This is a genomic window from Acinetobacter sp. XH1741, from assembly GCF_041021895.1.
Classification (GTDB): domain Bacteria; phylum Pseudomonadota; class Gammaproteobacteria; order Pseudomonadales; family Moraxellaceae; genus Acinetobacter.
Window position 1 is genome coordinate 978,785 of the sequence record NZ_CP157428.1, and the last position, 57,541, is coordinate 1,036,325.

At 39.4% G+C, this 57,541-nt stretch carries 58 protein-coding genes and 1 pseudogene (1 of these 59 only partly in view); 29 read left to right on the top strand and 30 right to left on the bottom strand.

Translation table 11 applies throughout. The annotated features are described in order from the left end of the window. Positions 1 to 332, bottom strand: the 5' portion of a protein-coding gene (gene hcaR, locus ABLB96_RS04735) for a DNA-binding transcriptional regulator HcaR (RefSeq protein WP_348898560.1). It extends 568 nt beyond the left edge of the window; 332 of the gene's 900 nt are visible here — the first part of the coding sequence; it begins with the start codon at positions 330 to 332; its stop codon lies beyond the left edge, outside the window. Positions 333 to 1,035: 703 nt separating this feature from the next. Between hcaR and ABLB96_RS04740 the strand changes: the two genes are divergently transcribed. After that, positions 1,036 to 2,088: an MBL fold metallo-hydrolase gene (locus ABLB96_RS04740; protein ID WP_348895682.1), complete on the top strand. Its 1,053-nt coding sequence runs from the start codon at positions 1,036 to 1,038 to the stop codon at positions 2,086 to 2,088. A 66-nt stretch (positions 2,089 to 2,154) separates the two neighbouring features. On the opposite strand, the gene katG is transcribed toward ABLB96_RS04740, so the two are convergent. The 3 genes from katG to ABLB96_RS04755 all read right to left on the bottom strand — a co-directional run bounded on the left by katG (position 2,155) and on the right by ABLB96_RS04755 (position 7,676). Then, on the bottom strand, positions 2,155 to 4,311 hold the full coding sequence (katG, locus tag ABLB96_RS04745) for a catalase/peroxidase HPI (RefSeq protein WP_348895681.1): 2,157 nt from the start codon (positions 4,309 to 4,311) through the stop codon (positions 2,155 to 2,157). 499 nt (positions 4,312 to 4,810) lie between these two features. Then, on the bottom strand, positions 4,811 to 7,105 hold the full coding sequence (gene ptsP, locus ABLB96_RS04750; RefSeq protein WP_348895680.1) for a phosphoenolpyruvate--protein phosphotransferase: 2,295 nt from the start codon (positions 7,103 to 7,105) through the stop codon (positions 4,811 to 4,813). 85 nt (positions 7,106 to 7,190) lie between these two features. After that, the gene (locus ABLB96_RS04755) at positions 7,191 to 7,676 is read right to left on the bottom strand and encodes an RNA pyrophosphohydrolase (protein ID WP_309454227.1); all 486 of its coding nucleotides are present in this window, start codon (positions 7,674 to 7,676) and stop codon (positions 7,191 to 7,193) included. 183 nt (positions 7,677 to 7,859) lie between these two features. On the opposite strand from ABLB96_RS04755, the gene ABLB96_RS04760 reads away from it, so the two are divergent. Both ABLB96_RS04760 and ABLB96_RS04765 read left to right on the top strand, forming a co-directional pair. Beyond that, positions 7,860 to 8,510 carry an HAD family hydrolase gene (locus ABLB96_RS04760; protein ID WP_348895679.1) on the top strand — a complete coding sequence of 217 codons (651 nt, stop codon included), beginning with the start codon at positions 7,860 to 7,862 and terminating at the stop codon, positions 8,508 to 8,510. Positions 8,511 to 8,655: 145 nt separating this feature from the next. Next, positions 8,656 to 10,095: a DUF2252 domain-containing protein gene (locus ABLB96_RS04765; protein ID WP_348895678.1), complete on the top strand. Its 1,440-nt coding sequence runs from the start codon at positions 8,656 to 8,658 to the stop codon at positions 10,093 to 10,095. A 4-nt stretch (positions 10,096 to 10,099) separates the two neighbouring features. On the opposite strand, the gene ABLB96_RS04770 is transcribed toward ABLB96_RS04765, so the two are convergent. Continuing rightward, complete coding sequence (locus ABLB96_RS04770; RefSeq protein ID WP_348895677.1) at positions 10,100 to 10,696, bottom strand: hypothetical protein; 597 nt, start codon at positions 10,694 to 10,696, stop codon at positions 10,100 to 10,102. A gap of 95 nt (positions 10,697 to 10,791) precedes the next feature. Here ABLB96_RS04770 and ABLB96_RS04775 point away from each other — a divergent pair. Then, a pseudogene (locus ABLB96_RS04775) lies at positions 10,792 to 11,029 on the top strand (hypothetical protein). A 5-nt stretch (positions 11,030 to 11,034) separates the two neighbouring features. Here the strand turns inward: ABLB96_RS04775 and ABLB96_RS04780 are convergent. After that, a complete protein-coding gene (locus ABLB96_RS04780) occupies positions 11,035 to 11,895 on the bottom strand; it encodes a LysR family transcriptional regulator (protein WP_348895676.1) in 861 nt (286 codons plus the stop codon). Between the two features lie 117 nt (positions 11,896 to 12,012). Then, positions 12,013 to 12,267 carry a DUF2061 domain-containing protein gene (locus ABLB96_RS04785; protein WP_348895675.1) on the bottom strand — a complete coding sequence of 85 codons (255 nt, stop codon included), beginning with the start codon at positions 12,265 to 12,267 and terminating at the stop codon, positions 12,013 to 12,015. A 237-nt stretch (positions 12,268 to 12,504) separates the two neighbouring features. On the opposite strand from ABLB96_RS04785, the gene leuC reads away from it, so the two are divergent. From leuC to leuB, 4 genes are all read left to right on the top strand, one after another. Continuing rightward, positions 12,505 to 13,923, top strand: coding sequence for a 3-isopropylmalate dehydratase large subunit (gene leuC, locus ABLB96_RS04790; protein WP_348895674.1), 1,419 nt, complete (start codon positions 12,505 to 12,507; stop codon positions 13,921 to 13,923). Positions 13,924 to 13,941: 18 nt separating this feature from the next. Further along, the gene (gene leuD / locus ABLB96_RS04795) at positions 13,942 to 14,589 is read left to right on the top strand and encodes a 3-isopropylmalate dehydratase small subunit (RefSeq protein WP_200000239.1); all 648 of its coding nucleotides are present in this window, start codon (positions 13,942 to 13,944) and stop codon (positions 14,587 to 14,589) included. Between the two features lie 112 nt (positions 14,590 to 14,701). After that, a complete protein-coding gene (locus ABLB96_RS04800) occupies positions 14,702 to 15,292 on the top strand; it encodes a hypothetical protein (protein WP_348895673.1) in 591 nt (196 codons plus the stop codon). Positions 15,293 to 15,323: 31 nt separating this feature from the next. After that, positions 15,324 to 16,403 carry a 3-isopropylmalate dehydrogenase gene (gene leuB, locus ABLB96_RS04805; protein WP_348895672.1) on the top strand — a complete coding sequence of 360 codons (1,080 nt, stop codon included), beginning with the start codon at positions 15,324 to 15,326 and terminating at the stop codon, positions 16,401 to 16,403. A 53-nt stretch (positions 16,404 to 16,456) separates the two neighbouring features. Here the strand turns inward: leuB and ABLB96_RS04810 are convergent, their stop codons facing one another. Beyond that, positions 16,457 to 16,864: a hypothetical protein gene (locus ABLB96_RS04810; protein ID WP_348895671.1), complete on the bottom strand. Its 408-nt coding sequence runs from the start codon at positions 16,862 to 16,864 to the stop codon at positions 16,457 to 16,459. Positions 16,865 to 17,034: 170 nt separating this feature from the next. Between ABLB96_RS04810 and ABLB96_RS04815 the strand changes: the two genes are divergently transcribed. Next, entirely contained in the window at positions 17,035 to 17,409 is a 375-nt protein-coding gene (locus ABLB96_RS04815) for a lysozyme inhibitor LprI family protein (RefSeq protein ID WP_348895670.1), read from the top strand. A 51-nt stretch (positions 17,410 to 17,460) separates the two neighbouring features. Here ABLB96_RS04815 and infA read toward each other — a convergent pair whose 3' ends face one another. Then, the gene (infA, locus tag ABLB96_RS04820) at positions 17,461 to 17,682 is read right to left on the bottom strand and encodes a translation initiation factor IF-1 (protein WP_001284370.1); all 222 of its coding nucleotides are present in this window, start codon (positions 17,680 to 17,682) and stop codon (positions 17,461 to 17,463) included. A 263-nt stretch (positions 17,683 to 17,945) separates the two neighbouring features. On the opposite strand from infA, the gene ABLB96_RS04825 reads away from it, so the two are divergent. Then, positions 17,946 to 18,956 carry an AraC family transcriptional regulator gene (locus tag ABLB96_RS04825; protein ID WP_348895669.1) on the top strand — a complete coding sequence of 337 codons (1,011 nt, stop codon included), beginning with the start codon at positions 17,946 to 17,948 and terminating at the stop codon, positions 18,954 to 18,956. Positions 18,957 to 19,198: 242 nt separating this feature from the next. Here ABLB96_RS04825 and truA read toward each other — a convergent pair whose 3' ends face one another. From truA to asd, 5 genes are all read right to left on the bottom strand, one after another. Further along, entirely contained in the window at positions 19,199 to 19,996 is a 798-nt protein-coding gene (gene truA / locus ABLB96_RS04830) for a tRNA pseudouridine(38-40) synthase TruA (RefSeq protein ID WP_348895668.1), read from the bottom strand. Positions 19,997 to 20,007: 11 nt separating this feature from the next. Beyond that, positions 20,008 to 20,979, bottom strand: coding sequence for an asparaginase (locus tag ABLB96_RS04835; protein WP_348895667.1), 972 nt, complete (start codon positions 20,977 to 20,979; stop codon positions 20,008 to 20,010). A 58-nt stretch (positions 20,980 to 21,037) separates the two neighbouring features. After that, positions 21,038 to 22,324 (bottom strand): hypothetical protein, encoded by a 1,287-nt coding sequence (locus ABLB96_RS04840; RefSeq protein WP_348895666.1) that lies wholly within the window; start codon positions 22,322 to 22,324, stop codon positions 21,038 to 21,040. A 59-nt stretch (positions 22,325 to 22,383) separates the two neighbouring features. Beyond that, the gene (locus ABLB96_RS04845) at positions 22,384 to 23,739 is read right to left on the bottom strand and encodes a hypothetical protein (protein WP_348895665.1); all 1,356 of its coding nucleotides are present in this window, start codon (positions 23,737 to 23,739) and stop codon (positions 22,384 to 22,386) included. Positions 23,740 to 23,887: 148 nt separating this feature from the next. Next, on the bottom strand, positions 23,888 to 25,006 hold the full coding sequence (asd, locus tag ABLB96_RS04850) for an aspartate-semialdehyde dehydrogenase (protein ID WP_348895664.1): 1,119 nt from the start codon (positions 25,004 to 25,006) through the stop codon (positions 23,888 to 23,890). Positions 25,007 to 25,193: 187 nt separating this feature from the next. On the opposite strand from asd, the gene ABLB96_RS04855 reads away from it, so the two are divergent. Next, positions 25,194 to 26,315, top strand: coding sequence for an endonuclease/exonuclease/phosphatase family protein (locus ABLB96_RS04855; RefSeq protein WP_348895663.1), 1,122 nt, complete (start codon positions 25,194 to 25,196; stop codon positions 26,313 to 26,315). Between the two features lie 690 nt (positions 26,316 to 27,005). Further along, on the top strand, positions 27,006 to 28,292 hold the full coding sequence (gene gltP / locus ABLB96_RS04860; protein ID WP_348895662.1) for a glutamate/aspartate:proton symporter GltP: 1,287 nt from the start codon (positions 27,006 to 27,008) through the stop codon (positions 28,290 to 28,292). Between the two features lie 55 nt (positions 28,293 to 28,347). Here gltP and ABLB96_RS04865 read toward each other — a convergent pair whose 3' ends face one another. From ABLB96_RS04865 to ABLB96_RS04875, 3 genes are all read right to left on the bottom strand, one after another. Beyond that, positions 28,348 to 29,448 (bottom strand): glycosyltransferase family 4 protein, encoded by a 1,101-nt coding sequence (locus ABLB96_RS04865; RefSeq protein WP_348895661.1) that lies wholly within the window; start codon positions 29,446 to 29,448, stop codon positions 28,348 to 28,350. A gap of 266 nt (positions 29,449 to 29,714) precedes the next feature. After that, entirely contained in the window at positions 29,715 to 30,650 is a 936-nt protein-coding gene (lpxL, locus tag ABLB96_RS04870; protein WP_348895660.1) for an LpxL/LpxP family Kdo(2)-lipid IV(A) lauroyl/palmitoleoyl acyltransferase, read from the bottom strand. A gap of 119 nt (positions 30,651 to 30,769) precedes the next feature. Next, a complete protein-coding gene (locus ABLB96_RS04875; protein ID WP_348895659.1) occupies positions 30,770 to 31,402 on the bottom strand; it encodes a LysE family translocator in 633 nt (210 codons plus the stop codon). Between the two features lie 140 nt (positions 31,403 to 31,542). On the opposite strand from ABLB96_RS04875, the gene ABLB96_RS04880 reads away from it, so the two are divergent. Further along, positions 31,543 to 32,550 carry an acyltransferase family protein gene (locus tag ABLB96_RS04880; RefSeq protein ID WP_348895658.1) on the top strand — a complete coding sequence of 336 codons (1,008 nt, stop codon included), beginning with the start codon at positions 31,543 to 31,545 and terminating at the stop codon, positions 32,548 to 32,550. Positions 32,551 to 32,571: 21 nt separating this feature from the next. Here the strand turns inward: ABLB96_RS04880 and ABLB96_RS04885 are convergent, their stop codons facing one another. Further along, positions 32,572 to 34,482, bottom strand: coding sequence for an ATP-binding cassette domain-containing protein (locus ABLB96_RS04885; RefSeq protein ID WP_348895657.1), 1,911 nt, complete (start codon positions 34,480 to 34,482; stop codon positions 32,572 to 32,574). A gap of 32 nt (positions 34,483 to 34,514) precedes the next feature. On the opposite strand from ABLB96_RS04885, the gene ABLB96_RS04890 reads away from it, so the two are divergent. Then, a complete protein-coding gene (locus tag ABLB96_RS04890; RefSeq protein WP_002053395.1) occupies positions 34,515 to 34,760 on the top strand; it encodes a SlyX family protein in 246 nt (81 codons plus the stop codon). Between the two features lie 54 nt (positions 34,761 to 34,814). Here ABLB96_RS04890 and ABLB96_RS04895 read toward each other — a convergent pair whose 3' ends face one another. Further along, on the bottom strand, positions 34,815 to 35,822 hold the full coding sequence (locus tag ABLB96_RS04895) for a zinc-binding alcohol dehydrogenase family protein (RefSeq protein ID WP_348895656.1): 1,008 nt from the start codon (positions 35,820 to 35,822) through the stop codon (positions 34,815 to 34,817). Positions 35,823 to 35,921: 99 nt separating this feature from the next. Between ABLB96_RS04895 and ABLB96_RS04900 the strand changes: the two genes are divergently transcribed. The 10 genes from ABLB96_RS04900 (at position 35,922) to ABLB96_RS04945 (ending at position 44,881) form a co-directional block, all read left to right on the top strand. Beyond that, positions 35,922 to 36,299, top strand: coding sequence for a helix-turn-helix domain-containing protein (locus ABLB96_RS04900; protein WP_347913951.1), 378 nt, complete (start codon positions 35,922 to 35,924; stop codon positions 36,297 to 36,299). 147 nt (positions 36,300 to 36,446) lie between these two features. Further along, positions 36,447 to 36,896: an ammonium transporter gene (locus tag ABLB96_RS04905; RefSeq protein WP_348895655.1), complete on the top strand. Its 450-nt coding sequence runs from the start codon at positions 36,447 to 36,449 to the stop codon at positions 36,894 to 36,896. A 35-nt stretch (positions 36,897 to 36,931) separates the two neighbouring features. Next, positions 36,932 to 39,568: a type I DNA topoisomerase gene (gene topA / locus ABLB96_RS04910; RefSeq protein ID WP_348895654.1), complete on the top strand. Its 2,637-nt coding sequence runs from the start codon at positions 36,932 to 36,934 to the stop codon at positions 39,566 to 39,568. Between the two features lie 87 nt (positions 39,569 to 39,655). Then, complete coding sequence (locus ABLB96_RS04915; protein WP_347016600.1) at positions 39,656 to 40,414, top strand: hypothetical protein; 759 nt, start codon at positions 39,656 to 39,658, stop codon at positions 40,412 to 40,414. Between the two features lie 137 nt (positions 40,415 to 40,551). Beyond that, positions 40,552 to 41,124: an HdeD family acid-resistance protein gene (locus ABLB96_RS04920; RefSeq protein ID WP_347017517.1), complete on the top strand. Its 573-nt coding sequence runs from the start codon at positions 40,552 to 40,554 to the stop codon at positions 41,122 to 41,124. 117 nt (positions 41,125 to 41,241) lie between these two features. Then, positions 41,242 to 43,221: an ATP-dependent helicase gene (locus ABLB96_RS04925; RefSeq protein ID WP_348895653.1), complete on the top strand. Its 1,980-nt coding sequence runs from the start codon at positions 41,242 to 41,244 to the stop codon at positions 43,219 to 43,221. A gap of 73 nt (positions 43,222 to 43,294) precedes the next feature. Further along, complete coding sequence (locus ABLB96_RS04930; RefSeq protein WP_348895652.1) at positions 43,295 to 43,534, top strand: RNA-binding protein; 240 nt, start codon at positions 43,295 to 43,297, stop codon at positions 43,532 to 43,534. A gap of 9 nt (positions 43,535 to 43,543) precedes the next feature. Next, on the top strand, positions 43,544 to 43,906 hold the full coding sequence (locus ABLB96_RS04935; RefSeq protein WP_348895651.1) for an ASCH domain-containing protein: 363 nt from the start codon (positions 43,544 to 43,546) through the stop codon (positions 43,904 to 43,906). An 80-nt stretch (positions 43,907 to 43,986) separates the two neighbouring features. Continuing rightward, positions 43,987 to 44,490, top strand: a complete 504-nt coding sequence (locus tag ABLB96_RS04940; RefSeq protein ID WP_348895650.1) for a DUF6586 family protein — start codon at positions 43,987 to 43,989, stop codon at positions 44,488 to 44,490. Positions 44,491 to 44,602: 112 nt separating this feature from the next. Further along, a complete protein-coding gene (locus ABLB96_RS04945) occupies positions 44,603 to 44,881 on the top strand; it encodes a hypothetical protein (protein WP_004698869.1) in 279 nt (92 codons plus the stop codon). A 37-nt stretch (positions 44,882 to 44,918) separates the two neighbouring features. On the opposite strand, the gene ABLB96_RS04950 is transcribed toward ABLB96_RS04945, so the two are convergent. From ABLB96_RS04950 to ABLB96_RS04965, 4 genes are all read right to left on the bottom strand, one after another. Continuing rightward, positions 44,919 to 46,628: a cation:proton antiporter gene (locus tag ABLB96_RS04950; protein ID WP_348895649.1), complete on the bottom strand. Its 1,710-nt coding sequence runs from the start codon at positions 46,626 to 46,628 to the stop codon at positions 44,919 to 44,921. A 148-nt stretch (positions 46,629 to 46,776) separates the two neighbouring features. Continuing rightward, entirely contained in the window at positions 46,777 to 46,932 is a 156-nt protein-coding gene (gene rpmG / locus ABLB96_RS04955) for a 50S ribosomal protein L33 (protein ID WP_001205031.1), read from the bottom strand. A 12-nt stretch (positions 46,933 to 46,944) separates the two neighbouring features. Continuing rightward, on the bottom strand, positions 46,945 to 47,181 hold the full coding sequence (gene rpmB, locus ABLB96_RS04960; RefSeq protein ID WP_000048256.1) for a 50S ribosomal protein L28: 237 nt from the start codon (positions 47,179 to 47,181) through the stop codon (positions 46,945 to 46,947). A 167-nt stretch (positions 47,182 to 47,348) separates the two neighbouring features. Then, complete coding sequence (locus ABLB96_RS04965) at positions 47,349 to 48,797, bottom strand: coniferyl aldehyde dehydrogenase (RefSeq protein ID WP_348895648.1); 1,449 nt, start codon at positions 48,795 to 48,797, stop codon at positions 47,349 to 47,351. Positions 48,798 to 48,909: 112 nt separating this feature from the next. Here ABLB96_RS04965 and ABLB96_RS04970 point away from each other — a divergent pair, with 112 nt between their 5' ends. From ABLB96_RS04970 to ABLB96_RS04990, 5 genes are all read left to right on the top strand, one after another. Continuing rightward, positions 48,910 to 49,602: a TetR/AcrR family transcriptional regulator gene (locus tag ABLB96_RS04970; protein WP_348895647.1), complete on the top strand. Its 693-nt coding sequence runs from the start codon at positions 48,910 to 48,912 to the stop codon at positions 49,600 to 49,602. Between the two features lie 74 nt (positions 49,603 to 49,676). Then, positions 49,677 to 50,540, top strand: coding sequence for a formyltetrahydrofolate deformylase (purU, locus tag ABLB96_RS04975; RefSeq protein ID WP_348895646.1), 864 nt, complete (start codon positions 49,677 to 49,679; stop codon positions 50,538 to 50,540). Positions 50,541 to 50,932: 392 nt separating this feature from the next. After that, positions 50,933 to 51,688 (top strand): TonB family protein, encoded by a 756-nt coding sequence (locus ABLB96_RS04980; RefSeq protein ID WP_348895645.1) that lies wholly within the window; start codon positions 50,933 to 50,935, stop codon positions 51,686 to 51,688. 44 nt (positions 51,689 to 51,732) lie between these two features. After that, complete coding sequence (locus tag ABLB96_RS04985) at positions 51,733 to 52,353, top strand: MotA/TolQ/ExbB proton channel family protein (RefSeq protein ID WP_019458050.1); 621 nt, start codon at positions 51,733 to 51,735, stop codon at positions 52,351 to 52,353. Continuing rightward, entirely contained in the window at positions 52,353 to 52,757 is a 405-nt protein-coding gene (locus tag ABLB96_RS04990) for a biopolymer transporter ExbD (protein WP_348895644.1), read from the top strand. The genes ABLB96_RS04985 and ABLB96_RS04990 overlap by 1 nt, the downstream gene beginning before the upstream one ends. Positions 52,758 to 52,814: 57 nt before the next feature. Here the strand turns inward: ABLB96_RS04990 and msrA are convergent, their stop codons facing one another. The 7 genes from msrA to ABLB96_RS05025 all read right to left on the bottom strand — a co-directional run bounded on the left by msrA (position 52,815) and on the right by ABLB96_RS05025 (position 57,492). Then, positions 52,815 to 53,339, bottom strand: a complete 525-nt coding sequence (msrA, locus tag ABLB96_RS04995) for a peptide-methionine (S)-S-oxide reductase MsrA (protein WP_004738047.1) — start codon at positions 53,337 to 53,339, stop codon at positions 52,815 to 52,817. A gap of 129 nt (positions 53,340 to 53,468) precedes the next feature. Continuing rightward, positions 53,469 to 53,975 (bottom strand): SRPBCC domain-containing protein, encoded by a 507-nt coding sequence (locus ABLB96_RS05000; RefSeq protein WP_348895643.1) that lies wholly within the window; start codon positions 53,973 to 53,975, stop codon positions 53,469 to 53,471. A 148-nt stretch (positions 53,976 to 54,123) separates the two neighbouring features. After that, on the bottom strand, positions 54,124 to 55,179 hold the full coding sequence (locus ABLB96_RS05005) for a DUF4105 domain-containing protein (RefSeq protein ID WP_348895642.1): 1,056 nt from the start codon (positions 55,177 to 55,179) through the stop codon (positions 54,124 to 54,126). 14 nt (positions 55,180 to 55,193) lie between these two features. Beyond that, complete coding sequence (locus ABLB96_RS05010; protein ID WP_348895641.1) at positions 55,194 to 55,703, bottom strand: dihydrofolate reductase; 510 nt, start codon at positions 55,701 to 55,703, stop codon at positions 55,194 to 55,196. A 44-nt stretch (positions 55,704 to 55,747) separates the two neighbouring features. Beyond that, positions 55,748 to 56,590: a thymidylate synthase gene (thyA, locus tag ABLB96_RS05015; RefSeq protein WP_348895640.1), complete on the bottom strand. Its 843-nt coding sequence runs from the start codon at positions 56,588 to 56,590 to the stop codon at positions 55,748 to 55,750. 165 nt (positions 56,591 to 56,755) lie between these two features. Next, on the bottom strand, positions 56,756 to 57,121 hold the full coding sequence (locus tag ABLB96_RS05020) for a hypothetical protein (RefSeq protein WP_348895639.1): 366 nt from the start codon (positions 57,119 to 57,121) through the stop codon (positions 56,756 to 56,758). An 11-nt stretch (positions 57,122 to 57,132) separates the two neighbouring features. After that, on the bottom strand, positions 57,133 to 57,492 hold the full coding sequence (locus tag ABLB96_RS05025; protein ID WP_348895638.1) for a hypothetical protein: 360 nt from the start codon (positions 57,490 to 57,492) through the stop codon (positions 57,133 to 57,135). Positions 57,493 to 57,541: the final 49 nt, after the last annotated feature.

Consider the following 57,541-nt stretch of genomic DNA (forward strand, 5'->3'; position numbering starts at 1 on the left):
GGAAGAACATAAGGAAAAATTTTCATTTCTGCAATGGGGACAAAACCAATGCGTAATAACTGTTGTTTGGCCTTTGAGACCTGGCGTGCCATTGCCACTGCTTTATCGGCTTGAGCAAGAGTTAAACGAGCATGCTCTAAAAATACTTCACCTTCTTCTGTTAACTCGACTTTCCTTTTTGTACGGTTTAAAAGCCGTACTCCGACATCTTCTTCTAAATCTTTAATTTGTTGGCTAAGGGAGGGTTGAGCGGTATAGAGTTTGAGAGCGGCCTTACTAAAATTTAATTCTTCAGCAACAGTAATAAAATATCGAAGATGGCGTAATTCCATAAGACTAATCCAAAAAATGTCTTACTATGATTTAAGTAAAGTATAAAGCATAAAACTATATAACGTGAAGGTGCTTTAGGTATTTATAAAATAAATGAAAATTTATAATTCATTATTAAATTAATATGAAAAGTTATTTAATTATTAATTTATAAAATATATTAGTTAATCTTCACAATTTAAATTATTGAAAGAAATTATAAATACTTTTATAAAAACATTTAAAGTTTTCTCATATTATGAAAAAACTATTATTAATCTATGTACTGAAATGCTGCTTTTTTAGCAAGAAATATGTGGAGAGTATTTTTTGGGTAAATGTATTACTACGTTTTTCATTTCTTGAAATTTATGAGTTAGAGGGGCAACCGTGCTTAACATGAGTAAAGGTTGATAAAGTTAAGCAGTTTTAAAATACGTTGTGATCTAGGTTCAAAGCAGTTTTCTTAAGTTATTTGGCTTATTCTATAGTATTGTTATGTTATACAGTAGCTTGTAATAAGAATAGTAAGTAACGAATCACAAACTCAACATATCTAAACATTTTTTTGTGGCACTTTAGATTGGTGTATGTCGGTGACAAGAATAAAAGGGATATTTATATGATAAATAAGTGTAAGTGTCATAGCTTAATTTATTTAAATCGCTAAGATAGAAAACACAATGATTCATTCTCCTGATGCTACAACCATAGAATAAGCCCATGAAAGACAAGCCGACATTAACGTATCAATTGCCGACTCAGTCCTGTTGGACGCATACATGGATAAAACCGCCTTTTTGTAATCCTGAATCAGGACATGAGGAAGATACTCGTTTTTATAATCAGCAGCCTAGATCGCCTGCACGAGGATCAAAAGAGCTATTACGTTGGTTAGTCACTCGTGAGTCTTATACGTGGAATGTGGATATTCAAAATGAATATGAAGTACGTGTTAATACACCAATTGCGTTGCCACAAAATCGCCCTCATGCCGACTTAGATGATTGGCAAGTTTGGTTTGTAGGTCATGCTACTGTACTCATTCAAATTGGACCTTATAACTTTATTACAGACCCGGTGTGGTGTGATTATGCGAGTCCATTACAAGGACGTGGTCCGCGCCGTGTATGTCCAGCTGGTTTTGCGTTAGAGCAACTACCCACTATACATGGGGTGCTACTGAGCCATAATCATTACGATCATATGGATTTGGCAACACTTGAATGGTTACATAAGAAATTTGCGATGCCAATTTATACAGGGCTTGGTAACGGGTTTTATCTACCTAAAGAGTTCCATGTGATTGAAATGGACTGGTGGCAAGAAATTCCTTATCACGAGTTAAGAATTGTTTATACACCTGCTCAGCATGGTTCGGGGCGAGGTCTACGCGATCAAAATAAAGCCCTTTGGGGTGGCTTTTCTGTTTTGGCAAAAACAGGACATTGTTTTTTTGCTGGTGACACAGGATATGCAGGACATTTCAAACAAATTCATGCACGTTATGGCGCACCGCGTGTTGCCTTACTTCCAATAGGAGCTTATGAGCCTCGTAAACTAATGAGCTATGTTCATATGAATCCTCAAGATGCTGTCCATGCCCATTTAGATTTACAAGCTCACCGTTCTATGGCGATTCACTATCGGACTTTTCAGTTAACAGATGAAGGACGTGATGATCCAGAACATGCGTTAGCTCATGCTATTAAAGCTTCTTCAAAACTTGCGAATCCTTTTTATTGTATTCGGGAAGGGCATAAATTGACGGTCTAGCATTCGTTTAGTTTGATATTAAAAAAGCCAGTTCAATGTGAACTGGCTTTTTTATTTTGACTTAAATTAAGCTAAGTCAAAACGGTCAAGATTCATGACTTTGGTCCATGCAGAAACGAAGTCTTTAACAAATTTTTCCTTACCATCTGCCTGAGCATAAACTTCTGCCAATGCACGTAAGATCGAGTTTGAACCGAAAACTAAATCATTACGTGTTGCAGTAAATTTCACTACACCTGTTTTGCGGTCTTTACCTTCAAAGACTTCATTTGTTGAATCAGCAGGTGCCCATACAGTAGACATATCAAGTAAATTCGTAAAGAAGTCTGTGCTGAGTACGCCAACTTGATGAGTGAACACGCCGTGTTGCGAACCATCCCAGTTGGTACCGAGTACGCGTAAACCACCAACTAATGCAGTTAACTCTGGTGCAGTTAAAGTCAGCTGCTGTGCTTTATCAATTAATAATGCCTCAGTTGATGCGTTGACTCCCTGTTTTTTCCAATTTCTGAAACCGTCAGCAAGGCCAAGCAGTAATTGGAAAGTTTCGATATCAGTTTGACTTTGTAATGCATCTACACGACCTGGCGCAAATGGAATGCTAATATTGAAACCTGCCGCTTGAGCAGCTTGTTCTACACCAACGTTACCCGCCAATACAATTAAATCAGCTAATGACAATTGGGTTGATGCTTTGAGTTCTTCAATTTTACTTAAAGTCGTAACTGCTTTTTGGTTTACTTCCCAATCACGTTGTGGTGCTAAGGCAATACGTGCACCGTTTGCACCACCACGCTTATCTCCACCACGGAAAGTTGACGCTGAGGCCCAACCTAGAGAAACCAACTCGCCAGCAGATAATCCTAGTGCAATAATTTTTGCTTTCGCATCAGCAATGCTGACAGCAGAAGGTATAGCACTGGCAGCAGGTAATGGATCTTGCCAAATTAAATCTTCAGCAGGAACTTCCGGACCTAAATAACGGGCTTTTGGCCCCATATCACGGTGAGTTAACTTAAACCATGCACGGGCAAACGCATTGGCGAAAGCTTGTGGATCGTTATGGAAGCGACGAGAGATCTTTTCAAACTCAGGATCAAAACGTAAGGTCAAATCTGTAGTGAGCATCGTTGGCTTGCGTTTAACTGATGGATCAAATGGATCAGGAATGATCGCTTCAGCATCTGCTGCTACCCATTGAATTGCACCAGCAGGTGAGCGTTCTTGTACCCATTCGTATTTAAATAGGTTTTCAAAGAAGTAATTGCTCCATTGCGTTGGCGTTTGTGACCAAATGACTTCTAAACCTGAAGTGATCGCATCTTTACCAACACCTGTACCAAAGCTACTTGCCCAACCAATTCCCATCTGTTCAATTGGCGAACCTTCTGGATCAGCGTGAACATGGTCGGCAGAGCCTGCACCGTGGGTTTTACCCAAAGTATGCCCCCCTGCAATCAATGCAACAATTTCTTCATCATCCATTGCCATGTTGCCGAAAGTCGCACGAATAAATGGTGCAGCTGATCTTGGGTCACCGCTAGCTTCTGGGCCTTCAGGGTTCACATAAATTAGACCCATCTCGGTTGCAGCAAGGTTACTGCCAGCCAAAGCTTCAGAGTTACGATGAGCTAACCATTCTTTTTCATCGCCCCAGTTTACATCGTTGTCTGGTTCCCATACATCTTCACGACCCGCACCAAAACCAAATGTACGGAAGCCAGAAGACTCAAGCGCAATGTTACCGGCAAGAATAAATAAATCTGCCCACGATATTTTTTGACCGTATTTTTGTTTAACTGGCCATAGCAAACGGCGTGCTTTATCTAAGCTCGCATTGTCAGGCCAACTATTTAATGGCGCAAAACGTTGCTGACCGCGACCAGCACCACCACGGCCATCACCCATACGATAGGTACCCGCAGCATGCCATGCTAAGCGAATAAATAAACCTGTGTAATTTCCCCAATCGGCTGGCCACCAATCTTGAGAATCGGTTAATACATTTTTGATATCAGCTTTGAGTGCGTAGTAGTCAATTTTTTTAAATTCTTCGCGGTAATTAAAATCTTTACCAAGTGGATTAGAGCGTTCCGAATGCTGATTGAGCAAGTCAACGCGTAATTGTTTTGGCCACCAGTGCAAATTAGTCGTGCCACCACCGACTATTACTTCCGGTTTTGAGTTATGACCTGAAAAAGGACATTTTGATTCATTTGACATGGTTATATTCTCTCTGGGTAATAATTATTGAGCTTTTAATGGAACCGAACGCTCATTTTCCTGGACTTCTGGGTTAAAAAAATTATGTGTAGCGAATAAAGAAATGAGAGAACAAATGGTGAGATAAACCGTTTAAAATTTTTTCACTGTTATGTCAGCTCATCATTTTTATTCAGCAATACATGAGTTTCCTTTGTTTATTATTCCTTCAATTTACTGCATGAAGGCTAAAAAACAAGAGGGAAAATGGTTCGAATTTTGCAAAGAATGATGCATGGCATGAGCTCCTTAATCATTGAAACATCGAAATATCTTTAAATTTCGTTCTTTAAACATACTAGAATCTGATTGTTTATTTTTCAAATGGATTAAATTGGCTATATTAATAGGTAAAACCGATTTTTGTGGTTAAATGAAAACTTAAGAATGCGTGATAAATCAAAATTTAAAAAATAGTCCAATAAAAAAGGAGAACCTTGGGCTCTCCTTTTTTGAATGTTTATACGTTTACAAGGCGATTGGATTTAACCATATCGGCTAAACCATGCGTTTTAAAGTAGTACTCAAGCCAGCTTTTTACAATCAGCGGGTTATTCATTTTCATGACATCATCGAGTAGCTTCTGCGCATCTGTCATTGGTACATGACAAATCGCTTTGCGTACACGCAAAATGTTACTTGAGCTCATTGAGAGGGTGTTAAAGCCCATTGCCATAAGCAAGATCGCTGATAATGGATCACCTGCCATCTCACCACAAATGCTTACTGGTTTTTGGTATTTATGGCATTCCTTTACCAGTCGGGTTAAGGCACGCAAAATCGATGGATGGAAGTGTGAATATACACTTGCCACATGCGGGTTATTACGGTCAACCGCGAGTAAGTACTGAGTTAAGTCATTTGAACCAACCGAGAAGAAATCGACAAGTTCAGCAAACTCATCAATTTGTAGCAGTACGCTTGGCACCTCTACCATAATCCCGATTTTTGGTTTGGTAATCTTAACCTGTTCTTCTTCTTGCACTGCAATCCAGTCACGCTCAAGCAAATAAAGTACTTCTTCGACTTCACTTACGGTTGTCACCATAGGCAACAAAATATGTAAATTATTTAAGCCGATACTTGCTTTGAGCATTGCGCGGATTTGTGCCGAGAAAATTTCTGGATGATCGAGTGTGAAACGGATACCGCGCCATCCTAACGCCGAGTTTTCTTCTTCAATACTGAAGTAAGGTAAGTCTTTATCGGCACCGATGTCGAGAGTTCGCATGACCACAGGTTTATTGGCAAAGTGGCTCAACTGTTGACGATAGATAGCACGTTGTTCTTCTTCACCCGGGAAACGCTCCCGTAACATGAAGGGAATTTCACTTCGATATAGGCCCACGCCTTGAGCACCGCGTTGTACGCCGCGAACAACATCAATCATAAGGCCGGTATTAACAAAAAGTTGAACAGAAACTCCATCTGGAGTAATCGCTTCTTTGGTCTCATATTGTTTGAGATCTTTGGCGATCTGTTCATCTTCTTTTTGAATTTCTTTATAGCGCTGACGTAAACGGCGTGGAGGGTTTACAAAAACACGGCCCTGATAAGCATCAACAATCATTTCTGCATCATCAAGCGTATTTACAGGCAGTTCGGTTACACCAACGACAGTTGGAATACCTAATGCGCGCGCCACAATCACCATATGTGAATTGGCTGCACCTTCTGATGTGACAATTGCTGCAATATTGTCGACTGGTAATTCAACCAGCGCGGCAGTACTGATTTCTTCACCAATTAAAATACTGTCTGGGCTGAGTTCGCGGTGACTTGAATCTTCTTCTTGCAAAGAGGCTAAAATACGCCGTCCTAAATCTTTAAGATCGGAAACTCGCTCACGCAGATAATCATCTTCCATTTGTGCAAATAGGGCAGTGTGCTTTTCAATCACACGACGTACCGCACCTTGTGCCCAATGCCCATCACGAATCAGATCTTTAATTTCTGCAGGTAATGCATTTTCATCCAGCATTCGTAAGAAAACACTAAATAAAGCGCGTTCTTCTGCCATTAAGGAATCATGCATTTTTTCATCTAAAGAACGAATTTCTGAACGAACTGATGAAATAGCTTGATCTAGAAGTCGAAGTTCATGACTAATATCTTCGGCTTCACGGTCAGGTACAGAACCCAAATCGGCAGGTGGATATAAAATAATAGCACGACCTAAAGCAACGCCACCTGCACCTGATGCACCTTGGAAGGTTTTATAGGCTGGCCCATTACTTGGCTTACGAAATACATCGATATTGCCAACAGCATGTGCATGCGCAATAACGCCAGAAAGCTGCGCACAGAGCGTAACTAAAAAGGATTCAGCTGCTTCGCTAAAATCTTGAGGAAGTCTATTTTGGACAACTAAAACCCCCATAACCTTACGACGGTACATGACCGGTACGCCGAGGAAGGAGTTATAAATTTCTTCGCCTGTTTCAGGTAAATACAAGAACCTTTCATGCTTTGGCGCATTGTCAAGGTTAACAATTTCTTCACGTTGCCCAACCAGACCAACTAGGCCTTCACCTAACTGCAATGAAACATGACCAACAGATTCCGGATTTAAGCCTTTGGAGGCCATCAAGACATAACGTTGATTACGCTCATCGAGTAAGTAAATAGAGCAAACATCCACTTTCATGGCCTCAGCAACCTGATTGACCATAATGTCTAACGATTCATGCAAACTCACGGACGCATTAATCTCTTGGACAATGCGTCTTAGAGTGTCGAGTTGCATGTTTGACATGGATGTATACTCCAGTATTTTTTTAGACTATGAATGTATTTATAACAGCACTTTTAATAAAAATCATTTGCTAGATAAATGATTTTTAGGGTAATTGTTGCAACGGCAACTGTGTACACAACTCCACCATGGCTTTACGGTAAACATCGCGCTTGAAGTTCACCACTTGTCCAAGCGGATACCAATAGCTAACCCACTGCCATTCGTCGAATTCGGGCGGGTCGGAGAGGTTTAACTGAATATTTTTTGCAGATGCAGTTAACTTCAGTAAAAACCATTTTTGTTTCTGTCCGATACATACGGGGTCAGAGTCTGACCGAATATACCGATGTGGCAAACGATAACGCAGCCATCCTTTGGTTTGCGCAATAATCTGGACATGTTCGGGCAATAAGCCGATTTCTTCTCTCAGTTCTCGAAAAAGTGCCTGTTCAGGGGTTTCTCCAAACTGGATGCCTCCTTGTGGAAATTGCCAAGCATTGTGACCAATGCGCTTTGCCCATAAAACCTGTCCATCATCGTTTGCCAAAATGATCCCGACATTCGGTCGGAAACCTTCTGAGTCGATCATTTGGCTACCTAAATATTTATCTATATCGTTGACTTTAATCGCGGGGACAAACACTTTTTTATGTCCAGCTCGAAAAGATCAAAGTAAAATGTTTAAATTGCTACGATCTTAACGAATTTCTATCGACTAGCGGAGATAGATTTACATTTTTTTTCTTAAATTTCAGTTTAAACGAGAATTTTCATGAAACTGGCGTTGTTTGATTTAGACCATACCTTGTTAAATACCGATTCAGACCACTCGTGGGGTGAATTTTTAGTCAATGAAGGTTTGGTTGATCCGGTTCATCATCGTCAGATGAATGATAAGTTTTATGAAGATTATAAAGCAGGGCAACTTGACCCTTATGCTTATAATGAATTTGTGTTTGGTTTTTTAACAAAGCATGACAATGACTACTTAACTGAGCTGCATCAGTTGTTTATGGAAAAAGTGATTCGTCCACAAATGCGTCCTAAGGGTTTCGATGCCATTAAGAAACATCAAGACTTGGGCCACACTATTGTTGGTATTACTGCAACGAGTGATTTTATTACTGTGCCAATTTTCCGTGAATTTGGTATTACTGAAATCTTAGCAACCAATGCTGAGGTAGCAAACGGAAAATATACCGGTAAGGTAGCGGGCTTGGCATGTTATCAACAAGGTAAGCTTGCACGTCTTGACGACTGGTTGGCAGGACGTAGCGTATCTGAGTCATGGGCTTATTCAGACTCAATTAATGACCGTTTTTTACTTGAGTATGCAACTCACTCGATTGCAGTCAATCCTGATGATCGTCTTGAGAAGTTGGCCCAAGAACACAACTGGGAAATTCAGGACTGGTCGATTTAAGATTGTAGAGTTGGATGAGCCATGTGTTAGGCCTTCCAACTCTTAAATATATTTAAAATAATTAATATTTCTTATTCATACTGATTTAAGATTAAATGTGGATATATCTAATAAAAATTATAAGTTTAAAAATGAGGTAATAATAATGCCAGAAACGTCACAGATTAAATTACCAAAACAACTTTGGAATGATCAAAGTATTGATTTAACACGTCATAGCTATAAGGGAAAATTACTAAGTAAAAGTGACGGCTTTAAATTAGGTAAGCTTCAACGTAAAAAAATACCGCGTGAACAGCTATCAAAGCTTTCTAACCGACCAAAAGGCACAACTGCTTTAACGATCTATGATTGGAGTAACCAAGGACGTTTAGAAAAACTCAAACCGATTCGTGCAAAACGAATGAGTATTTCTCCATTTACGTTTTATCGTGGTATGGCTTCTTTGATGCTTTTTGACCAAGCATGGGAGCAAGTAAATTCAGGTTTATTTCAACAAATTTGTGGTGATTGTCATTTAAATAATTTTGGTGGCTTTGCAAGTCCAGAACGTAACCTGTTATTTGGAATCAATGATTTTGATGAAACTTTAGTTGCCCCGTTTGAATGGGATATAAAGCGTTTAGCAACCAGCTTTGTGATTGCGGCGCGTGATATCAAGCTTGCAGACAAAGTGGGTTTAAAGGCAATTAAAATAATGCTAAATAGTTATCGTCAGCAGTTATTAGAAAGTGCAAAACTTTCGCCACTACAAGTTTGGTATGAAAAAATTGATGCCATGACCTTATTAGAAAATACTGAACGCCGAAAACTAAGAGAGAAATGCGAGAAGAATCTTGATTTAGAACAGAAAAAAACGGTGTATTCTGTTTTGCCGAAGCTTACAAAGCAAGATCAAGATACAGGATTACGTCATTTTGTAGATGCTGCGCCGTTATTATGGCACCCAAGTGCAGATGAACCATTTAGTCAGTATGTGGATGTATTTTTTAAACAATATCGTGATTCTTTAAAATATGATCGCCAAGTACTTTTTGATCGTTATCAATGTACAGATGTGGCTTTAAAAGTGGTTGGTGTCGGAAGTGTCGGTACACGATCAGCAGTTGCATTATTTCAGGATGCAGATCGAGAGCCATTAATTTTACAAATGAAAGAAGCTAAGCCATCCATTCTTAGTCCGTTATTTGTAGAAAAAGTAAATCACGAAGGCGAACGTGTGGTGCATGGACAGCAACTCATTCAAGCCGCAAGTGATATATTTCTTGGATTTTCTTCAATATCAAATCAAGATTTTTATATACGTCAGTTACGTGATATGAAAATCACGTTTGACCTGAATGGTATGGATGATGAGTATTTCTATGAGTATGCTGAAGGTTGTGGTTTGGCTTTAGCACATGCCCATGCTAAATCTGGAAATGCAGATGTACTTACGGGATATATTGGAGCGAGTAATACGATTATAGATGTATTACAAACCTATGCAGAAGAATATGCTGAACGTAATCTAAAAGATTATCAGCAATTTATGAATGAAATTGCTGATGGTAAGATTCAGATTGCTGGAGATAATGCACTTTAATAAATTATTTAACTTTCTCTGTGGTCAGCCAAATATTGGGATCAGGATTTTGTTGATGCCAAAGCTTGAATTGAGCTCGCCATTGCTGAAATGGGGTCGATAAGGTAGGGCGTGGGTCATCACTTAAAGTGTAAGCCATGCCTTCTACCAGCCATTTCGGTTTAGTTAGCATTGCAATATTTCCCCATTCTTCGGCTTGTCGATGATGAATGAGTTCATGGGTGATGTAAAAATCTTTCCAGCCACGTGGTGCAACCAATAACCCCAAATTACCCACAGCTTTAGCAGCTGCTTTTTCCATGCCAAACGTATTTGCACACTCTAGAGTTGAGCAAAAAACCATAGTGGGCTGTTGATGAAAAGCACCTACTTTATCTTGGGTTTCTTGTAATGCCCGATGATAAAGTGTTGTCGCAAGAGGCTCTGATTTTGGATCATCTACACATACATTGCCTTCACAGTGTAGCAATGACAGGTGATGTGCAAAAACAACGCGTATCGGTTTAAACCAGATCAATGTTGCAAGAATTAAGACAGCTAAAACTACGAATCCGTATAAACTGGTTTTAATTATCTTTGAATATTGATTCTTCACGATCATGAATCTTAAGTGAAAAGTGTAATGATAGTAGAATAAAAGATATATATTTACAGTATCATTTCCAATCAATATATAAATTTATTAATTAAAATAGCATGGTCAAAAACAAGCGTACTAAAAATGAACGTTGCAATGGTTTCTTTTCAGGAATTTATAGATCAGCTCATTACTGCTATTCTTGGTGAATTACTTATTTATATCATTGGCTTACTGTTCATGAGTGCAATTGGCGGAATTGTTTTCGCTGCTATATGTTTCAGTTGGGGCATTCTATTTTTACTGCTGCCGTTTGCTGTTATGATTTATATCCTTGTTAAAAAATATAGTTGTTAATGCGGTTATTCTTTCATCATTTTAATCAACTCTTGCATAGCTCTAGATTGTGTACGTGCAGGGTGCCATACCATGCCTAATTGACGATTCATCTCAACATCTAAATCAAGCTGTTGCATATCTTGATTCAACAAAGTTTTTGGTAGAACTGACCAACCTAAACCAATAGATACCAACATACGAATGGACTCAAGAGGGTTGTTACTCATGGTGATTTTTGGTTTAAGTCCTTGTTTTTCGAACTCCGCTAAAGTGATTTGAGCCGTATAGGTTTGTGCAGCAGGCAGTAAGCTTGGGTATTCGATTAAGTCTTGTAAGGTCAAATTCTTTTGCTGTGCCAATGGGTGAAACGGAGCAGCGACAAAGACTAATGGATCATTCCAGATGGTAATGTAGTTAAGGCGCTCATCACCTGAAGGTGGGAGTGTTAAAAATGCTAACTCCAAATCACCAGCAAGGACCTGTTCGTGTGCTTGTTCTGAGTCAACAAAATGTACATCTAGAGTGACTTGTGGAAATTGCTGAACAAAGTGCTTTAGCGGTACAGGTAAGTGGTGCAAACCGATGTGATGACTCGTCCCGATTTTTAAACGACCTTGTATTTGAGTTTGTTCATGACTTAGTGTGTGGTGAATGTCCCTAAGTTCGTTTAACCAGTTTTTGACTTTAGGTAATAATGAATGTGCAGCATGCGTTGCTTGAACCCCACGACCTGCGGATTCAAATAGTTTTACGCCGAAGTATTCTTCGAGACTATGAATACGTTTGGTGACCGCAGGCTGGGTAATAAAGAGTTGATCTGCAGCAACAGAGATTGAACCTGTTTCCATAACTTTTACAAAAGCTTCAAATGCTGCAAGATTCATAATACAACTCAACTTGGAATAGAGAAATCGAGAGAGGCTAAAGTCGCCACGTCAAAATCGTATCATGCTTGCAGCCAAACGTTCTATAAACTTGTGATTTAACGCATTAATCTTAGTCTAGGCGATGGTCTCTTTTTCGCTTAAGGCTGATATACGGCGGTCTTTAGCTGCCCAGACTTTTTCGTGAAAGAAAAATGCAAATGCTTGTACTGTTGGTTCTAACATGCTTAATGTTAAGGCCATCCAGATGTTACCTGTTACAAAGTATGCGACTAACATGGCAACACTAATGTGCATAATGTAATAACTGAGGGTTTTCTTTAATGTACGTTGATTATTTACAACAAATTTTTGAATTTTAGCCATCATCATTCTCTCTACCTGTTTTAGATATTTTTAGTATAGAGAGGAGAGTATAAGATTAAAAATGGATTATGCAAATGATAATCATTAACAAAACCGATTTATATATTTTAAGAAATATTAATAAATGCAGGAATGATTCCTAAAAGTTTTCTAATTTATAAAAATGATAAATTAGATTTATGTGAAACTCTGGCTATAATCGAAGAAAGATTAGAATTACCCAGTCCAATGGAGCAAGACGACATGGCAGGCAAAACTTTATATGACAAATTGTGGGATGACCACGTAGTTTCACAGCGTGATGATGGCTCTTGTTTGCTTTATATCGACCGTCATTTATTGCATGAAGTAACGAGTCCACAAGCATTTGAAGGTTTGCAACTTGCAGGTCGCCAACCTTGGCGTTTAAGCGCAAACGTGGCTACACCAGATCATAACGTTCCAACCTCTAAAAAAGAGCGTGATCAGGGTATTGCAGGGATTGAAGACGATACATCTCGTATTCAGGTTCAAACCTTAGATGATAACTGTAAGGCTTTTAATATTGTTGAATTTGGTATTAATGACATTCGCCAAGGTATTGTGCATGTTGTTGGTCCTGAACAAGGCTTAACATTACCAGGTATGACAGTGGTGTGCGGTGACTCGCATACCGCGACTCACGGTGCTTTTGGTTGTTTGGCACATGGTATTGGAACATCTGAAGTTGAACATGTTTTAGCGACACAATGTTTGATTCAGAAAAAATCAAAAAACATGTTGGTTCGTGTTGATGGCGTTTTAGGTAAGGGCGTAACACCAAAAGATGTTGTGTTGGCCATTATCGGTAAAATTGGTACTGCGGGTGGTACAGGTTATGCAATCGAGTTCGGTGGCCAAGTCTTCCGTGACATGTCGATTGAAGGGCGTATGACCGTTTGCAACATGGCAATTGAAGCGGGTGCTCGCGTGGGTATGGTCGCAGTTGATGACAAAACCATTGAATACGTAAAAGGTCGTAGTTACGCACCAAAAGGTGAGCAATGGGAACAAGCAGTTGCGTACTGGAACACTTTACATTCAGACGCTGATGCAGTTTTCGATGCTGTTGTTGAGTTAAATGGTGCACAGATTGAACCACAAGTGTCTTGGGGAACTTCACCTGAGATGGTGATTCCAGTGTCGAAAGCTGTACCAACTTTAGAACAAGCTAAAGATGACGTACAACGCAGTGACTGGACACGTGCTTACCAATATATGGGTTTAAATGCAGGTCAGGCATTGGCTGATATTCAGCTTGACCGTGTGTTTATTGGTTCATGTACCAACTCACGTATTGAAGATATTCGTGCTGCGGCTGAAGTCGTTAAAGGTCGTAAGGTGGCATCTAGTATTAAGCAAGCGATGATTGTGCCGGGTTCTGGTTTAGTTAAACAGCAAGCAGAAAAAGAAGGTTTGGACAAAATTTTCTTGGAAGCTGGTTTTGAATGGCGTGAACCAGGTTGTTCAATGTGTTTAGCAATGAATGCAGATAAATTACAACCGGGTGAACACTGTGCATCGACATCAAACCGTAACTTTGAAGGTCGTCAAGGTAATGGTGGTCGTACTCACTTGGTGAGTCCAGCAATGGCTGCTGCTGCTGCAATCGCAGGTCATTTTGTTGACGTTCGTTCATTTTAATTCGGTCTGGAGCAAATCATGAAAGCTTATACAGTTGAACAAGGTATCGTTGCACCATTAGATCGTGCCAATGTTGATACAGATTTAATTATTCCAAAACAGTTCTTAAAATCGATTAAACGTACTGGTTTTGGTGACAACTTATTTGATGAACTTCGCTATTTAGATGAAGGTTATCCGGGACAAGACAATTCAGTCCGTCCAAAGAATCCGGACTTTGTTTTGAACCAACCACGTTATCAGGGCGCAACAGTTTTAATTGCACGTACGAACTTTGGTTGTGGTTCAAGTCGTGAGCATGCACCTTGGGCATTAAATGAATATGGTTTCCGTACCGTTATTGCTCCAAGCTTTGCTGATATTTTCTTTAATAACTGTTTCAAAAACGGCATGTTGCCAGTTATTTTGCCTGAGAACATTGTTGATCAGTTATTTAAAGAATGTGCTGCGAATGAAGGATATCAGTTAACGATTGATTTAGCTGCGCAAGAAGTTCGTACACCAACAGGTGAAGCGTTTAAATTCGAGGTAGACCCATTTCGTAAGCACTGCTTGTTAAATGGCTTGGATGATATTGGCTTAACTCTTCAAAATGCGGACGCAATTCGCGCTTATGAAGAAAAAACTAAACAGATTCGTCCTTGGGTATTCCAAGAGATAAATTAACCTTTTGGTACATTTTAAACATAGTCATGGCGTCGTGTTCAAACTCTTGCTAACATGCTAAAGCATAACAACAGCTTAAAATTATGCACTAGATGAGGATTGGGCTTGAACAATGAAGAGGAACGTTACTCATAGCTTTTTGTTGGGCCTGTGCGCAATAACACTAAGTGCTTGTCAGAGCACTCATAATGTATTGGATACTGTTCGTATTAAGCAGGCTGAACAAGAAAATTTGGGGCAGAATGCAGCAATATATTGTTCTGGCGCAAAAAGTTGCGAATTTGAACGGCTAAATGATATTACTGTTGTTGATGCACAGACACGCAGAATTAGTAATCAGGCAATTCATCAAGGAATTGTAAGATTAAATGGTTCGGTGTTGAGTCAAAGCAATAGCTTGTATTTATCTGTGCCTGCTAAGCAATATGAAGTGGTGATTCGTTACTATCCGATTTCTCCAGATCGGGCAGAAACCATCCATGTTATTCACCAATTCAAAGCTAATCATCGCTATATGTTTAAAATGTACCGAGACAAATCTAACCGTTCGGGTAGTTTGCTCAATGTTTCTGTACCAGATCCATTATGTGTTGACTTAGAGCAGGATGGGCGTGTAATTCGCCGTTTTTGTCGACCATTTGATGTAACCACAGGACTCGGTGAATTTCTCGAACAGAAAAAACTAACACCACGACAGTCATAACGCTGTCTTGTCTTTGAAAATGGAAAACTTCATGTCTAAACAGATTTTAATTTTGGCTGGTGATGGAATTGGTCCTGAAATTGTTGGGGCAGCAGAAAAAGTATTAAATAAAGTAAATGAAAAATTTAATTTGTCGTTGACTTGGGGACATGGCTTATTGGGTGGGGCAGCGATTGATGCACATGGGGAACCATATCCGGCTGTAACAAGTGAACAAGCAAAAAAAGCTGATGCCATTTTGTTAGGTGCAGTTGGCGGACCAAAATGGGATACCATTGAACGTTCGATTCGCCCTGAACGTGGCCTTTTAAAAATTCGTAGCGAACTCAACCTTTTCGCAAACTTACGCCCAGCGATTTTATATCCGCAATTGGCCGATGCTTCTAGCTTAAAACCTGAAATTGTTGCTGGCTTAGATATTTTAATTGTTCGTGAATTGACTGGTGGTATTTACTTTGGTCAGCCACGTGGTATTCGTGAACTCGAAAACGGTGAAAAACAAGGCTATAACACTGACGTTTATGCTGAGAGTGAAATTAAGCGTATTGCAAAAGTTGCTTTTGAACTTGCAGGATTACGTGGTGGTAAAGTTTGTTCAGTAGATAAAGCAAACGTTTTAGAAGTGACAGAGCTTTGGAAGCAAACGGTTACTGACTTACAGCAAGCGAACTATCCAAATATTCAGCTTTCACACATGTATGTAGACAACGCAGCAATGCAGCTTGTCCGTGCGCCAAAACAGTTTGATGTGATTGTGACTGGCAACTTGTTTGGCGATATCTTGTCTGATGAAGCAGCAATGCTTACAGGTTCAATCGGTATGTTGCCATCAGCATCTTTAGATGAAAGTGGTAAAGGCATGTACGAACCTTGTCATGGTTCAGCACCTGATATAGCAGGCCAAAATGTGGCAAACCCATTGGCAACCATTCTTTCTGTTGCAATGATGCTTCGTTATACCTTCCGTGAAGAGGCTGCTGCTAAAGCAATTGAAGATGCAGTAGGGCAAGTACTTGATCAAGGTTTCCGTACAGCCGATATTATGTCTGAAGGCATGACGAAAGTAGGTACAGCCGAGATGGGGCAAGCTGTTGTTGCTGCTCTTGCTTAAAATCTATTTTGTTAAAAAACGCAGCATTAAGCTGCGTTTTTTTATGGCTGTGTTTAACAAGCTTTGCCTTGGTACTCAATAGATTCAGCAATGTCATTCTTAAGGTGAAAAATAACTTTGCAATTAAAGTTAACGTCGTACGAGTTGCTACCTAATATTCCCGATTGAATAGGGACTGGATTACCACCCATTTCAACATTACTTACCATAGGAATTGGAATACTTAATGGGCGTAAAACTGTGTAGATGAGTTGATTGGATGTTTTTTGTGGAGCGTTAGCCACTTGAAGACCGAAGCTTCTTAAGTTGAGATTTTGCTCAATAGTGGTAGATGATTTACCTAAGTAACCTTTTAAATATTCATGTAAATCTACTGATTGGTTGGGGTGGCTCATGCAACCGTTAAGATAAGCCAGCATGAGTGACAATAGGCTTATTCGGCATAGGGGATATATATTCATTTTTCTCTCTTTATCAAATTATATTTATTATTAAAGAACAGTAAGTTGTATTTATTGGCTTGTAAAGGCAAAAAGGAAGTTTATGATAAATGGAAGATGGGTGGTTATAAAATATGCACTCATATTCAAAATCACTTTATAATAATTTCGTAAAAAAACTTAAGGAAAACATGATGAAAAAAATACTTTTAGCAGTTTTATGTAGTGTTGGAATAACGTCAGTCTATGCAGATAATTGCGACAGTACGCGTAATACTTACGATGATATTTACTGTACAAATAAAATCTATGCGAGTGCTGATGTAGATCTAAATAAAAATTATCAGGCGTTAAGAGCAAAACTAAATTCAGCCCAAAAAAATACGCTTAAGAAGTCTCAGCTTGCATGGATACGCCAACGTGATGCTGACTGTACAAATTCAAATAGGAATAGTGTAGACGTGCAATGTCGTTTAAAGACAACGCAGGAAAGAAACCATTGGCTGCAAGAAAGATTGCGTGAATGCCAAACGGTAGGCTGTAAAACCAGTCGTTTAAGTGAATAAAAGACGCAATAAAAAAGCCACTTCATGATGTGGCTTTTTTGCATTCACTAATTAGCGAGCACGGTACGTAATACGACCTTTAGTTAAGTCATATGGAGTCATTTCGACTTTCACACTGTCGCCAGTAAGAATACGAATATAGTGTTTACGCATTTTACCAGAAATGTGTGCAATAACTTCGTGACCGTTTTCAAGACGTACACGGAACATCGTATTAGGAAGCGTTTCGGTGACAACGCCTTCGAACTCAATGAGTTCCTCTTTATTGGCCATAGCCTACCTGATGATCAAATTGGAAAGGCGCAAATTATAGTCAATTTATTTAAAAAAAACAAGATAGACATACTTCTGCTAAAGCATCTGGTTAAAGTATGACTAATAAAAAAAGATGTAATTTTTTTCACAAAAGAAGTGTAATTCTGTTGTCAGTTTGGTCAATCAACGCTAATCTAAAATCATAGTTATTAGGGACTGTTCATTGCTTAAAAGTCAACAGCCCTAAATATAAATGAAGTATCTACATGGAAGGGCACTGCGTGGGTCAGCTAACAGATGCATCAGTTGTATTACGCTTTGGCTACCAAGCGATTCGTCGTGCGGGTTTGCCAACAGAAGAAATATTAACTAAAGCGGGAGTCGCTTTAAATCAGGTCGATACAAATGCACGTACACCGTTAAGTGCACAGTATGCCTTTTGGACCGCCGCTCAGGAAGTCAGTAAAGATCCAGACATCGGTCTGCATTTAGGTGAACATTTGCCTTTGTATCGAGGGCAAGTGATTGAACATCTTTTCATTAGTAGTGACACCTTTGGTGAAGGCTTAAAACGGGCCTTGGCATATCAACGACTTATTAGTGATGCATTTGACGCAAAACTGGTGGTTGAGGAAGGGCGTTGTTATTTAACTAATGGTGAACAGATTGGTGCTGACAATCTAGTTAATCGTCATTTTTCTGAATGTGCAATTTCGGGTGTACTTAGATTCTTCAAGTTTATTACCGAAGGACAATTTCATCCTATCTTCATCGATTTTAATTTTAGTGAAGGTGCTTCTGAGGATGAATATTTCCGAGTTTATGGCTGTCCAGTTAGCTTAGGTCAGAAAGAAACGCGTTTATATTTTGACCCTGCCATTTTAGATTTCCAGCTTTGGCAAGCAGAGCCTGAGTTATTGCAATTGCATGAACAGCTTGCCATTGAAAAGCTACAAGAGCTGGCGCGTTATGATCTGGTGGGGGAAGTACGTAGAGCAATTGGGTCAACACTTGAGAGCGGAGAAACAACCTTGGAAACGGTTGCTGCTCAGTTGAATATTACCCCGCGTCGTTTGCGTACTCAGTTAAGTGAAGCAAATACGAGTTTTCAGCAAATACTTTCTGACTATCGTTGCCGTTTGGCTAAAAAGCTTTTGGCAAACACCAACGAGAGTGTGGAGCGTATTGTATATTTAACGGGTTTCTCTGAGCCAAGTACGTTTTATCGTGCATTTAAACGTTGGACCAATGAAACACCAGTTGAATACCGTAAGCGTAAACAGCATCGTTAATTTATTCTATGTCATGGCGGAGTCGTGCCATTAAGGCTTTAATAACTGGATTGGCCTTCAGCTAGAGTTACTTTTCTTTCGGGAAAAGTAACCAAAACCATTGTCACACGCAAAACCTGTTAGATAATTATTAATATCTAATGCATCGCAAAAACATATACTTATATATTTAGGGCAGGTTGCGTATGACTTTGTCGAGTATCTTATTTAGTGCTTAATTTGGATACTGAGTTTTAAAAATTTTAATCGGGTAAATTAAGCCAATGTGGCCCAAGTGCTGGTTGTGGCAACTCAAACTGCTCGGGATAATAACATTGAATAAAATACAGACCATCTGGTGGAGCAGTGACTCCTGCTGCCTTACGATCTTGTGCCGCGAACATTTCATCGATATGGTCTATTTCATACATACCTTGACCAATTTCAAGTAGGCATCCAACAATATTGCGAACCATATGGTGTAAAAAACCATCTGCCTGAATATCTAAAACCAAATAACGGCCATGTTCAAATAGACGGCAATGCGTTACATGTCGTACAGGTTGATTTGACTGACATGCTGCTGCGCGGAAAGTTTCAAAATTATGTATACCTTCAAACTTGCTGGCCGCTTTAATCATCTTTTGCACATCTAACTGTTGGTAAATGTGTGTGACTTGCTTGTGTAATAAGGCTGGGCGACAAGGGGTGTTATAAATCACATAGCGATAACGTCGAGCCGTTGCTTTAAAGCGCGCATGAAAACTTTCATCCATCAGCTTAATCCACTGAATGGAAATATCTTTTGGTAACTGACTATTTGCGCCTCTTAACCACCCTGTTTCTGGACGAATGGCATGTGTGTCGAAGTGGGCCACCATATTTGTCGCGTGTACTCCCGCATCTGTACGACCTGCACCGTGAAGTGCGATAGGTTCATTTGCAACTTTACTAAGCACACGCTCAATGGTTTCTTGTACGCTGGCAACGCCTGGCTGTTGTGTTTGCCAACCTCGGTATTGAACTCCGCTAAACTCAATACCGACCGCATAACGTTGCATGGCTTTACCTCTTAATGCAAATTTTCATTCCAATGGTTCAACCATTGTTCTGGGGTTGCGTATTTTAAATACATTTGAAGTGCTTTTGCATAGAGATCTGCATGACTATGGGCATTATTAATGACAATTTTTGCAGTTTTAGCCCAAGCACTAATTGCATAACGTTGGTCAATGCCTCCAAACGTCACTTGTGTCGCCAAGATCGGAACACAACCATGAACATAGAGTTCATCTAATGTTGCCAATAGTTCAGGATTTACTGCGATATTACCTGTACCAAAACCTTGTAGCACTAAGAAATGCGGTGGGGCAGGGAGTAAATTTTTTAATTGCTGTACCAAGTGCTGTGTTGCAATCGGTTGCATCATCCAGTTTAAAATCTGGAATGAAGCAGCTCGTTCAATTTGAGCATCTTGTACGATCAACTCATTTGCCTGAGGTGTAAATTCAACTTCACTGCCTAACCCTGAAAATGCATCGAGTTCAGTCGTATGCGTTTTCAATGCAGTTTGTGCGTGAAATACTTGATGGTGAAAAGCGAGATAAGCACCTACAGGTAGGGCAATCACTTGTTCTAAGGCAAGATATAAGTTCTCAATAGCATCTGTAAATTCACGAGTATTATCGCCTTGAATATTGAGTAACGGGTATTGACTACCAGTAATCACAATATGACAGCTTTGACCTAAAAAGCGAGCTAAGGTTGCAGCTGCATAACTAAGCGTATCTGTACCGTGAATAACAACGAAATGTTGATAGCCTTCAAGTTGTAGTTGTTGTATGCGTTGAATAAGGCGTAACCAATCAGGTGCTGTACATGCACTGCTATCAACAATATTGGGTGCAGCGAAGCAATCAACGGTTAAGTGTGGCGGAATCACTTTTTCCAGTTGAGGCAAGAATTGGTCATAAGGCATAGGCGCTAAAGGTTCACCAATGCAACCAAAAGTACCACCCATATAAAATAAGGCTATTTTTTTCATATTTTTGCAGGCATAAAAAAGCAGTCATCTCTGACTGCTTATGGTAAATCGAACGGTTCTAAGAAGCTATGCGATTCAGTAGGTTTTTCGCATGTTGTTGTTGTTCTGTGTTGAATTTTTGCTCATCGCGCTGTAGTAAATTGCGCGCTGCTTGGTTCGCTCCAAACTTAATGTATTGCTCAGCCAATTTTAAGTCGAGCTCATTTTCATTGACTTGTTTTAATTCTGGAAAAGCTTCTAGAAGTGGATCTTCTATTTGAGGTTGCGTAACTTCTTTACTTACTACATCAATATGACTTTGAGCTTCAACCTCAGGTGTTGTAACGAGGGCAGGTTCATCTAACGAAAACTCAAGAGGTGCGATAGAAGTCGCTTCTAATGGCGCTTGTTCTACGAGTTTAATTTCATCTAATGATGGAGCCTGTTCATCAGATTTCGTCTCTGAACTTGGAGGGTTTAACTCAAGATTAAAATCCAATGCATTGATGCTGTTCTCTTGATTTACTTCTACTGCTTGAGTTTTTTCCTCAGTTTTATGCAGAGGTGCCAAATCAAAAGAAAACTCTAAATCAGCTAGCTCATTTGTTTCCTGAGATGACGATACTTCTGGTTCTTGTGGAGAAGTTGATACTTCTGGCTCGTGTACAGGTTGGCTGGTATTTTCTGTAGCCGCAGTTTTTTCGAATGAAAAGTTAAATTCTAACGGTTCAACTTCAACAGCAGGTTCTTGTTTTACAGGGGTATAGTCTTTCTGCAAGTCATCAAAAGATGCTTCAGAAGAACTTGTTGTTAGCTGGTCAAATTGAGCAGTGGTATCAGCAGTATTTTTTGGCTCTTCATATGTGGGCGCTTGTGGAAAATCAATAGCATCCGGTTGTCTTGATGACTCGTATTCTTTTTGTTTGGCTTCTGCCTGAATGACTATTTCATTTAATGCCAAGCTACGAATATGACTAATCAGCTGTTGAATCGCAAATTCGTCTTTTTGAGCAATATGAATGTCGAGAAGTAATAAATACAGTTCGTGCTGGGTATTATCTTTTTTAAGCGCCTGATTGACTTGAGCTTCGGCTGCTGAAAATTGTTTCTCTTGAGTGAGCTGCTGGATTTTTTGACGTAACGCTTCTGGAACAGAGGTACTTTGGGGAATAACGGGTACAGCTTCTTCAACTGCATTGGCTTTACTTTTTTCGCGTGAGCTTTTGCTAGCTTTAGAGCTTGTTTTTTTGTTGGATTTTCTATTGATACTCTTTGGGGAGGTGGCCTCTTGTTTCTGGCTATTCTCACGCTTTTTTAGAATAACGGCGACCACGAGTAATATGATAAACGGAATCACATATAACATTACTTTCCCCTTAAAAATAAAATATTTGCAATATAAAGCGAGCTGACTCTGGTTTTAACTTAATGTTTTTGCTTGTGAGTTTGTTGCTGTGCTTGTAACTGCTGTTGTAACTCTGCCAAACGTGCATTCAAAAGTTGAATACGTTGGTCTTTTAAACTTAAAGTTTGATTTAGTTTGGTTACATTCCTTTGTAATGTAACGGTTTTTTCTCGCGTTGTCATAACTTTTACTGCTAACTCAGTATTGTTTTGACCTTGTTGTGTGCTCTTTTTTGCACTTCCATGAGTAGAATTTTGGCTATTCTCTGCCACGATACTCATTTCAGCTTGTTGTAAACGATATTTTGCTTTGCCAGAAGCAGCTTTGGCTGTACTCACATCCCCTGATTTAGGTTTTGTATGTGAATTTTTAGCTGAGTGGGTAGGTGTTAAGTTTAGTGCAATTCCTTGACGTAAACGGTTTACATTACCTTGAATAAATGCATGTTGATTTTGAGACTGTATATCTCGCATGACTTTAGCAACAGGCTGTTTGGTCTGGGCTGCTATACGGTTGGCAATACTCCATAAAGACTCATTACGCTGTACAACATATTTGCCGGTAGGTGCTGGGCCTTTATAACTACTGATTTTTTGCTTTTTCGGTGTATTTTTACTTAATACATTTTTTGGTTGGACAGGCTTCGGTTGAGCGACTTTTTTAGCTGTCGCTATTTCATTTTCTCTGTTTTGTTGAGTGTCGCTCGATAGTTGTTTTTCTGAAGGTGGTACAGAGGTAATTGCTGTTGTTGATTGTGCTGTCTGAGAGGACGTTGTTGCCGTAACTGGAGTTGTAGGGGCAGAGCTATTTAACGCTGGAGCTGTTCCAGCGCTAATATTTAGATTGTGTTCACTCGTTTTAGCCTCTGTTACAGGTGTTGACGGCTCAGCAGAAGTATATTGAGTGCTTTCTGGTAAATTTAATGCAATATCTTTTTCATTCACAATAAATTGTGGTGAAAGTGGACTCTCATTAGGGGGAGCCTTTTTTATAGATGATGGCTTTATAACGGTTTTAATGTGTTGAAGATGAGTTGCGTTTCCTTCACTTACTTTTACGACAATGTTTAGTTCAGGATCAATAATAGGACGAGATGAGGTAATCACAATAACACCCGTACCCTGACCATTTTGTCGTGTATAGAAATTTAAGTTACCAGGAGGTTGATGTGTTACGCCTAAACTATTTAGATCATCTTGAGTAGCTAAACTGACTTGTAATGGAGTATTAGGATCGGCTTGCTGGAAATTCATTTCAGCGTAAAGCAGCTCACCAGGCGCAGATTGAATTTGAATAGGATCTAATGTAATCGCATAAACAGAAGGCGAAGACATAATGGTGAAAATGGCAATTTTTAATTTGTTATATGCAGTCATCTCAATCCATGACCTGATCAGTCGTAAAGTCGTTCAAAATTATACAATAATGAAATGTAAATAAATTGTTAATTTTTCACAAACCAGTTACGAAAAAGCCGATCAAATGTGATCGGCTTTTTATTTTGACTGAATGATTCAGATCAAATTATGCGCTTTTGTATTCTACTAAAATACGTAGCATACGACGTAAAGGTTCAGCAGCACCCCAAAGTAGCTGATCGCCTACTGTGAATGCACCGAGATACTCTTTACCCATATTGAGTTTACGTAAACGGCCTACAGGTACAGTTAATGTACCAGTCACAGCTACAGGTGTAAGATCAGTCATTGATGCTTCACGTGTATTTGGTACAACTTTAGCCCACTGGTTTGAGTTACGAATCATGTCTTCGATTTCATCAAGCGGCACATCTTTTTTCAATTTGATGGTTAATGCTTGAGAGTGACAACGCATCGCACCGATACGGACACAGTGACCATCGATAGGAACGATTTGTGAGTTACCTAAAATTTTGTTGGTTTCAACTTGACCTTTCCACTCTTCTTTAGATTGACCGCTTTCAAGCTGTTTATCAATATAAGGAATCAATGAACCAGCAAGTGGCACACCGAAGTTCGCAGATGGGAAACCTTCACCACGTTGTAATTCAGCAACTTGACGGTCAATATCAAGAATTGCAGATTTAGGATCATCTAACAACGTCTTGGTATTGTTATATAAATACCCCATACCTGTTAACAACTCACGCATGTTTTGTGCGCCAGCGCCTGATGCTGCCTGATAAGTCATTGCAGTCATCCACTCAACCAAATTATTTTGGAAAAGTGCACCAACACCCATCAACATCAGTGATACGGTACAGTTACCACCAACGAAAGTTTTAGTACCTTTCGCTAAACCGTCTTTAATCACGTTAAGGTTAACTGGATCAAGAACGATGATTGCATCATCAGACATACGTAAAGTAGATGCTGCATCAATCCAGTAGCCATCCCAACCAGTTGCTTTTAACTGTGGGAAAACTTCAGAGGTGTAGTCACCACCTTGGCAGGTAATAATGACATCCATTTGCTTCAGACTTTTAATGTCCGTCGCTTCCATAAGTGCTGGGGCAGTCTTACCACCAAATGAAGGAGCTTCACCACCTGCATTACTGGTAGAGAAATAAAATGGCTCAATATGAGCAAAATCATTCTCTTCAACCATACGTTGCATAAGGACGGAACCGACCATCCCGCGCCAACCGACCAGACCTACTTTCATGTCATTTTGCCTCGGTGCGTTAAAATTGTTAGGGGGAGTTGAGTGTATCAAAAGTGCTCACAACTGCAAGCTTTACAGAAACAAAACAGCAATTTTATTGAGTAGAATATCTTGTTTATGTTACATACAAAATTGATAAAGATGACGAAAATATTAAAAAACAAGTCATCTTAAAAGAGTAATTTCAATGATTTATATCGAAGTTCTATCTGTAGTGGTGATTTGGTTGACTTTCTGGTCACTTATCCCTCGTGATGAGTGGTGGTTTAGAGGGGCTGATTTTCCAAGGTTACAAATTCTATTTATTGGCTTAATTGTTTTCATTGGCATGTTGTTTTGGCCGACTGAATGGAATGTATGGCGCGAGATTTTGCTTGCGGTACTCATCGCGGCCATTGCTTATCAGCTTAAAATGGTTTTGCCCTATACCTTATTTTGGAAAAAGCAGGTTAAAAAGGTCAAACAGCAGCAATTAGATCCTCAAAAGCAAATATCACTTATTGTTTCTAATGTGCTGACGCCTAACGATAAATATCACTTGCTTATTGAACATGTTCAGTCGTTAAAACCTGATTTGTTGCTGACGCTAGAAAGTGATAAGACTTGGGAAAATGCATTAAAAGAAATTGAAGAAGATTATCCTTACCGTGTACCGGTACCCTTAGATAATTTATATGGAATGCATTTATATAGCCGGTTACCGCTTAAAAATACTGAAGTTAAATTCATTTTAAGTAATGAAATTCCTTCTATTCATACCACGGTAATTTTACGTTCCGGCATGCCAGTTCAGCTTTATTGTTTGCATCCTAAACCACCTAGTCCAACTGAAGCTAAAGATTCAACCCTACGTGATGCAGAGCTTTTAATTGTTGGTGATCAAATTAAAGACTTAGATGAAAGTTGTATTGTGATGGGTGATTTAAATGATGTCGCATGGTCACGCACAACTCGTTTATTTCAACGTATTAGTGGTTTACTCGATCCTCGCGTTGGGCGGCATTTTATTAATACTTTTCATGCAGACTATTCGTTATTACGTTGGTCACTCGACCATATCTTTCATAGCACTGACTTTGGTTTGATTAAAATGCAGCGCTTATCTCATATTGGATCAGACCATTTTCCTGTTTATGTCGTTTTACAGACAGGTAGAATATTTGAACAAATCCAAGAAGAAGTAGAGCAGACTCAAGAGGATGAAGAAGAAGCTCAAGCAGCGATACAAGATGGCATCGCTAAAGCTGAAAAGGAAGAAAAAACTGTGACTGATGAAATTGCAGAACCTTACAAAGGAAAAAGTATATGAAAGAAAGTTGTAAGCAATAACGTACAAAGATTTGAGTCTAGGGCGAATAGGCAGGGGACGTTAAAGCTCGTATTCTACATTCATCGGCACACGGAAGCGGGAATGGAAAATCCCAAGTAAGGATGCACTAAGCTGATATGGAACGACATCACGGATAAGATGTTAGAACGGAAGCGATAAAAAGAATTATATACCCTGAAAGCACAACCTCATTTACCCGAGTTTTGCAGGACGCAGAACTCGGGTTGATATTTTCTAAATACCTCATTTAATTTATTGTAAATAAAAGAAATATTGTTAAGCTAAATTTAATTTTAAAATCTATTTAATAATAAGTAGTAGTCCATGAATTTCTTAATATATCTAGGCAATTTTCGATGAAAATAGATACAAAAAACTTTTTTGATAAGTTTTTGTTTTTATAGATTATTGAAGAATAAATATATGCTTTGATCTAATTAGACATAAATTGGGCTTGTTTAATTGGCAAATCTCAATAGAATGTGCCGATCGTTGACATGTTGGATCGTCAGCAGGCATTGTTGTTTACTTCGCCGGATCGGCGGGTTGTGATTTGCTTGTGTATTTAAATTTCTGTTTGGAAATTACTGCACATATTGAGGTTTCACTCTAAGAAAGTGTTCTTCTCCCTCTCATATTTGATACTTTGCGGTGCATAAGGATTGTCTTATGAAGAATTTTAAATTTAGCCTTGCGTGGCAAATTTTAATTGCTTTAATCCTAGGGATAGTTGTCGGGGCTGTTTTACATAATCAGCCTGAGATCAAAGATAGTATTGTAAATAACGTTCTTACTCCATTAGGTAAGATCTTTATTAGCCTGATCAAAATGATTGTTATTCCAATCGTTTTCTCTACATTGATTTTAGGTATTGCTGGTGTTGGCAGTACAAAAAGTCTAGGGCGTCTTGGTTTTAAAACCATTCTCTATTTTGAAATTATTACTACTATTGCTATTTTGGTTGGCTTGGTTGCAGCGAATATCTTCCATCCAGGTTCAGGCATTGATATGTCTCAACTGGTTCAAACTGATATTTCTCAATATAAGCATACTACTGAAGAAGTTCAGTCACAGTCTCATGGCATCGTGCAAACTATATTATCGCTTATCCCAACGAACATTATTAGTTCGATGGCGCATGGCGAAATGTTGCCAGTGATTTTCTTTGCTGTGCTTTTTGGTATTGGTTTATCTTCATTACCAGCAGCTACTAAAGATCCATTATTAAACGTATTTCATGCCGTATCGGAAACAATGTTCCGTGTGACGCACATCATCATGAAATATGCGCCAGTGGGTGTGTTTGGCTTAATCGCTGTAACTGTTGCAAACTTCGGTTTTGCTTCACTTATTCCATTAGGTAAATTAGTTGTATTGGTTTACGGTGCAATTTTATTCTTTGCTATAGTGGTACTTGGTTTAACTGCAAAAATGTTCAGCATCAATATCTTTACTTTGTTTAAGATTTTGAAAGATGAATTGATCTTGGCATATTCGACTGCAAGTTCAGAAACAGTTTTACCGCGTATTATGCAAAAAATGGAAGCTTACGGTGCGCCAAAAGCGATTTCTAGTTTTGTAATTCCAACAGGTTACTCATTTAACCTTGATGGTTCTACGCTTTACCAAAGTATTGCAGCAATCTTTATTGCACAGCTTTACGGTATTGAAATGTCAATTAGCCAACAAGTTATTTTGGTTATCACATTAATGATTACTTCAAAAGGTATCGCAGGTGTTCCTGGCGTATCATTCGTTGTGTTATTAGCGACATTAGGTAGTGTTGGTATTCCTGTAGAAGGCTTGGCATTTATTGCTGGTGTTGACCGTATCATGGATATGGCTCGTACTGCGTTGAACGTGGTAGGTAACGCTCTTGCTGTACTTGTAATCAGTAAATGGGAAAAACAATACGACTCTGAAAAAGCTGCCGCTTATGAAGCATCTCTTAAATAAGAGAGAAGTTTTTAGTCGTAAAAAAACCCGCGATCATCGCGGGTTTTTTATTGGGTTATTTCAAAACACTTTGATAAAGCTCAAGCGTTTGGTTACACATATCTTTTAAGCTGAACATGGTCACAGGAGCAACTGTTTGAGGTTGTTCAATATGCTGCTTTACCGTTTCTATTAAGGCTTTTTGGTTGTCTACTTCAATAAGCCCTTGTGGATAGACGTTAGATAAAATCTCGGCAACACCTCCACGGTTCCAGCCAATCACTGGCGTACCCACTGAGAGCGCTTCTAACGCTGTTCTACCGAATGTTTCTGCTTGATTGGATAGAGATAGCACAATATCGCTAAAAGCCAGCCATTCGCGTATATCTGAGCGATGGCCTACAAACGTTATTTTATCAGCAAGTCCTTTGTTTTGAATGGTACTTTGTAATTCATTTAAGTAGGCTTGTTTTTTTGCATCGGCACCACCCACAACAACGGCATGCAATTGAGGATATTGCGATTGTAGCTGCTGCATGAGTTCAATTAAGCTTTCATGCCCTTTTAAACGGGTAATACGACCAGGTAGGCATAGTAAAAATTTATTTTCGAGTTCAGGAAAGTCATTAAAAACTTGATTAAACCACTGTGCTGACGGTTGGTAGTTATGGGGGAAAGCAACTGGATCAATGCCTCGATAAATCCGGACAATATCTTGTGGTGGACAATTTTTATAATGGTCAGTAATGTATTTAACCACGCTATCAGAAACAGCAATCACTTTTTCGGCCTGAGTCATAATTGCACTATAGCGATTGACTGAATAGAAACCATGTACCGTGCTAATGAGGTGAGGGCGCTTATGTGCTGGTATTCCTTTTAAGGCAAAATGGGTAAGCCAAGCTGGCACACGTGAGCGCACATGAACAATATCGGGTTGATGCTGCTCAATTAACTGACGTAAAGGGCGAATTTGCCACAAGCTCGATAAAGACTTTTTATGAATCGGTAGTGTTAAGTGCTTAGAGCCTTCAGCTTCGAGCTGTGAGACCAAACGCCCGCCGTTAGATACAACTAAAGACTGATGGCCTTGTGCAACGAGTGCACGTGCAATTTCCAGTGTGCCGCGCTCTACGCCACCGCTATTGAGTTCTGGGAGAAGTTGCATCACTTTCATTGTTTTTTTGCCTTATACATTCATAAAAGATGGACCATCCACAGATACATCATTTCAAACTAAATCATTATCCGGAATTTACTATCGTGATAGCGACATGGATGTCGCTGTTTCGCTGTGTTACAAGGAAGTAACATCAGCGAAACAAAGGATTTTTGCTTACTTTTTATCCTTAAAAAGTAAGGTCTGCCTATTCGATAGTATTTGAATTTCACTTTAAATTGAGGCTGTGCTTACTATCAATTTAAAATTATTGCAGCTTTATCTTAATAGATCTCGTCATATCCCTCAGGACGTGTTTTAAATCGGCGGTGGAACCACATATATTGGGTTGGCGCGATACGAAGCTGATTTTCAATAATCTTATTCACGCGTGTTGCATCATCAACTTCATCTTCACTTGGCATATTATCCACCGCAGGTTCAATCAAGATGTGATATTTAGGATCCTGTACATCGCCATGACGATAAAAATATAAAGGCACAGCAACAGCCTTGGAAATTTTTAATAAACGACGATGCGCGGTTACTGTGGCCGCAGGAACTCCAAAAAATGGTGCCATAACGCCTTGTTTGAGGCCGAAGTCTTGATCGGGGCTATACCAAATTGCATCGCCATCTTTAAGGTGACGGATTAAGCCACGCATATCATCATGGTCGATCTGTGCTTTATAAATTGTGCCGCGGCAACGATAAATCAGCATATCGAGTAGTGGGTTGTTTTGAGGGCGATATACCACATCAGGCTCAAAATACTGAGCACAAACATAACCACCAGCATCAAGCAAAGTACTGTGAGTTCCCAGTAGTAAAACCCCTTTGCCCTGAGCTTGAGCGTTGGTAATGTGCTCTAGGCCGTCAATCGTGACACGGTTTTTAAACCAGTAAGGCTTATACCATGCATTTAATGTCTCAAAAATACCAAGCATCATATCTACAAAAACTTGCTTTGCTTGCTGCTGTACTTTTTCAGACGACCATTCGGGAAAGCAAACTTCTAAATTACGAATAGTGGTTTTGCGTCGAGATTTTAAATATTTCCAAGCGAGGTTTGCTAACCCATGAGCCAAACGCCATTGGATTGCCCACGGTAAAATAGCCAAAAGCATGAGGAAAGTAATCGCAATCCATACACCCCAATATTTAGGTAACAAAAAGGACCACTGAAACTCACCGGGCGTATAGGGCTGCTTTTGGCTCATAACGATATAAAAAATTTAAAAAGTTAAAACTGCCAAAAGTGTATCACGAACTGAATTTATCGTCGTAATACACAGGGGGAAATTGAAGGGTTAGAGTAAAGAAAGAAAAATAAAGTGGGTTATCGGCGGTGTTCGAGAAGAATACGAACAGCAAGTCCAGCTAACACAGTCCCCATAATCCAGCGTTGGATGCTTGCCCAAAGTGGTTTTTGCTGTAGAAAGAGTGCGATGCTACCAGCAGAAAACACAATCAGTGCATTGATTGAAACGCTCACAAAAATTTGTATGGTACCGAGTTGAATAGACTGCGCTAAAATACTGCCTTGCTGTGGGTGAATAAACTGCGGCAATAAAGACAAATACATAATGGCAATTTTAGGATTAAGTAAATTTGTCAAAAAGCCCATTAAAAATAGTTTTAATGGTGAATCGATAGATAAGTCTTTTACACTGAAAATAGGGGTTGCATTTGGACGTAGTGCTTTCCATGCGAGCCAGAGTAAATATACGGCCCCTACAATACGAATAGTGTCATAAGCGTATGGAACGGCGACAACAAGTGCTGTGATCCCGAAAGAAGCACAGAGCATATAAAATACAAAACCTACAGCAACGCCACCTAAGGAAATGAATCCTGCGATTTTGCCCTGACTAATGGAACGCGAGATAAGATAAATCATGTTGGGGCCAGGGGTAAGTACCATCGCTAGGCAAATGACTCCAAATGCCAAAATTTGAGAGAGATCTAGCACGGAAATATCCTTAAATATTATTATACTGATAGGTATATCATAATTGTTTTGTATACAGCGGAACTTTATTAATTGTCTTTTTGAATCGAAAAATAAGAATAATTCAGTATGATATAAATATCCTGATTTCATAGAAATTTATGAGAAATCTCCATATTGATGCCACAAAAGGCATCTTAATTTTTCTGGTTGTATTGGGCCATTACCTTGAAAGGTTGATTGGCTGGAGTGAACCTCTAAATCAAGCGATTTTAGGGAGCATTTACTTTGTTCATATGCCAGCTTTTATTTTTATATCCGGCATGTTTTTTAAAGAAGAAAAAATCCTAGAAAAGTTAATTTACTTTTTATCGTTGTATTTGCCATTTCAGTTTTTATTTCAACTGTTTGATGCCTTTTATAACGGAAGTTTATGGAATTGGTCATTTCATTTGGTATGGTTTGCTAAGCCTTATTGGGTGCTATGGTATTTATTTGGTATGGTGGCTTGGACGGTTCTCGCTTTTTTCCTAAAAAAGACGGCTTATCCAGTTTTATTTTCAATAGTTTTAGCTCTACTTATTGGATGCTCACCCATCAATAATTACAGCTACTCGATTGGTCGTATTTTCGTTTTTCTACCTTTTTTTATGGCGGGAGCAATCTATGGCAAAACCATTTTTCAGTATCTTCCGCAGTTGCCTTATGCAAAGTTATTTGCCGTTATCACATTATTAATCATTACTGCTGTAGCTGCTATAAGTCATTATAGTTATTACTGGCTATTTGGCAGTTTGTCATATTTTCAGCTTCATGTAGGTCTGTGGCAAGGAATGCTGATTCGCAGTGTGATTATGTTGCTATCGGTTATGGGTGTTTTGAGTTTATTTGTGCTCACTCAAAATTTTAAACAGCCATGGATTGGTTTAGGCCAAAAAACTTTGCCAGTTTATATATTGCATGGTTTTGTGATAATTATTTTGACTCATCAATTAAGCTTTAAATATTCGGTAGAGATCAATATTTTCATTAGTCTCGTTCTGGCTATCCTGACTTGTATGATTTTACAGTTACAGCTATTTGAACGTTTAACTCGCTTTATCTCTTTATTTGTTTATAAGCCCTTTATGAAATTATTAGCAACTCTAAATCCAAAAAAAGGGCTTTAATTAAAGCCCTTTTTTTATTGTTTAGTTGCCTTTACTCATTTGCTCAAGTTCATCCCAACGCTCTAATTTTTCAAGCAGTAATTCTTCAATTTCTGCTAGGCGTTGGCTGGCTTGGGTCGCAGCATCTGCATCAGACACAAACCATGAACCATCTGCAAGTTTCTCAGAAAGTTTAGCCTGTTCATTTTCTAAGTTTTCAATTTCAGCGGGTAATTGCTCTAATTCACGCTGATCTTTATAACTTAGTTTGACTTTTTTAGTGTTGGCTTGAGCAGCGGCTTTTTCAGCTTCTGCTTTAGCCTGAGCTTTTTTAACATCAGATTTCTGATCTACGACTTTGTCATCTGGACGTTGTAATAAGTAGTCTTGGTAACCACCAATGTATTCTGCAATATTGCCTTTGCCATCAAATACCCAAGTAGAAGTGACAACGTTATCCATAAATGCACGGTCATGCGAAATAAGTAATAGCGTGCCTTTGTATTCAGAAAGCATCTCTTCAAGTAGCTCAAGAGTTACCATATCCAAGTCATTGGTTGGTTCGTCCATCACAATCAGGTTCGATGGTTTAAGCAATAATTTAGCAAGCAAAATACGATTACGCTCACCACCAGAAAGGGCTTTGACTGGTGTGCGTGCACGTTCAGGTGAAAACAAGAAATCTTGTAAATAACTGTAGATATGACGACGGTTGCCATTCACATCAACAAAGTCAGAGCCTTCTGAAACGTTTGCCATGACTGTTTTTTCAAGGTCTAAGGCATTACGTAATTGATCAAAATAAGCAACTTCTAACTGTGTACCTGTCTTAACAGAACCACCGTGCTCGATTTCACCTAAGATCGCTTTAATCAACGTCGTTTTGCCAACGCCGTTATCACCTACGAGGCCAATACGGTCACCACGCATGACAAGGGTCGAGAAATCTTTGATAAGTGGCTTGTCATCATAAGATACGCTCAAGTGCTCAATATCAAATACTAATTTACCAGAGCGATTTGCTTCTTGAGTCGCCATGCTCACTTTACCTTGTTGTGAGCGACGTGCTTTAGATTCTTCGCGTAAAGCTTTCAAAGCACGAACACGACCTTCATTACGGGTACGACGTGCCTTAATCCCTTGGCGAATCCAAGCTTCTTCTTCAGCTAACTTTTTATCAAATAAAGCGTTTTGTTTCTCTTCTGCTTCCATTTGCTGAGCTTTAAGCTCCAAATAGCGAGAATAATTGCCTTCATAGCCGCGTAAAATGCCGCGGTCAAGTTCAACAATTCGAGTTGCAATGCTATCTACAAAAGAGCGGTCATGCGAAATAAATAGAAGCGTTAAATTATTTTGATCGAGTAGGAATTTTTCTAGCCACTCAATACTTTCAACATCTAAATGGTTCGTCGGTTCGTCTAGAAGGAGTACGTCTGGCTGCGTTAAAAGAGCACGAGCGAGTAAAACACGACGTTTACGACCACCAGATAAGTCTGCTAAGTCTGCATTTGGGTCGAGGCCCATTTTACTTAATAGGGCATTTACCTTGTTTTCAAGTGCCCAGCCGTCTAGTTGGTCGAGCTTGTGCTGGAGGTTACCCATACGGTCACAAGCTTCCATATCTCCAAGCATACAAGCATCAGTTGCTTCATGATAAGCTCTGAGTACTTCAGCTGCTTCTCCTGCACCATCAGCCACAATATCAGCAACTTTGCCAGAATCCATTGGAACGTCTTGGGCTAACATTGAAACTGTTAAACCATTTTGAATAGAAACTTCACCAGAATCTGGTAATAGGCTTCCCTCGATGAGTTTAAGTAAAGTAGACTTACCTTCACCATTACGCCCAATTAAACAGACTCGTTCGCCACGTTCTAGATTAAAGTTCGCGCCATCGAGCAGGGCAGGTCCGCCAAAAGCAAGTTGGACATCCCTTAGGGTAATATAGGCCATAATGTTTTCCAGAATCTCAAATGAGGATTTAAATGACTAAACCACCATATCATGATGATCAAGCGTCATTTTCCGCACCCATTGAAGATTTGCAAGTGCGAATTACATTTTTGGATGATTTAGTTGAACAATTAAATCAACAACTCGCTATTCAAACTCAGGAAATAGCTGATTTGAAAAAACAAATGCAATTACTTTATCAACGTGTGGAATCTTCGGATTTATCAGAAGGCATTGCACCTTTTGATCCATTAACGAATAAACCTCCTCACTATTAATAAAAAGGCAAGTTCGATACTTGCCTTTTTATTTGAAAATATTTTCAATTTTGCTTAAAAACCATGTAAGACAATCTTACCTTTTGTCGTACCACTTTCAATTTGCTCATGAACTTGTTTTAAGTTTTCAGCATTAATTGGACTTAAAACCTCAGTCACTGTCGTTTTGATTTTTCCTTCATCAACTAATTTACTGACTTTGTTTAATAGCTCACTTTGTTTTGCCATATCTTCAGTTTGAAACATTGAGCGCGTGAACATAAATTCCCAATGTACAGATACGGACTTCGATTTAAACGGTTTAATGTCTAGCTTTTCTGGATCATCAATAAGTCCAAAATGACCTTGTGGTGCAATCAGCTCTACGATATCTGATAAATGCTGATCAGTTTGAGTAGTCGAGAACACATATAAAGGTGCATTTAAACCTAATTGTTTGATTTGTGGTGCTAAAGGCTCACGATGATCTAATACATAATCTGCGCCGAGTTGTTTTACCCATTGCTTTGTTTCAGGGCGGGAAGCTGTCGTAATAATCGTGAGGTTAGTTAACTGTTTAAGAAGTTGAATGGTGATTGAACCTACACCACCGGCCCCACCAATGACTAAAATAGTGATATTGGCCGATGCAGTTTTTGGAACTTGCAGGCGATCAAATAACATCTCCCAAGCCGTGATTGCAGTTAAAGGGAGAGCGACTGCTTCAGTTGCAGCTAAAGTTTTTGGTTTATGGCCAACAATGCGTTCATCAACAAGTTGTAATTCACTATTACTGCCTTGGCGATTTAAAGCGCCTGCATACCAAACAACATCACCCACTTTAAATTGAGTGACTTTATCCCCAATCGCTTCAACCACACCTACGGCATCCCAGCCAAGTACTTTCCAACCAGATTCGGCGCTTACATTTTTGCGTATTTTGGTATCGACAGGGTTTACTGAAACAGCTTGTACGCGAACGAGTAAATCGTGTCCTTCAGCAATAGGGTTGTCGAGTTCAATATTAACGAGTGCATTGGGCGATGTAATGGGACCTGCTTTTTGATATGCCACAGCTTTCATAATTGTGATTCCTCTTGTTGAGATCTTGATCATAACGTAAGCTTAAAAATTGTGACTACAGACAAATAACGCTCATAGTGTCAAAAAGGATACTGTAAAATGGCAAAAGCTCGACATTCAAGTTTTGATTGTTCACCGGGTTGCTCCGTTGAAGCAGCGATCAGTCTGATTGATGGTAAATGGAAATGTGTCATTCTTTGGCATTTATTAAATGAAGGCACTTTACGATTTAATGAGATTCGTAAGCGTGTTCCAAGTATTACGCAAAGAATGCTTACCAATCAGCTTCGCGAGTTAGAACAAGACGGCATTATTCATCGAGAGGTTTATCCTCAAGTTCCTCCTAAAGTGGAATATAGCCTGACCGATTTAGGGCAGGGTCTTGAGCAGATTCTTTTTGCTTTAAAAACATGGGGAGATGCACATCTGGATCGGTTTGGTAAGTTATCAACACTTGAAACTGAAAAGAGTGCCTAAATATTGTGCCTAGATTGCTAAGAATATCTATGAGGAAATGTTGCTGTTTTTAACCTCGTCGGTTAATTGGACATTATTTTTATGATGTAACTTGCGTTTTCTGGTCAGCTTATGCAACTCTAATAAAAGAGATTAATAGGTTTTGCTATGGACAATATGGGAATTTGGGTTACCGTTATCATTGTTCTTTTCGTACTAGGCTCCATTTTTGGTTTAAGAGTGAGTCCACGTGAAAAGGCACTTGGTATTATGCGAGACAAAGCCCGCAAAATTGGGCTACATCCACGCGTAATTGCCGCACCTGAATGGACACATGTCCCAATGGCAACTGAAAAGCGTGCCAGCATGGTTGCTTATTATAGTGTATTAATCCCCGATGCTCGTTTAACGCTCATGCGTGCTCGTGTTATAGACGGAAAATTAAAAGTAGTGCAGGGTGATGAGAAATTTAATGATTCTCCCATTGCATTAAAAGGGATTTATGCTATTGATATGCAGGCAAACTGTGTAGGCCTTTATTGGGATGAGGAATCGGACCTAAAAGCCACGCAATTAGATGAGATGAAGGCTTATCTGTTGGCCTTGGCTAAAGCCTGATTTTTAAATTTATTGGTATAGGAATAACATTTTATATGGCGAATACCTCGCGCTCTGCATCTCAAAGCACAGCATCTACTGCCTCTGCTGCACATAAACGTGCCTTAGTGATTGTGGAGTCGCCTGCCAAAGCGAAAACCATCAACAAATATTTAGGTTCGCAGTACATTGTTAAGTCTTCTGTGGGTCACGTACGTGACTTGCCAACAGGTGGCAGCAAATCAACAGAGAAAAAGCCGGCTGCCCGGACAAAACTCACTGAAGCTGAAAAAGAACAAAAAGCTCAATCTGCGCTGATTAATCGTATGGGCGTCGATCCGGAACATGACTGGAAAGCCCACTATGAAGTTCTACCTGGCAAAGAAAATGTTGTTGCTGAACTCAAGAAACTTGCTAAAGATGCAGATGCCATCTACCTCGCAACGGACTTGGATAGAGAAGGGGAAGCAATTGCTTGGCACTTACGCGAAGTGATTGGCGGCGACGATAGCCGTTATCATCGTGTGGTATTTAACGAAATTACTAAAAATGCCATTCAAGAAGCATTTAAGCAACCAACCCGCCTAGATTTAAACCGTGTTAATGCACAGCAAGCACGCCGTTTCTTAGACCGCGTAGTAGGCTTCATGGTTTCGCCGTTACTTTGGGAAAAGATTGCCCGTGGTTTGTCGGCAGGTCGTGTACAGTCTGTGGCTGTAAAGCTTGTAGTTGAACGTGAACGTGAAATTCGTGCTTTTATTCCAGAAGAATATTGGCAAGTTTTTGCAGACACACAAGCGAAAAAAGATGATATTCGTCTTGAAGCTGTAAAACAGGCTGGTAAGACGCTTAAATTAAAGAATAAAGCTGAAACAGATGCACTTTTAGATATTTTAAAAGGTGCTGAATATAAAGTTGCACAGCGTGAAGATAAACCGACTAAGGTGAATCCAAGCGCACCATATATCACTTCGACTTTGCAACAGGCTGCAAGTACACGTTTAGGTTTTTCTGTGAAGAAAACCATGATGTTGGCACAGCGTTTGTACGAAGCTGGTTTTATTACCTATATGCGTACGGACTCAACATTCTTGAGCGATGACGCTGTAAGTATGGTACGTGCTCATATTGAAAGCCAATTCGGTGAAAAATACTTACCGGCAAAGCCAAATCGCTATGGTAACAAAGCTGGTGCTCAAGAAGCCCATGAAGCTATTCGTCCGTCAAATGTTGCGCTTACAGGTGATCAACTTGCAGGTGTAGAGCGTGATGCTCAGCGTTTGTATGATTTAATTTGGCGCCAATTCGTTGCTTGTCAAATGACACCAGCTGAATATTTATCTTCAACTTTAACAGTTGAAGCAGGCAATGTTGAGTTAAAAGCAAAAGGCCGTACGCTTGTATTTGATGGTTTTACACGAGTTCGTGGTGCCAACAAATCAGACGACGATATTATTTTACCTGCTATTAAAGTAGGTGAAATTTTAAAATTACAGAAGTTAGATCCAAGTCAGCACTTTACTAAGCCACCAGCACGTTTTACTGAAGCTTCTTTGGTTAAAGAACTCGAAAAACGTAGTATTGGCCGTCCGTCGACCTATGCAGCGATTATTTCTACGATTCAAGAACGTGGTTATGTCAAATTAGAAAATCGTCGTCTCTTTGCAGAGAAAATGGGCGAGATCGTGACAGATCGTCTTGATGAAAGTTTCAATAACCTAATGAATTATGCTTTTACAGCAGATTTAGAAGGTCAGCTTGATAAAGTCGCGACGGGTGAGCGAAACTGGAAAGAATTACTCGATACATTCTATGGTGATTTCAAAAAGCGTTTGACCAATGCTCAAGGTGAGCAGGGAATGCGCCGTAACCAGCCAGTTGAAGTACCAGCAGTGCATTGTCCTGAATGTACGCGTCCTATGCAGATTCGTACGGGTACGACGGGCGTGTTCTTAGGTTGTTCAGGTTACAACTTGCCTCCTAAAGAACGTTGTAAGGGTACTTTAAACTTAACGCCAGTTGAGTCTTTAGCAGCGTTATCTGATGATGACAGTGCTGAAACAGCAGACTTAATGTCAAAACATCGTTGTTCAAAATGCGGTACAGCGATGGACAGCTATGTTATTGATGGTGGCCGTAAACTCCATGTCTGTGGTAACAACCCTGACTGTGATGGTTATGAGCTTGAAGAAGGTGAGTTCAAGATTAAAGGGTATGATGGCCCAACCATTCCATGTGATAAATGTGATGGTGAAATGCAGCTTAAAACAGGCCGCTTTGGTCCATACTTCGCTTGTACAAGCTGTGATAATACTCGTAAAGTCTTGAAAAATGGTCAACCTGCACCTCCACGTGTAGAGCCAATCAAGATGGAACATTTGCGCTCAACCAAGCATGATGACTATTTTGTGTTGCGTGATGGTGCGGCGGGTTTGTTCTTGGCTGCAAGTAAGTTCCCGAAAATTCGTGAAACACGTGCACCAAAAGTGGCTGAGCTTCGTAGTGTTGCTGACCAACTTGATCCAAAATATCAGTTTATTTTACAAGCTCCAGATGTAGACCCTGAAGGTAACCCAACGATTGTGAAGTTTAGTCGTAAGAACCAATCACAATATGTGGGATCTGAAACACCAGAAGGTAAACAAACCAAATGGAGTCTAATTTACCAAGATGGTAAATGGATTGAAGGTTAAATAAGACAGTTAAAAAATGCTAGCTCAGCTAGCATTTTTTATATCTACAACAATAAAAGAAAATTTAAATTTTTATGGGGAAAAAGAATGTGGAAAAACATTCGGATTTTGTGTCTATTGATCATTTTACTCATAGTTGCAGTTCAGGCATGGCGTGATCAGAACCAAGACTGGAATCAACCTATTGTGGTGGTACTTCATCCTGTAAATGCGGATGGCTTACAAACCACTCAAGCTTATATTGGGCAGTTACAAAACGCTGACTTTCAAATGCTCAAAAGCTATTTAAGTGAATGGTCACAGCATTATCGTGGGCAAGCAAGTAACTTTGAAATCCGCTTAGGGCAACAGTTACAGCAGCAGCCACCTGAAGTTCCCCAAAATGCCAATGTTTTGCATGTAATTTGGTGGAGCTTAAAGTTTCGTTTTTATGCATGGCGACAACAGCAACCTGAAGATAGCGGAGCGTCACTCAAGCTTTATTTAAATTATTATGACCCAAATTATCAAAAAGTTTTGGTGCATTCGACTGCTTTAGAAAAAGGCCGTATTGGTAGTGTGAATTTGTTTGCTACACGTGGGCAGGCATCACAAAATCAGGTCGTGATTGTTCACGAACTTTTACATGGCTTTGGGGCAACAGATAAATATGATTTAAAAACTGGCCAACCGATTTATCCACTAGGCTATGCCTATCCTGACACAGTGCCTTTATACCCACAAAAGTTTGCAGAAATTATGGGTGGTCGAACACCATTGACTGAGCAGACCAGCAAAATGCCAAGTGATTTACAAGACACCATAATAGGATTACGAACAGCTCAAGAAATTGGTTGGTTGAAATAAAATTGTGGATAAATACTGTTTTATCCACATCAATTGTTAATAAACGATGCAGATCTTATACAGACAATAAATGTGAAGTAAATCACTATAATGACAATATATAAACTTCCTAATACCTGATAATAAGAGTAGCCATGATGAAAACTGTAGGTAATGATTTAATTCGTAATCAGCTACATGCTGATCGTAAATGGTATCTAATATTAGGCTTCGTGCTCATTATTTTCGGTTTGATCCTATTTAGTGCACTACCATTTGCCACATTTTCAGTTGTTTTCCTATTTGGTATTTTAATGATGATCGGTGGTGTGCTGCATTTGATTGCTGCCTTAAGTGTTTTTAAAGGCGGTAGCCGATGGCTTTGGGCACTTTTTGGCGTGCTGTATTTAATGGCTGGCTATTACGCATTTTCTACGCCTGTTACTACGGCTGTAGTTTTAACAAGCTTATTATCGATTGCACTTATTATTGCAGGGGTAATCCGTACCATAAATGCATTTTTATTAAGACCAATTGCAGGGTGGGGATGGACATTATTTTCAGGATTGTTAACACTCGCTACTGGTATTTTAATTTTAGTTTCTAAGGACTCACCATTTTGGGTGTTGGGAATGTTTTTAGCAGTAGATATTTTATTTCAGGGCATTAACTTTTTAGGATTGGCTTCGGCAATTAAACATTTACCTTCTAGTTCAAAAACAGTTTCTTAAATTAAATCGCGAACAAAAGGGCACTTAAGGTGTCCTTTTTTGTTTTTAGTGAGCGAGGGTCCATCTCATAGCAGGGCTCTGTTAAACTACGCATTATTGTTTTGGCGATATGTGTTTATGAGTCTTGCAAAGTTAATTAATGAATTAAATGCTCAGCAAAAAAAAGCAGCAACTACGACGGCACAGAACTGTCTGGTTTTAGCAGGTGCGGGCTGTGGCAAGACTAAAACTATTGTTTCTCGTGCAGCTTATTTAATTGATCAGGGGCTACCTGCCAATCAAATCCAGATTTTAACGTTTACCCGCCGTGCTGCGAGTGAAATTGTTGCAAGGGTTGAACAGCATGTTGGAGTACAAGCTAAAGGTCTTCGCGCATCAACATTCCATACCTTTTGTATGTATTTGCTGCGTCGTAATCCACAAGCTTTTGGTTTAAATCAATTTAGTATTATTGATCGTGATGATCAGTTACTCATGTTTCGCTTATTAAGAGGCAAAGATAAAGATAACGTTTTGCCTAAAGCGGCAGAGCTATGTGATTTATATTCTTATGCCCGAAACACTCAATCTAAGCTTTCTGAAGCATTACTCAAGCAGTTACCTGAAGCATATGAGTACAAGGCACAAATTGCGGAGCTAATGAAAACCTATGAACAGCGTAAAAGAGAGCGCAATTTTTTAGATTATGACGATATTTTGTCGATTGTCGCTGTTCACTTACAAAATTCGGAAGCACTAACGAACTGGGTTGCTGGTTTCTGCCAAGCTTTACTGGTTGATGAAATGCAAGATACTAACCCTTTACAGTGGGCTCTTTTGCAGCCACTCATTGGGAAGGTGAAGTTGTTTTGTGTGGGGGATGATGCTCAGTCAATTTACGGTTTCCGTGGTGCTGACTTTGAAAACATTCATTCTTTTAAAGAATGGATTCCTGATGCCGTTATTCATACCTTAGATCTCAATTATCGTTCGACCCAAGAAATATTAGACTTATCAAACTGGCTATTGGCGCATAGCCCAATTGATTATCAAAAACAGTTACAGGCACATCGTGGCAAAGGCCAAAAGCCACAGCTCCATTTGTTTGGTAATGAATTTGAAGAAGCCAACTGGATTGCACAAGACTTAATAGAACGTCATCAGCAGGGTGCAAATTGGTATGACCATATGGTGTTAGTCCGTTCTGGCTATAGTGCTCGCTATTTGGAAGGGGCGTTTATTGCCGCCGAAATTCCTTATCGTTTTATTGGTGGCGTAAAGTTACTTGAATCAGCGCATGTAAAGGATGTACTTAGCCTATTGCGTATAGTGAGTAACCCTCACGATGACTTGGCATGGATGCGCTTTTTAACCTTATGGGATGGTATTGGTGATGTCGGTGCCAGCAAGTTAGCGCAAGAGTTAATGAGCATTACTGATGTTGAAGAACGTTGTCAGCGTTTAGAACGTCATGGAAAAGTCCCTTTACAGGCTATTTTAATTTTAAAGCAGCTAGATGTGCTACAGCAGCATGTTGAAGCCAGTATTGGTCTGGCACTGGATGCCTTAAGTGAGCAGTTAGAGCAAAACTATAAAACTAAAGACTGGTCACGTCGCGCGAAAGATTTCGACTTAGTAAAACAACTTGCGCGTAAACATGCATCACTGGGTGAGTTTCTCGAAGAATATGTGCTTGAGCCTATTTCAGTTTCTGAAATTGAAAAAGCGGGTGATGATGACTTAGTGACTTTAATTACAATTCATTCGGCTAAAGGCGCAGAGCAAAAGGTATGTTATGTACCGCATGTTTCGCCAAATCAATTTCCATATGCACGCGCACAAGGCGATTTTGATGACGTCGAAGAAGAGCGCCGTGTGTTATATGTGGCATTAACACGTGCAGAAAATGAATTGATTTTGACTAAGCAAAATCTCAATACATGGTCACAAGACACTTATGATGAGCAAGGCCGCAAAATCGAAAGTTATTTCCTGAATGATTTACCAACTCATTTGGTTCAGGCAAAAATTCATCGTCAAGTTCCGCAGCCATTTGCTAAAAAACAATGGAACACTTCACGTACAGTAAATTTAGGTTTTGGTATCGATCTTGACTAAACTACTGTATAAGACACTGTAAATACTCAAATGTAGATTGGCCTTTATTTTGATGGCCAATGAAGGTTGGAAAATGAAAATATTAGTTCGTAATTTAGATCGTTTAGTGACTGAAGCTGAAGTTTTAGAGCTGTTTAAAGCTTATGGTAAAGTTGATTCTTGTGTTGTTGTAACAGATAAAGAAACAGGTAAATCAAAGGGTTTCGGCTTTGTCGAAATGCCTAATCCACGTGAAGCGATCAAAGCCATTAAAGGTTTAAATATGCTTAAAGTTAAAGGCTATGGAATTCGAGTTAAAGCAGCCGAAGAATAAGTTTTTCTTATGAAAAGACAATTTTTAGCTCTCTCGGTTGTAACGCCAAATGGTACTCGTATCGCTGAAGGTATCAAAACACTTGAAGTGCGTTCATGGATACCTACACAGTTACCAGTGAAAGATCTATTAATTGTCGAAAACCAGAACTTTCTGCTAAAAGATGCTGATAAAGAAGAAGGAATTGCTGTCGCTTTGGTTGATGTCGATTCTATTCATACTTGGCGAAATGACGAGGTCAAAGCAGCCTGTGCATCTGTTTGGAGCGAAGGGTATTTTGCTTGGGTCTTAAGTAATGTTCGCCCTATAAAACAGCCAGTGAAAATTCTAGCTAAACGTAAAATTTACCAAGTTGAGCTGGATTTTCCATAAATAGCGTTGATTTTATCAATGGAGTCGTTAAGCTAAGAATAGCCATATTGATGGCAATTTCAGAACAGGAAAGTTTAGTTATGTCACGTGTTGCTCGTTATCATGCCGATCGTACCAATCAAAAGCTCTATTTTGCGCGTCTAGCGTGTCAACAAGCAGAGCAAACTGATCATGTACAGCAGGTACAAGCGTATCGTGAAACAGCTGTATTTCATTTACATGGTGCAATGTTGGCATTTCTGCAAGAACTGGTGCGTTACTACCGTTTAAATGATTCACAGCCAACATTGAAGTCGATTGAAGAGCATATGGCTGCAAAAGGACAAGTTTCTCCGGAAGTTTCTGTTTTGCAGCAGCTTGCGAAAGACGGGTTTATTGCAGAATTAAAACGTGCTTACCGTATGTGCCAATATGCGCCGGAACCTACTGAGCCGACACCAGAAGAAGAAACATCTTCTAACCTGATCATTAAAGTGACTCAAGGTCCCCAATCGTGGTTACCTGATGTGAAAATTTTGCGTGAATGGCATAGAGATTTAAGTCATTTAATTGATGGTTTTCGTAACGAAATGGTCGAGTTCTAAAATTAAACTACCTGAGTGCTTGAAATTTAATTCCATTGAGCCTATATAAATAAGACGAGAGATGCAAAGTGCAAGGGTGCTTTGCCACCATGTTGAAACATGGAGGAAGTATATGTCTATACAGCAATTGAAAGAGTTATTTGGAAATCAAGAAGCAGTGTTGGAATTAGTCCAACTTGAAGGTGGTGAACTTGCCTTGCGTAATGCCGGTTCTGAAAAAGAGCCCTTGGTTAAAATTCAGTTTAGTGATGAACTAAAAGAGATATTAGGCGAACAAACGCCTGTAGTTGCCCAGCATATGATTCAAGCTGCGTTATTTGGACTGCTCGAAAAGCAGGTCAATGAATGGCAGGCCGAAGTTGTAGATGAGCAGCCTAAGTTCCTAAGTTAAAAAAAGCGTACTCTTGAGTACGCTTTTTTTGCATGAGTTAATGATGTGTTGACTGATGCGCAAGTTCGATTTGATTTAAAATATGATGACTCATATTCTTTGCCATTTCTTCTTTTGCATAGAATACTTCACCAATATTCTCATCTCGAATGATGGCAGCTTCTTCTTTACTTTCTGCACAAATTAAAACCTGAATTTGAGGGTTTAATTGCTTGGCAATATCTACAATCCGGTGAATATCTAAAATATCCATAGGGGAAATCACGAGTAATCGTGCGTGCATGATATGAGCCTGAATTAGAACACCAGGCTCGGTTGCTACACCACTCACAGCGGCAATATTTGACTGACGTAGCTTTTCTACAATTTCACGATTTTCTTCTGCAATCACGACTTTAATATTCTGATCAATTAAATTTTCAGTAATACGTCGTCCCACGCCGCCATACCCGACAATTACGACTTGGTCGCGTAGATAAGCCTGATCGACTTCATCTGGCAACATAGCTAATGGGTCGCCACTGCGTTCAAGCAGCCTTGCTAAATGAGAGCGTTCACGAATCCAGCGTTGTACAGGCTCAATTGCCGAGAAGACGAAAGAGTTAAGTGTAATTGAGAATAAAGCACCTGCTAAAATCAGATTTTGAGCTTCTAAGGTTAATAGCCCTAAAGACACTCCAAGCGTTGCTAAAATAAATGAAAATTCACCAATTTGTGCAAGGCTAGCCCCTACAGTAAGTGCTGTATTTATTGGATAGCGGAAGAATAAAACTAAAGCCATTGCAGCAAGAGTTTTACCTATCATAATAATCGCAATAACAGCCAAAATATGTAGTGGGCGTTCAATAAGAATATGTGGATCAAACAACATTCCTACCGAAACGAAAAATAAAATTGAGAAAATTTCACGTAGTGGGAGCGTTTCTTCTTCTGCGCGGTGGCTAAAGTCTGATTCTTTAACGACCATACCTGCAAAGAATGCACCTAATGCCATGGATACCCCAAAGATCGCATAAGAGCCATAGGCGATTGAGACAGCAGCAGCTACGACGGTTAGCGTAAAGAGCTCTCTTGAGCCTAGACGCGCAACAAACTGCATAATGATAGGAACAACACGCTTACCCACAATCAGCATAAAGGCAATAAAGCCAACTACCTTTAATAGGGTGATTCCAAGGGTTAGCCAGATGTTACCTTCTGCGCCGGCTGGTGCTTTCCCGCCGAGTAAAACTGCTGTAGCAGGAAGAAGTACTAAAACCAGTACCATCACTAAATCTTCAACTAGCAGCCAACCTACAGCAATTTTGCCGTTTACAGAGTCTAAAAGACCACGGTCTCCTAAAGCTTTTAATAATACAACGGTACTCGCACACGATAGGCTTAAGCCGAAAACCAGTGCGGAGCCAAAGCTCCAACCCCATAACATCGAAACGCCAAGCCCAAGTAAGGTTGCAACGGCAATTTGTAAAATAGCACCGGGTAAGGCGATACGTCGAACTTGTAAAAGATCATTTAATGAAAAATGCATCCCAACGCCAAACATCAAAAACATTACACCGAGTTCAGCGAGCTGGTTGGCAAGATGAATATCTGCTTCTATACCAGGAGTGTTGGGACTAATAATAATTCCGGCAATTAAGTAGCCGATAAGAGGGGGAAGTCGTAGTCGGGCGGCAATATAGCCAAAAAAGAGGGCAACGCCGAAACCAACAGCAAGTAAAATAATTAAATCTACGTCATGCGGCACTAAAAACTCCTTTTACGTGAGTTAGGCTAAAGACAAGCATAAAAAATGCCAAGGCGGAATATGTAGAAAGTTTAACAAAAAGGTGGGTATAAAAAAAATGCAAAAAAAAAACGACTTCTTAAAGAAGTCGTTTTTTTCGACGCTAAAATTATTTGATTTTAGCTTCTTTGAAAATCACGTGTTGACGGATTTTTGGATCAAATTTTTTGATTTCCATTTTTTCCGGCATAGTACGTTTGTTTTTAGTCGTGGTATAGAAATAACCTGTACCAGCTGAAGAAACGAGACGAATCTTATCACGCATTGCTCAGACTCCTTAGATCTTTTGACCTTGAGCACGAAGGTCTGCAACAACCTTTTCGATACCCAATTTGTCAATAATACGCATACCTTTAGTGGTTAAACGAAGACGTACAAAACGTTTTTCGCTTTCTAACCAGAAACGGTGGTGGTGCAGGTTCGGCTCGAACCGGCGCTTGGTTTTGTTGTTGGCGTGTGAGACGTTGTTACCAACGACTGGACGCTTGCCGGTAACTTGGCAAACCTTAGACATGGTGTAACTCCATTGATTTAGCCAACAGCAAATCTGTGGCCAGTCATACTAAATGTAAACGGATGAATTCATTCAAGGGGCGTTTTATACCAAAAATACGATTAAAAGACAAGCGAAATTGGTAAAAACGAGGCATGATCTAGTGTAACAGATCATGCCTTGATCAGTTAACGCAACAAGGTTTTCGAAATGAAGCGATGAATCGGTTTATTAAACGGCGGAAGAATATATTTGAGGCTATAAAGTTTTGGATTTGACATCACTGAACGTTCATGTGACAGCCCAAAGAAGCCTTCTGGTCCATGATATTTGCCCATACCTGATGCACCAATTCCGCCAAATGGTAAGTCATCTTGAGCAACATGAGTAATAACCATGTTAATTCCGAAATGCCCTGAGTGAGTATGCTCCGACACATAATCGGCGCGTGCCTGATCATAATCAAAATAATACATCGCTAAAGGACGTGGTCGACTATTAATAAACTCGATGACTTCTTCTATTTGGTCATATTCTAAAATGGGTAGAACAGGACCAAAAATTTCATTCTGCATAATATCCATTGCAGTTGTTACACCAGTCACTAAGGTCGGTGCAATTTTGCGGACATCATCTAAAATTTCATTTTGAGGATTGATTTCAACAATACGGGCACCTTGATCACGAGCATTTTCGAGATAGCCTTGAATACGGTTATATTGTTTATCATTAATAATAGAGGTGTAATCCTGATTGTTACGGAAATGAGGATACATGCCAGCTACAATTAATTTGAAATTTTCGATAAATTCAGCGGTTTTACCACGTGGTAAGAAAATATGGTCTGGCGCAACACATGTTTGACCTGCGTTCCATAATTTACCAACAGCAATACGCTGTGCGACATCCTTCATATCTACAGAAGCATGTACGAGAGCAGGGGATTTACCGCCCAACTCAAGAATAACGGGCACCAGATTTTGAGCTGCGGCTGTCATAACTGTTTTACCAACAGAAGTTGAGCCTGTGAAAATCATTTTATCGAAAGCTAAATGACTAAACGCATCAGAAATCACGCCACCACCATTTACCACAGCAACTAACTCTTGTGGAAAGGCTTCTGCTAATACACTTTCAAGTACTCGTCCAAAGTGAGGAGAGGCACTCGAAATTTTAATCATGGCATGGTTACCCGCTGCAAGGGCACAAATGAGTGGACCAACTGATAAAAGTAATGGATAGTTCCACGGGGTAATAATACCAATTACACCCATTGGCTGATATTGTACCCAACCTTTTGCTGGTTGATGTAATACACTGATATGGCGTTTTGATGGTTTCATCCATGCGCTTAGGTGTTTGCTGTAATACTTGATTTGTTCAAGACACGTAAGCAATTCACCAATTTTGGTTTCCATAATGGCACGATTGCCATAATCAAGGTTAATTGCTTCGGCAATCTGATCTTGATATTTTACCAAGACTCTTTTAAGACGAGCTAAACGATCAATACGTTCTTTAGCAGTGGGTACCGGATGACGTAAGTAGCCAATCTTTTGCTGCTCAAGCAAATCATTTAAATGCTGAACATCGTAAGGAAGCTGAGTTTCTGGATTTGTTTTTGTTTGACTGTTCATCGGTACTTACCAAATATACTGATATACTTATTTTTTAGAGTAAATACTCTAAAGAGTCAAGTTGGTTTCTGTGTTCACGTCTTAACCATATGAATTAACGAAGGTTATAAAAATGTCTCTACCTAAAGCTCTGAAGACAAAAGACCGGATTTTACAAATCAGTTTGCAGCTTTTTAATGAGCGCGGCGAACGGTCTGTCACAACCAATCATATTGCTGCAGAGTTGGGGATTAGTCCTGGAAACTTGTATTACCACTTTCGAAACAAGCATGAAATCATTAAGGAATTAATGTATCAATATCAGGTTGAGACTTTAGAGATGCTCTCTTTACCTGAAGATAGACCCTTAACAACCAGCGACAAAATTAACTACTTTCAAGTGTTAAGTGGTCAACTATGGAACTATCGTTTTATCCATCGTGATGTTTATCATTTAGTTGAAAGTAATGAAGACTTTAAAAAGATTTACCCACGATTTGCAGGGCAAGTGATGCAACAAGGGCAAAAAATTTATCAAGCTTTTGTTGATGCAGGTCTTATGAAAATGACGTCATCAGAAATTGAAGCGCTCATTATTAATCTCTGGATTGTCTTAACAAACTGGACCAACTTTTTATATATGTCTGGCCATATCAGTGACAACAATAATCTAGAAGAAAAATGGGTTTGGCAGGCATTACGTCAAATGGTTTTCTTGGAAGGTCCGTATTTGATGGGCGAAAGCCGTGCGACTTATGAACAATTGCTTGAGTCGCTTGGACCGTCTGATCTATTTGCCAGCTTGTCGTCCTTAAAAGATGAATAGTTGTGCTTGTTTATTTAGAGCGCTAGAATACTCGGCTTATTAAAAATTTGTCTCAATTAAGTGATATTAACCAAATGAATATGACCACTGCCAATACAGCCCGTTTACTGATTACTTGTGAAGACAAGCCTGGGATCGTACAGGCTGTATCGAGCTTTTTGTACCACCAAGGTGCAAACATTACCGCGCTTGATCAGTATGCGACGGAAGCTCAAGGCGGACGTTATTTCATGCGTGTTGAATTTGAACTTGATCATTTACAGTCACGTAAAGATGCATTAATTCAAACATTTGCTGCGAACGTTGCTGAGCGTTATGAGATGCAATGGCGTCTTGCTTTTGTAAACGATGTTAAAAAGGTTGGTATTTTAGTTTCTAAAGTCGACCATGCTTTACTTGAGTTATTGTGGCGTCATGCACGTGGGTCGTTACCTTGCGAAATTACGCATGTTATTTCTAACCATGAAGACTTACGTGAATCTGTTGAGAACTTTGGTATTCCATTTACTGTAATTAAAGTAACCAAAGACAATAAGGCAGAAGCCTATGCGCAAATTCATGAAATGATGCAAGGCAATGATTTACTCGTTCTTGCTCGCTATATGCAAATTTTAAGTGAAGATTTTGTTTCTAAATGGGAAATGAAAATCATCAATATTCACCACTCATTCTTGCCTGCCTTTGTTGGTGCAAACCCATATAAGCAAGCTTATGAAAAAGGCGTAAAATTGATTGGTGCAACAGCTCACTATGTGACTGCTGACCTAGACCAAGGCCCAATTATTGAGCAAGACGTTGAGCGTGTAAGCCATGACTACAATGTTGAACAATTACGTGAGCTTGGTGAAGATGTTGAGCGTAATGTCTTGGCTCGTGCTGTTAAGTGGCATTTAGAAGACCGGATTATTGTAGATGGCAATAAAACTGTAGTTTTCTAATTCGCTAATAATTTTTAAAAAGCATGCTTTTCAAGCGTGCTTTTTTTATGGCTAAAATAAATTTAAAATGTTATAACATAACCTAAATTCGTTGTTTCATTAAATCACCTTAGGATGTGACTACTTAATCATTTTTTAAGTTAGATGCGATTTGATAGATGAAATATGGAACCAACAAATTTTGCGTGTTGTCTAAGCATGAGAAAAGTAAAGTGATATCACTTTATTAAGATAGACGACACAATGATGAGCGGTGATTTTCGCAAAAAAGTAGTTGCAAATGAAAACACTTCTCATTTATTATTGTGGCACTTTATTGTTCTATCCGATGTTTGAAATCGTTTCTATAAATTAAAAGACGAGATCATCATCCATTAGGTAATTAGATTCTTATGAGTCAATCTTCCGCAGCCTTAAACTCTCCCAATCCGATGAAAAAGAAAGTCATCACGGCACTAATTGCGGTTGCAATTGGTCATATCGGGGTCTTATGGGCAGTCAGCCATATTAAGCCTGCTGAATTAAAGCCAATTGATAAGAAACCTTTACAAGTCCGCTTCGTTAAAATTCAAGAGCAACCAAAGCCTTTACCACCGAAACCAAAAGAACCGCCTAAAAAGCCGGAACCTAAAAAAGAAGTGAAAGAGGTTAAAGTTGTTGAGAAGCCTGTGATTCCACCTAAACCAGTGGAAAAAATCCAGCAGGTGAAAAAGGCTGAAACTCCTAAACAAGCAATAAAGACAGAACCAAAAGTTGAACCAAAAGTAGTCACTCCAACGACCACTGTGACTGAAAAAGTTGTTGAAAAGCCAAAGCCAGTGGTTCAAGAAGCACCTAAAGCTCAACCTGCGCCAGATCCATCACCGAAACATGTCTCAATTGGTGGTTCAGGTGTACAGTGGAGTCGCTCACCACGTTTGACTGTTTCACCAAAAGATTTACAAGGCGAAGCGCGTTCAGTTGTTGTACTCATTGAAGCTGATGAAAAAGGCAAGATTACCAACGTACGCGTAACCCGTAGTAGCGGCATTTCAAGTCTAGATGACAAAGTTGTCCGTGCTGTACGTGGTGCAAAATTTAAACCTTATATGGAAAACGGTGTTGCTTATCCAATTAAAGCCGAGCAACCCTTTGATTTAACCCCTTAAACGAATTTGAGTCCCAACGGCTAACCTTAATCAGGAGTTCGAATATGAACTTTTCAATCTATTGGCAACATGCAGATGCAGTGAGTAAAACCCTGTATTTCATCTTATTGGCAATGTCGATTGCTACCTGGACAGTTTTCATCTTACGTTTGATGGGGACTCGCCAACTAAAACAACAAGCTTATGCTCAACTTTCTAAGGCTATTACTTCGCTAAAAGCAAAGTTACAACCTTTGAGTTTTGAGCAGCGTAAAGCAGTTGCAGAGCAAGCTCTACTTCGTCAAATTTCTGCTGAAAAGGTCAATGCTGAAAAAGGTATTTCTGTTTTAGGAACAATTGCTTCAATTGCACCATTCGTTGGTTTGTTTGGTACGGTATGGGGTATTTTCCATGCACTTGTTGCTGTAGGTAAGAGCGGACAAGCTGGCTTGGCTCAAGTGGCTACACCAGTAGGTGAAGCACTGATTATGACTGGCCTTGGTCTTGCAGTTGCGATTCCTGCGGTATTGGCTTATAACATCTGTGTACGCGCGAATCGTGGTCTTGCTCATGATTTACAAGATCAAGCGCACAGTTTGTTAATCGATACAATGTTGCAGCAAGACTCAACTGTAAAGTCTGATGTCAAAACTGCAGAGCAAAGTTATGTTGGAGGTCAAGCTTAATGGCTTTTCAATTGGGTGAAGACCACGATAGTGGCATAAATGAGATGAACCTCATTCCGCTAATCGACATTATGTTGGTGTTAATGATCATCTTTTTGGTCACAGCAACAGTTGCCAACCCATCGATTCCATTAACACTTCCTAAAACAACTGCTGAAATTATTGATCCACCACCAAAAGCAATTACGATTAGTATCAATGCAAATGGTGAAGTGGCTTGGGATACTCAAGTGATTAGCCTTGATGAGCTTCAAAAACGTTTTCAAGAAGCAGGTCAGGCCAATGTTAAACCTACAGTTCAACTTCGTGCTGATAAAGAGTCGAAGTACGATACTGTTGCTCAGGTAATGTCTCGCGCCAGTGAAGCCGGACTGAGCGATATTGCCTTTGTAAGTGAAAACTAAAATTTAGTTTCCTCAATAAAAAAGCAACCGATTAGGTTGCTTTTTTATTGCTCTGATTTATTGATCTTTCATCAGATGCTGGAATTTACTATATAGCTTTAATAGCTTAGGTGGAATCGCAAAGTTGCAATAACCTTGTGAAGGGTTCTTTGCATAGTAATTCTGATGATATTCTTCTGCCGGATAGAATGTCGGGACAGGGGACAACTCAGTCACAATATCAAGATCATCATTTTTGAGAGTTTGAATTGTGTGTTCTGCTGCCTGCTTTTGCTCTTCATTATAATAGTAAATAACAGAGCGGTATTGCGTGCCGATATCATTACCTTGGCGGTTTAAAGTCGTTGGATCATGCGTCGCAAAGAACACGTCAAGTAACTGAGAATATGTAACTTGTTGTTCATCAAAGTCAATAAGGACTACTTCAGCATGCTGAGTATCTCCTTGACAGACTTGCTCATAGGTTGGGTGAGTTGTATGCCCACCTGCATAACCACTTGTTACTTTTTCTACACCGCGTATTTGTAAAAATACAGCTTCGACGCACCAAAAACAGCCGCCACCAAATAATGCCTGTTGCATTGTTTTTCCCTCTATTTCCTGCCTATTACAATAGGGTTTATCTATTTAGATTACAAAGTAAAGCATGTATAAAAAAGTAAAGAAAAAGAGAATAACTTATTCAGTTTTCGATAGCCACTAACAGACCTTCTATATTTGAAGGGTTTTTAGATAAGCTTCTAAGTTGGAGAATGTTCCATTAAATCCTTGTGTCATTCCATTGCGAGCAGAATCAAAAGTTGAGTTTCCAACATCGTCAGAGTTCCATGGTTGCCAAGTAATTGTGACTTTTGTTTTTATATTATCAATATTTTCAAAAGTTGTGGTTGCTAACATTTCTAATGGCCATGTTGGTGACATGGGGTGTCGTGTGTTGTTACCATCTTTATCTGAGAAAGATTGAATAAAGGTTAATCGTTCATTGGGTACAATCTCACGAAACACTTGCTTCCCCCACATTTGTGTTCCATCGGGTCCTTCTAACCCATAGTGATAAGTGCCTCCAACTTTAAAATCCATTGAGGTGTGAATGATTTTGAAATTTTTTGGACTCATCCAATTTTGTAAGTGATTAATATCAGTATGTACCCTGAATACAAGATCACGAGGTGCATTAAATACTTTAGAAATACTAAATGGTGTAATTTTTTCTGTCATGATTATTTTCCTTTATTAGAAAACTGGTTAATTTACAAATTGAATAAGTTATACAATTACTTTGTAATTTTTGCAGATCATATTCAATGCTCTCAAAGTATTCTTCTAATATTTGGCGAAAATAAGCCTATAAAATATCAAGCAGACTCTAGTCAGCTTTGGGTAAACCTTGTCGCACAATTTGAGAAAAGTGTTCACTACTCTGATCTGAAAGTTGCTCAAAATGCTCAGTGCGTGGATTGATATGCGCAATTTGATACCACTGGTCTAAGCTAATATTTTGATTGAGCGCTTTAAGATCATATAAATAGTTAGGTAAGTAACCTGAGGCAATTAAACGATAATCTTTAGGAAGCTGATAGGGGTTAATCGCTTGAACCATATCAAAAATTAAGGTTGTACAATTACTTGTGAGCGTATTGTACCACTCTGGTTTTGCACGTAACTCATCCGATTTTTTAAGATATTCTAAAAACAAAGCTTTTCGCTCGGTACGCGGCATATTCACAGGGAAATTATAAACTTGCTCTTTGCGGATGTTACTGCGTGTATAGACAATATCTTTTTCATCAGAGGCAATTAAGCTAAGTTCGTATTTTCTAAAAAAGCCGCCAATCGCTGAAAACTCTTCGCCTTTCTCTTTGCGAATTTCAATTGAAAATACGAGAGGTTGTTGATTTTTAAATTCAAAACTGACCAGCGTATGCGCAATTTGCGGTCCCATCCAGTATGAGGTAATAATGTTTATTCCATTTAACTGGTTCAAGTCAAAAGTTCGGGTTTCCCAGCGAACATCATAAGTTCCATCTGGATGCCAGTTAAAGTTGCGAACATTGTGTAAAGTGATCACATCGCCGTGTTTTTCATAGCTCAGCATATTGGCAACTTCAGGATTCCAGTCACGATCTTGACGTGCTGTAATCGAAAAATACCAAACTAAAGAACAGGCAAAAACTAAAAGATAAATCAGGATATCCATACGGCGACTAATGATATGTCCATTGACATATAAGCCAGCCATACTTAAGGCAAAAGCCACCCAAATACCAATAAGTATACGGCTACCTAACCAGCCAAAAGGTTGCTGAACCCAAAGGGCTAAGCAGACCCAAATGCTAGAGAACACAATAAACAGCGTGAATAGACTATGTAAAAGCCCAAAGAGAAGGGCGATAAGAAATTCACGCGTTCCAATATTGTGCATAGATGTCCATAAAATTATTTTTTATATGTTGCAAATTCGAATGAAGTCCCAGACTTTTCATCTACTTGCTGCTCACTCGCAGTTTTTTGAAAATCACTCGGTATTGTTGGATAATGTGCATCACCTTGCACATCTAAGTCAACATGGGTGAGCTCAAGACGGTCTGCAATTGACAGCGTTTGCTTAAATATTTCACCGCCACCAATGATGAACAATGCTTGTTTTTCGGTATTTTTTACATCTTCTAAAGCTGCATTTAAAGCGTCTTCAATTGAATATGCAACTTTTACACCGTCAAAGTACCAGTTAATATCACGGGTAATTACCCAGTTTACACGGTTTGGTAGAGTACGGCCCATAGACTCAAGCGTTTTACGGCCCATAATCACCACACCACCTTGGGTGATTTCTTTAAAGTGTTTTAAGTCGGCAGAGATATGCCATGGCAACGCATTGCCTTTACCAATACAGTGATTTTTGTCCATTGCGACAACGTGGACAACTTCTACATTTTGCCATGCCATAATCTTATTCTCTAAACCGTAATCTAATGAAATTCAAGCCGTCTTTATACTGCAACTGGTGCTTTAATTGCAGGGTGTGACTCATAACCTACAATCTCGATATCTTCAAATTTGAAATCGAAAATGTCTTTAACTTCTGGATTAAGTTTCAATTGGCATAACGGTAATGGTTCACGCGTTAGTTGTAGTTTAGCTTGTTCAAAATGGTTGACATAAAGATGAGTATCACCACCTGTCCAAACAAAATCGCCCACTCCTAAACCGCACACTTGAGCAATCATATGAGTGAGTAGAGCATAACTTGCAATGTTAAAAGGTACGCCTAAGAACACATCGGCACTACGTTGATAAAGCTGGCATGACAATTTGTTATCTTGTACGAAAAACTGAAAAAGTGTGTGACAAGGCGGTAAAGCAACTTGTCCAGCCTCATTTGGGTTCCAGCCAGAAATAATTAAACGACGTGAATTTGGATTGGTCTTGATTTCATTAATTAACCATTTAATTTGGTCAAAACCATCTTGATTATATGTTCCATCAGCATTTTTGGTTGCGCCGAAATTACGCCACTGATGGCCATAAACAGGTCCAAGTTCATGTTCGGGACGACCAAAACGAGCTGTTTGTTCTGCTGTTGCCCATTCGTCCCAAATTGAAACTTTATTGTCTTTTAAATATTGGACGTTGGTGTCGCCTTTTAAAAACCAAAGTAACTCAATCACAATAGAACGGAAGTGAACTTTTTTTGTGGTGAGTAAAGGAAAACCTTTAGAGAGATCAAAACGCATTTGATGACCAAATACAGAACGGGTTCCTGTGCCTGTACGGTCGCCTTTGTCACCGCCATTATCAAGGATATGTTGTAGTAGGTCTAAATATGCACGCATAACACTCTCGAGTTCGGATTAATTCCATTAAATAAAAGGGGGAGATAGCTCAATGATAAATACTTATGCAATAGAGCTGCTTCATCATGAACCACAGAAGATGATACCTGTTGTAGCTCAAGATGAAAATCTAAAAATAGTTCTATAAGATTTCGATGGACGCAATTATTCAAAACGTTTAGCACGATTTTGGTAAATCGAAACTAGAAAAAATCCAACCAGTACAAAGCCTAAAGCTTGTATCGTTGCGATCCAATTATGTTGAGGCGGTAGAGCCCATATCACAATAGCAATAATAATGAGAGGATAAATTCTAAGCAGAAACTGGAAGTTAGATTTATATGAACTACGATCTGAAATTTTTGTTTGTAAATATTGCCCGAAATGAAGCCCAAAACCTAACACAAGGCTAAGAACTGTGTAAGTGGGTGATAAAGGCTGCACTTGATTAGCTACATAAATTGCAGCACAAACCGCAATAATGAAGATAAGTTTGATGTGACGCGGTGCGTTGTACCAATAAGCCAACATAAAAATTGAGCCTATTTGTTAAATAAGGATTGTGGAGAAAAAATAAAAGCAGCAAGCGCCATAAATGCGATGCCTTGCACACCCCAAATAAGCAAGTTAGGCATGGCTTTCACAAAAATAAGTGCAAACAAGAGGGCAATAGGGACCCATGTAAATAGACGGTAGAGTAAACCGGTTGGATTACTTTGAGCGAAATGTATTTTAAAGTAGCGGCAAATTAGAAAAATAATCCCGGTTCCCGTAAACATTAAAATAGTATCTAACGGCAACGGTTGATATTGATATAACCCAATACAGATCAAGAGCGTAATAATTAAAATCACTAATTTTTTAAATGTCGGGACTTGCTTGTTAAACCAGAATTCCAGCATGGTGAATCTTCTTTCTTGGGAGATAAAAACTTTAGCATAAAAAAGAGGA

Bases quoted from the DNA above. Each gene is read 5' to 3' on its own strand.
- ABLB96_RS04740 (WP_348895682.1), top strand. From the start codon at position 1,036: ATGAAAGACAAGCCGACATTAACGTATCAATTGCCGACTCAGTCCTGT.
- katG (WP_348895681.1), bottom strand. From the start codon at position 4,311: ATGTCAAATGAATCAAAATGTCCTTTTTCAGGTCATAACTCAAAACCG.
- ptsP (WP_348895680.1), bottom strand. From the start codon at position 7,105: ATGTCAAACATGCAACTCGACACTCTAAGACGCATTGTCCAAGAGATT.
- ABLB96_RS04755 (WP_309454227.1), bottom strand. From the start codon at position 7,676: ATGATCGACTCAGAAGGTTTCCGACCGAATGTCGGGATCATTTTGGCA.
- ABLB96_RS04760 (WP_348895679.1), top strand. From the start codon at position 7,860: ATGAAACTGGCGTTGTTTGATTTAGACCATACCTTGTTAAATACCGAT.
- ABLB96_RS04765 (WP_348895678.1), top strand. From the start codon at position 8,656: ATGCCAGAAACGTCACAGATTAAATTACCAAAACAACTTTGGAATGAT.
- ABLB96_RS04770 (WP_348895677.1), bottom strand. From the start codon at position 10,696: ATGATCGTGAAGAATCAATATTCAAAGATAATTAAAACCAGTTTATAC.
- ABLB96_RS04780 (WP_348895676.1), bottom strand. From the start codon at position 11,895: ATGAATCTTGCAGCATTTGAAGCTTTTGTAAAAGTTATGGAAACAGGT.
- ABLB96_RS04785 (WP_348895675.1), bottom strand. From the start codon at position 12,267: ATGATGATGGCTAAAATTCAAAAATTTGTTGTAAATAATCAACGTACA.
- leuC (WP_348895674.1), top strand. From the start codon at position 12,505: ATGGCAGGCAAAACTTTATATGACAAATTGTGGGATGACCACGTAGTT.
- leuD (WP_200000239.1), top strand. From the start codon at position 13,942: ATGAAAGCTTATACAGTTGAACAAGGTATCGTTGCACCATTAGATCGT.
- ABLB96_RS04800 (WP_348895673.1), top strand. From the start codon at position 14,702: ATGAAGAGGAACGTTACTCATAGCTTTTTGTTGGGCCTGTGCGCAATA.
- leuB (WP_348895672.1), top strand. From the start codon at position 15,324: ATGTCTAAACAGATTTTAATTTTGGCTGGTGATGGAATTGGTCCTGAA.
- ABLB96_RS04810 (WP_348895671.1), bottom strand. From the start codon at position 16,864: ATGAATATATATCCCCTATGCCGAATAAGCCTATTGTCACTCATGCTG.
- ABLB96_RS04815 (WP_348895670.1), top strand. From the start codon at position 17,035: ATGATGAAAAAAATACTTTTAGCAGTTTTATGTAGTGTTGGAATAACG.
- infA (WP_001284370.1), bottom strand. From the start codon at position 17,682: ATGGCCAATAAAGAGGAACTCATTGAGTTCGAAGGCGTTGTCACCGAA.
- truA (WP_348895668.1), bottom strand. From the start codon at position 19,996: ATGCAACGTTATGCGGTCGGTATTGAGTTTAGCGGAGTTCAATACCGA.
- ABLB96_RS04835 (WP_348895667.1), bottom strand. From the start codon at position 20,979: ATGAAAAAAATAGCCTTATTTTATATGGGTGGTACTTTTGGTTGCATT.
- ABLB96_RS04840 (WP_348895666.1), bottom strand. From the start codon at position 22,324: ATGTTATATGTGATTCCGTTTATCATATTACTCGTGGTCGCCGTTATT.
- ABLB96_RS04845 (WP_348895665.1), bottom strand. From the start codon at position 23,739: ATGACTGCATATAACAAATTAAAAATTGCCATTTTCACCATTATGTCT.
- asd (WP_348895664.1), bottom strand. From the start codon at position 25,006: ATGAAAGTAGGTCTGGTCGGTTGGCGCGGGATGGTCGGTTCCGTCCTT.
- ABLB96_RS04855 (WP_348895663.1), top strand. From the start codon at position 25,194: ATGATTTATATCGAAGTTCTATCTGTAGTGGTGATTTGGTTGACTTTC.
- gltP (WP_348895662.1), top strand. From the start codon at position 27,006: ATGAAGAATTTTAAATTTAGCCTTGCGTGGCAAATTTTAATTGCTTTA.
- ABLB96_RS04865 (WP_348895661.1), bottom strand. From the start codon at position 29,448: ATGAAAGTGATGCAACTTCTCCCAGAACTCAATAGCGGTGGCGTAGAG.
- lpxL (WP_348895660.1), bottom strand. From the start codon at position 30,650: ATGAGCCAAAAGCAGCCCTATACGCCCGGTGAGTTTCAGTGGTCCTTT.
- ABLB96_RS04880 (WP_348895658.1), top strand. From the start codon at position 31,543: ATGAGAAATCTCCATATTGATGCCACAAAAGGCATCTTAATTTTTCTG.
- ABLB96_RS04885 (WP_348895657.1), bottom strand. From the start codon at position 34,482: ATGGCCTATATTACCCTAAGGGATGTCCAACTTGCTTTTGGCGGACCT.
- ABLB96_RS04890 (WP_002053395.1), top strand. From the start codon at position 34,515: ATGACTAAACCACCATATCATGATGATCAAGCGTCATTTTCCGCACCC.
- ABLB96_RS04895 (WP_348895656.1), bottom strand. From the start codon at position 35,822: ATGAAAGCTGTGGCATATCAAAAAGCAGGTCCCATTACATCGCCCAAT.
- ABLB96_RS04900 (WP_347913951.1), top strand. From the start codon at position 35,922: ATGGCAAAAGCTCGACATTCAAGTTTTGATTGTTCACCGGGTTGCTCC.
- ABLB96_RS04905 (WP_348895655.1), top strand. From the start codon at position 36,447: ATGGACAATATGGGAATTTGGGTTACCGTTATCATTGTTCTTTTCGTA.
- topA (WP_348895654.1), top strand. From the start codon at position 36,932: ATGGCGAATACCTCGCGCTCTGCATCTCAAAGCACAGCATCTACTGCC.
- ABLB96_RS04915 (WP_347016600.1), top strand. From the start codon at position 39,656: ATGTGGAAAAACATTCGGATTTTGTGTCTATTGATCATTTTACTCATA.
- ABLB96_RS04920 (WP_347017517.1), top strand. From the start codon at position 40,552: ATGAAAACTGTAGGTAATGATTTAATTCGTAATCAGCTACATGCTGAT.
- ABLB96_RS04925 (WP_348895653.1), top strand. From the start codon at position 41,242: ATGAGTCTTGCAAAGTTAATTAATGAATTAAATGCTCAGCAAAAAAAA.
- ABLB96_RS04930 (WP_348895652.1), top strand. From the start codon at position 43,295: ATGAAAATATTAGTTCGTAATTTAGATCGTTTAGTGACTGAAGCTGAA.
- ABLB96_RS04935 (WP_348895651.1), top strand. From the start codon at position 43,544: ATGAAAAGACAATTTTTAGCTCTCTCGGTTGTAACGCCAAATGGTACT.
- ABLB96_RS04940 (WP_348895650.1), top strand. From the start codon at position 43,987: ATGTCACGTGTTGCTCGTTATCATGCCGATCGTACCAATCAAAAGCTC.
- ABLB96_RS04945 (WP_004698869.1), top strand. From the start codon at position 44,603: ATGTCTATACAGCAATTGAAAGAGTTATTTGGAAATCAAGAAGCAGTG.
- rpmG (WP_001205031.1), bottom strand. From the start codon at position 46,932: ATGCGTGATAAGATTCGTCTCGTTTCTTCAGCTGGTACAGGTTATTTC.
- rpmB (WP_000048256.1), bottom strand. From the start codon at position 47,181: ATGTCTAAGGTTTGCCAAGTTACCGGCAAGCGTCCAGTCGTTGGTAAC.
- ABLB96_RS04965 (WP_348895648.1), bottom strand. From the start codon at position 48,797: ATGAACAGTCAAACAAAAACAAATCCAGAAACTCAGCTTCCTTACGAT.
- ABLB96_RS04970 (WP_348895647.1), top strand. From the start codon at position 48,910: ATGTCTCTACCTAAAGCTCTGAAGACAAAAGACCGGATTTTACAAATC.
- purU (WP_348895646.1), top strand. From the start codon at position 49,677: ATGAATATGACCACTGCCAATACAGCCCGTTTACTGATTACTTGTGAA.
- ABLB96_RS04980 (WP_348895645.1), top strand. From the start codon at position 50,933: ATGAGTCAATCTTCCGCAGCCTTAAACTCTCCCAATCCGATGAAAAAG.
- ABLB96_RS04985 (WP_019458050.1), top strand. From the start codon at position 51,733: ATGAACTTTTCAATCTATTGGCAACATGCAGATGCAGTGAGTAAAACC.
- ABLB96_RS04990 (WP_348895644.1), top strand. From the start codon at position 52,353: ATGGCTTTTCAATTGGGTGAAGACCACGATAGTGGCATAAATGAGATG.
- msrA (WP_004738047.1), bottom strand. From the start codon at position 53,339: ATGCAACAGGCATTATTTGGTGGCGGCTGTTTTTGGTGCGTCGAAGCT.
- ABLB96_RS05000 (WP_348895643.1), bottom strand. From the start codon at position 53,975: ATGACAGAAAAAATTACACCATTTAGTATTTCTAAAGTATTTAATGCA.
- ABLB96_RS05005 (WP_348895642.1), bottom strand. From the start codon at position 55,179: ATGCACAATATTGGAACGCGTGAATTTCTTATCGCCCTTCTCTTTGGG.
- ABLB96_RS05010 (WP_348895641.1), bottom strand. From the start codon at position 55,703: ATGGCATGGCAAAATGTAGAAGTTGTCCACGTTGTCGCAATGGACAAA.
- thyA (WP_348895640.1), bottom strand. From the start codon at position 56,590: ATGCGTGCATATTTAGACCTACTACAACATATCCTTGATAATGGCGGT.
- ABLB96_RS05020 (WP_348895639.1), bottom strand. From the start codon at position 57,121: ATGTTGGCTTATTGGTACAACGCACCGCGTCACATCAAACTTATCTTC.
- ABLB96_RS05025 (WP_348895638.1), bottom strand. From the start codon at position 57,492: ATGCTGGAATTCTGGTTTAACAAGCAAGTCCCGACATTTAAAAAATTA.